The 56,440-nt window shown below is 67.3% G+C and carries 54 protein-coding genes, 2 tRNA genes, 1 other RNA gene and 1 pseudogene (1 of these 58 only partly in view); 40 read left to right on the forward strand and 18 right to left on the reverse strand.

What is annotated here, in order from left to right; all coding sequences use genetic code 11:
- The 11 genes and pseudogenes from ASE75_RS01365 to ASE75_RS16125 form a co-directional block, all read left to right on the forward strand.
- Positions 1-63 carry the 3' end of a tautomerase family protein gene (locus ASE75_RS01365; protein ID WP_055927698.1) on the forward strand. It extends 174 nt beyond the left edge of the window, so only the last 63 of its 237 coding nucleotides appear in the window; the start codon falls outside the window, past its left edge; the stop codon is at positions 61-63.
- Positions 64-232: 169 nt separating this feature from the next.
- Positions 233-883 (forward strand): DUF448 domain-containing protein, encoded by a 651-nt coding sequence (locus ASE75_RS01370; protein ID WP_055929187.1) that lies wholly within the window; start codon positions 233-235, stop codon positions 881-883.
- A complete protein-coding gene (gene infB / locus ASE75_RS01375) occupies positions 880-3,786 on the forward strand; it encodes a translation initiation factor IF-2 (protein WP_055927701.1) in 2,907 nt (968 codons plus the stop codon). Before ASE75_RS01370 ends, infB begins: the two co-directional genes overlap by 4 nt.
- A 124-nt stretch (positions 3,787-3,910) precedes the next feature.
- Positions 3,911-4,297 (forward strand): 30S ribosome-binding factor RbfA, encoded by a 387-nt coding sequence (rbfA, locus tag ASE75_RS01380; protein ID WP_055927704.1) that lies wholly within the window; start codon positions 3,911-3,913, stop codon positions 4,295-4,297.
- Positions 4,278-4,787 carry a GNAT family N-acetyltransferase gene (locus tag ASE75_RS01385; RefSeq protein ID WP_200922288.1) on the forward strand — a complete coding sequence of 170 codons (510 nt, stop codon included), beginning with the start codon at positions 4,278-4,280 and terminating at the stop codon, positions 4,785-4,787. Before rbfA ends, ASE75_RS01385 begins: the two co-directional genes overlap by 20 nt.
- Before the next feature lie 30 nt (positions 4,788-4,817).
- Positions 4,818-5,393, forward strand: a complete 576-nt coding sequence (locus tag ASE75_RS01390) for a thymidine kinase (RefSeq protein WP_055927707.1) — start codon at positions 4,818-4,820, stop codon at positions 5,391-5,393.
- Positions 5,394-5,447: 54 nt separating this feature from the next.
- Positions 5,448-6,347, forward strand: coding sequence for a tRNA pseudouridine(55) synthase TruB (truB, locus tag ASE75_RS01395; protein WP_055927710.1), 900 nt, complete (start codon positions 5,448-5,450; stop codon positions 6,345-6,347).
- Positions 6,348-6,355: 8 nt separating this feature from the next.
- On the forward strand, positions 6,356-6,625 hold the full coding sequence (gene rpsO, locus ASE75_RS01400) for a 30S ribosomal protein S15 (protein ID WP_055927713.1): 270 nt from the start codon (positions 6,356-6,358) through the stop codon (positions 6,623-6,625).
- Between the two features lie 197 nt (positions 6,626-6,822).
- Positions 6,823-9,201, forward strand: coding sequence for a polyribonucleotide nucleotidyltransferase (gene pnp / locus ASE75_RS01405; protein ID WP_055927716.1), 2,379 nt, complete (start codon positions 6,823-6,825; stop codon positions 9,199-9,201).
- 132 nt (positions 9,202-9,333) lie between these two features.
- The gene (locus ASE75_RS01410; RefSeq protein ID WP_055927719.1) at positions 9,334-10,050 is read left to right on the forward strand and encodes a GDSL-type esterase/lipase family protein; all 717 of its coding nucleotides are present in this window, start codon (positions 9,334-9,336) and stop codon (positions 10,048-10,050) included.
- Between the two features lie 80 nt (positions 10,051-10,130).
- A pseudogene (locus ASE75_RS16125) lies at positions 10,131-11,024 on the forward strand (acyltransferase family protein); the annotation flags it as partial.
- 203 nt (positions 11,025-11,227) lie between these two features.
- On the opposite strand, the gene ssrA reads toward ASE75_RS16125, so the two are convergent.
- Positions 11,228-11,569: a transfer-messenger RNA gene (gene ssrA, locus ASE75_RS15005) on the reverse strand.
- Positions 11,570-11,608: 39 nt separating this feature from the next.
- On the opposite strand from ssrA, the gene ASE75_RS01420 reads away from it, so the two are divergent.
- On the forward strand, positions 11,609-12,040 hold the full coding sequence (locus tag ASE75_RS01420; RefSeq protein WP_055927725.1) for an RrF2 family transcriptional regulator: 432 nt from the start codon (positions 11,609-11,611) through the stop codon (positions 12,038-12,040).
- A gap of 30 nt (positions 12,041-12,070) precedes the next feature.
- Here ASE75_RS01420 and mscL read toward each other — a convergent pair whose 3' ends face one another.
- A complete protein-coding gene (gene mscL, locus ASE75_RS01425; protein ID WP_055927728.1) occupies positions 12,071-12,553 on the reverse strand; it encodes a large conductance mechanosensitive channel protein MscL in 483 nt (160 codons plus the stop codon).
- Positions 12,554-12,671: 118 nt separating this feature from the next.
- Here mscL and ASE75_RS01430 point away from each other — a divergent pair, with 118 nt between their 5' ends.
- The 4 genes from ASE75_RS01430 to ASE75_RS01445 are packed head-to-tail and all read left to right on the forward strand — an operon-like array spanning position 12,672 to position 15,251.
- The gene (locus ASE75_RS01430) at positions 12,672-13,271 is read left to right on the forward strand and encodes a LemA family protein (RefSeq protein WP_055927731.1); all 600 of its coding nucleotides are present in this window, start codon (positions 12,672-12,674) and stop codon (positions 13,269-13,271) included.
- Positions 13,272-13,285: 14 nt separating this feature from the next.
- The gene (locus ASE75_RS01435; protein ID WP_055927734.1) at positions 13,286-14,074 is read left to right on the forward strand and encodes a TPM domain-containing protein; all 789 of its coding nucleotides are present in this window, start codon (positions 13,286-13,288) and stop codon (positions 14,072-14,074) included.
- A complete protein-coding gene (locus ASE75_RS01440) occupies positions 14,068-14,751 on the forward strand; it encodes a TPM domain-containing protein (RefSeq protein WP_082463727.1) in 684 nt (227 codons plus the stop codon). The genes ASE75_RS01435 and ASE75_RS01440 overlap by 7 nt, the downstream gene beginning before the upstream one ends.
- Positions 14,748-15,251 carry an NUDIX hydrolase gene (locus ASE75_RS01445; protein WP_055927740.1) on the forward strand — a complete coding sequence of 168 codons (504 nt, stop codon included), beginning with the start codon at positions 14,748-14,750 and terminating at the stop codon, positions 15,249-15,251. The genes ASE75_RS01440 and ASE75_RS01445 overlap by 4 nt, the downstream gene beginning before the upstream one ends.
- Positions 15,252-15,380: 129 nt before the next feature.
- Here ASE75_RS01445 and ASE75_RS01450 read toward each other — a convergent pair whose 3' ends face one another.
- Both ASE75_RS01450 and gyrB read right to left on the reverse strand, forming a co-directional pair.
- On the reverse strand, positions 15,381-16,175 hold the full coding sequence (locus tag ASE75_RS01450; RefSeq protein WP_055929193.1) for a DUF72 domain-containing protein: 795 nt from the start codon (positions 16,173-16,175) through the stop codon (positions 15,381-15,383).
- A gap of 2 nt (positions 16,176-16,177) precedes the next feature.
- Complete coding sequence (gene gyrB / locus ASE75_RS01455; protein ID WP_055927743.1) at positions 16,178-18,676, reverse strand: DNA topoisomerase (ATP-hydrolyzing) subunit B; 2,499 nt, start codon at positions 18,674-18,676, stop codon at positions 16,178-16,180.
- Between the two features lie 83 nt (positions 18,677-18,759).
- Between gyrB and ASE75_RS01460 the strand changes: the two genes are divergently transcribed.
- Positions 18,760-19,269 carry an ankyrin repeat domain-containing protein gene (locus tag ASE75_RS01460; RefSeq protein ID WP_055927746.1) on the forward strand — a complete coding sequence of 170 codons (510 nt, stop codon included), beginning with the start codon at positions 18,760-18,762 and terminating at the stop codon, positions 19,267-19,269.
- Between the two features lie 28 nt (positions 19,270-19,297).
- Here ASE75_RS01460 and ASE75_RS01465 read toward each other — a convergent pair whose 3' ends face one another.
- The 3 genes from ASE75_RS01465 to ASE75_RS01475 form a co-directional block, all read right to left on the reverse strand.
- Positions 19,298-20,068, reverse strand: coding sequence for an OmpA family protein (locus ASE75_RS01465; RefSeq protein WP_055927749.1), 771 nt, complete (start codon positions 20,066-20,068; stop codon positions 19,298-19,300).
- A gap of 88 nt (positions 20,069-20,156) precedes the next feature.
- On the reverse strand, positions 20,157-21,218 hold the full coding sequence (recF, locus tag ASE75_RS01470) for a DNA replication/repair protein RecF (RefSeq protein WP_055927752.1): 1,062 nt from the start codon (positions 21,216-21,218) through the stop codon (positions 20,157-20,159).
- Positions 21,219-21,276: 58 nt separating this feature from the next.
- Positions 21,277-22,047 (reverse strand): Coq4 family protein, encoded by a 771-nt coding sequence (locus ASE75_RS01475; protein ID WP_055927755.1) that lies wholly within the window; start codon positions 22,045-22,047, stop codon positions 21,277-21,279.
- Positions 22,048-22,255: 208 nt separating this feature from the next.
- Here ASE75_RS01475 and ASE75_RS01480 point away from each other — a divergent pair, with 208 nt between their 5' ends.
- Positions 22,256-22,468 (forward strand): hypothetical protein, encoded by a 213-nt coding sequence (locus tag ASE75_RS01480; protein ID WP_055927758.1) that lies wholly within the window; start codon positions 22,256-22,258, stop codon positions 22,466-22,468.
- 248 nt (positions 22,469-22,716) lie between these two features.
- Here the strand turns inward: ASE75_RS01480 and ASE75_RS01485 are convergent, their stop codons facing one another.
- Positions 22,717-23,013, reverse strand: a complete 297-nt coding sequence (locus ASE75_RS01485) for a hypothetical protein (protein WP_055927761.1) — start codon at positions 23,011-23,013, stop codon at positions 22,717-22,719.
- A gap of 49 nt (positions 23,014-23,062) precedes the next feature.
- Complete coding sequence (locus ASE75_RS01490; protein ID WP_055927764.1) at positions 23,063-24,088, reverse strand: oxidoreductase; 1,026 nt, start codon at positions 24,086-24,088, stop codon at positions 23,063-23,065.
- A 247-nt stretch (positions 24,089-24,335) separates the two neighbouring features.
- Between ASE75_RS01490 and ASE75_RS01495 the strand changes: the two genes are divergently transcribed.
- The 7 genes from ASE75_RS01495 to cobA all read left to right on the forward strand — a co-directional run bounded on the left by ASE75_RS01495 (position 24,336) and on the right by cobA (position 34,172).
- On the forward strand, positions 24,336-24,914 hold the full coding sequence (locus ASE75_RS01495) for an ANTAR domain-containing response regulator (protein WP_055927767.1): 579 nt from the start codon (positions 24,336-24,338) through the stop codon (positions 24,912-24,914).
- Positions 24,914-26,128 carry a CmpA/NrtA family ABC transporter substrate-binding protein gene (locus ASE75_RS01500; RefSeq protein ID WP_055927770.1) on the forward strand — a complete coding sequence of 405 codons (1,215 nt, stop codon included), beginning with the start codon at positions 24,914-24,916 and terminating at the stop codon, positions 26,126-26,128. Before ASE75_RS01495 ends, ASE75_RS01500 begins: the two co-directional genes overlap by 1 nt.
- Before the next feature lie 232 nt (positions 26,129-26,360).
- Positions 26,361-27,743: an MFS transporter gene (locus ASE75_RS01505; RefSeq protein WP_055927773.1), complete on the forward strand. Its 1,383-nt coding sequence runs from the start codon at positions 26,361-26,363 to the stop codon at positions 27,741-27,743.
- A 41-nt stretch (positions 27,744-27,784) separates the two neighbouring features.
- Complete coding sequence (gene nirB / locus ASE75_RS01510; protein WP_055927776.1) at positions 27,785-30,301, forward strand: nitrite reductase large subunit NirB; 2,517 nt, start codon at positions 27,785-27,787, stop codon at positions 30,299-30,301.
- Positions 30,298-30,651 (forward strand): nitrite reductase small subunit NirD, encoded by a 354-nt coding sequence (nirD, locus tag ASE75_RS01515; RefSeq protein WP_055927779.1) that lies wholly within the window; start codon positions 30,298-30,300, stop codon positions 30,649-30,651. The genes nirB and nirD overlap by 4 nt, the downstream gene beginning before the upstream one ends.
- 136 nt (positions 30,652-30,787) lie before the next feature.
- Complete coding sequence (locus ASE75_RS01520) at positions 30,788-33,385, forward strand: nitrate reductase (RefSeq protein WP_055927782.1); 2,598 nt, start codon at positions 30,788-30,790, stop codon at positions 33,383-33,385.
- Positions 33,375-34,172 (forward strand): uroporphyrinogen-III C-methyltransferase, encoded by a 798-nt coding sequence (cobA, locus tag ASE75_RS01525; RefSeq protein WP_055927785.1) that lies wholly within the window; start codon positions 33,375-33,377, stop codon positions 34,170-34,172. The genes ASE75_RS01520 and cobA overlap by 11 nt, the downstream gene beginning before the upstream one ends.
- Positions 34,173-34,351: 179 nt before the next feature.
- Here the strand turns inward: cobA and ASE75_RS01530 are convergent.
- Together ASE75_RS01530 and cpdR are read right to left on the reverse strand one after the other, a co-directional pair.
- A tRNA-Val gene (locus ASE75_RS01530) sits at positions 34,352-34,426 on the reverse strand.
- Positions 34,427-34,504: 78 nt separating this feature from the next.
- On the reverse strand, positions 34,505-34,882 hold the full coding sequence (gene cpdR / locus ASE75_RS01535; RefSeq protein WP_055929196.1) for a cell cycle two-component system response regulator CpdR: 378 nt from the start codon (positions 34,880-34,882) through the stop codon (positions 34,505-34,507).
- Positions 34,883-34,986: 104 nt separating this feature from the next.
- Here cpdR and ASE75_RS01540 point away from each other — a divergent pair, with 104 nt between their 5' ends.
- Entirely contained in the window at positions 34,987-35,835 is an 849-nt protein-coding gene (locus tag ASE75_RS01540) for an N-formylglutamate amidohydrolase (RefSeq protein ID WP_055927788.1), read from the forward strand.
- 178 nt (positions 35,836-36,013) lie between these two features.
- Here the strand turns inward: ASE75_RS01540 and ASE75_RS01545 are convergent, their stop codons facing one another.
- From ASE75_RS01545 to ASE75_RS01555, 3 genes are all read right to left on the reverse strand, one after another.
- Positions 36,014-36,565, reverse strand: a complete 552-nt coding sequence (locus ASE75_RS01545; protein ID WP_235512467.1) for a cytochrome b — start codon at positions 36,563-36,565, stop codon at positions 36,014-36,016.
- Positions 36,566-36,592: 27 nt separating this feature from the next.
- The gene (locus tag ASE75_RS01550) at positions 36,593-37,366 is read right to left on the reverse strand and encodes a SapC family protein (protein WP_055927791.1); all 774 of its coding nucleotides are present in this window, start codon (positions 37,364-37,366) and stop codon (positions 36,593-36,595) included.
- A 66-nt stretch (positions 37,367-37,432) separates the two neighbouring features.
- Positions 37,433-38,881: an FAD-binding oxidoreductase gene (locus tag ASE75_RS01555; protein WP_055927794.1), complete on the reverse strand. Its 1,449-nt coding sequence runs from the start codon at positions 38,879-38,881 to the stop codon at positions 37,433-37,435.
- Positions 38,882-38,970: 89 nt separating this feature from the next.
- On the opposite strand from ASE75_RS01555, the gene ASE75_RS01560 reads away from it, so the two are divergent.
- From ASE75_RS01560 to ASE75_RS15805, 3 genes are all read left to right on the forward strand, one after another.
- On the forward strand, positions 38,971-39,453 hold the full coding sequence (locus ASE75_RS01560; RefSeq protein ID WP_055927796.1) for a hypothetical protein: 483 nt from the start codon (positions 38,971-38,973) through the stop codon (positions 39,451-39,453).
- Between the two features lie 118 nt (positions 39,454-39,571).
- Positions 39,572-41,221, forward strand: coding sequence for a DEAD/DEAH box helicase (locus tag ASE75_RS01565; protein WP_055927799.1), 1,650 nt, complete (start codon positions 39,572-39,574; stop codon positions 41,219-41,221).
- 26 nt (positions 41,222-41,247) lie between these two features.
- Positions 41,248-41,436, forward strand: a complete 189-nt coding sequence (locus tag ASE75_RS15805; protein WP_055929203.1) for a DUF1289 domain-containing protein — start codon at positions 41,248-41,250, stop codon at positions 41,434-41,436.
- A 22-nt stretch (positions 41,437-41,458) separates the two neighbouring features.
- On the opposite strand, the gene ASE75_RS01575 is transcribed toward ASE75_RS15805, so the two are convergent.
- The 3 genes from ASE75_RS01575 to ASE75_RS01585 form a co-directional block, all read right to left on the reverse strand.
- Positions 41,459-42,193 (reverse strand): energy transducer TonB, encoded by a 735-nt coding sequence (locus tag ASE75_RS01575; protein ID WP_162233695.1) that lies wholly within the window; start codon positions 42,191-42,193, stop codon positions 41,459-41,461.
- A 146-nt stretch (positions 42,194-42,339) separates the two neighbouring features.
- Positions 42,340-42,951 (reverse strand): glutathione S-transferase family protein, encoded by a 612-nt coding sequence (locus ASE75_RS01580; protein ID WP_055927805.1) that lies wholly within the window; start codon positions 42,949-42,951, stop codon positions 42,340-42,342.
- A 46-nt stretch (positions 42,952-42,997) separates the two neighbouring features.
- Complete coding sequence (locus ASE75_RS01585) at positions 42,998-43,879, reverse strand: dienelactone hydrolase family protein (RefSeq protein ID WP_055927808.1); 882 nt, start codon at positions 43,877-43,879, stop codon at positions 42,998-43,000.
- A 102-nt stretch (positions 43,880-43,981) separates the two neighbouring features.
- On the opposite strand from ASE75_RS01585, the gene ASE75_RS01590 reads away from it, so the two are divergent.
- The 4 genes from ASE75_RS01590 to ASE75_RS01605 all read left to right on the forward strand — a co-directional run bounded on the left by ASE75_RS01590 (position 43,982) and on the right by ASE75_RS01605 (position 48,677).
- Positions 43,982-44,398, forward strand: a complete 417-nt coding sequence (locus tag ASE75_RS01590) for a secondary thiamine-phosphate synthase enzyme YjbQ (protein ID WP_055927812.1) — start codon at positions 43,982-43,984, stop codon at positions 44,396-44,398.
- Positions 44,398-45,186, forward strand: a complete 789-nt coding sequence (locus ASE75_RS01595; protein ID WP_055927815.1) for a tryptophan 2,3-dioxygenase — start codon at positions 44,398-44,400, stop codon at positions 45,184-45,186. The genes ASE75_RS01590 and ASE75_RS01595 overlap by 1 nt, the downstream gene beginning before the upstream one ends.
- A gap of 92 nt (positions 45,187-45,278) precedes the next feature.
- Positions 45,279-47,393 carry a TonB-dependent receptor gene (locus ASE75_RS01600; protein WP_055927818.1) on the forward strand — a complete coding sequence of 705 codons (2,115 nt, stop codon included), beginning with the start codon at positions 45,279-45,281 and terminating at the stop codon, positions 47,391-47,393.
- A 99-nt stretch (positions 47,394-47,492) separates the two neighbouring features.
- Positions 47,493-48,677 (forward strand): acyl-CoA dehydrogenase, encoded by a 1,185-nt coding sequence (locus ASE75_RS01605; RefSeq protein WP_055927821.1) that lies wholly within the window; start codon positions 47,493-47,495, stop codon positions 48,675-48,677.
- Between the two features lie 130 nt (positions 48,678-48,807).
- Here the strand turns inward: ASE75_RS01605 and ASE75_RS01610 are convergent, their stop codons facing one another.
- Positions 48,808-50,100, reverse strand: coding sequence for a sugar MFS transporter (locus ASE75_RS01610; RefSeq protein WP_055927823.1), 1,293 nt, complete (start codon positions 50,098-50,100; stop codon positions 48,808-48,810).
- Between the two features lie 155 nt (positions 50,101-50,255).
- Here ASE75_RS01610 and ASE75_RS01615 point away from each other — a divergent pair, with 155 nt between their 5' ends.
- The 7 genes from ASE75_RS01615 (at position 50,256) to ASE75_RS15300 (ending at position 56,061) form a co-directional block, all read left to right on the forward strand.
- A complete protein-coding gene (locus ASE75_RS01615) occupies positions 50,256-51,017 on the forward strand; it encodes a class II aldolase/adducin family protein (protein ID WP_055927827.1) in 762 nt (253 codons plus the stop codon).
- Positions 51,018-51,463: 446 nt separating this feature from the next.
- On the forward strand, positions 51,464-52,009 hold the full coding sequence (locus ASE75_RS01620) for a (2Fe-2S)-binding protein (protein WP_055927830.1): 546 nt from the start codon (positions 51,464-51,466) through the stop codon (positions 52,007-52,009).
- Positions 52,010-52,136: 127 nt separating this feature from the next.
- Positions 52,137-53,105: an RcnB family protein gene (locus tag ASE75_RS01625; RefSeq protein WP_055927833.1), complete on the forward strand. Its 969-nt coding sequence runs from the start codon at positions 52,137-52,139 to the stop codon at positions 53,103-53,105.
- A gap of 78 nt (positions 53,106-53,183) precedes the next feature.
- On the forward strand, positions 53,184-53,864 hold the full coding sequence (locus ASE75_RS01630) for a prolyl hydroxylase family protein (RefSeq protein ID WP_055927836.1): 681 nt from the start codon (positions 53,184-53,186) through the stop codon (positions 53,862-53,864).
- Positions 53,865-53,874: 10 nt separating this feature from the next.
- A complete protein-coding gene (gene recJ, locus ASE75_RS01635) occupies positions 53,875-55,644 on the forward strand; it encodes a single-stranded-DNA-specific exonuclease RecJ (protein WP_055927839.1) in 1,770 nt (589 codons plus the stop codon).
- A 63-nt stretch (positions 55,645-55,707) separates the two neighbouring features.
- Positions 55,708-55,782, forward strand: a tRNA-Glu gene (locus ASE75_RS01640).
- Between the two features lie 93 nt (positions 55,783-55,875).
- The gene (locus ASE75_RS15300; protein ID WP_156340043.1) at positions 55,876-56,061 is read left to right on the forward strand and encodes a hypothetical protein; all 186 of its coding nucleotides are present in this window, start codon (positions 55,876-55,878) and stop codon (positions 56,059-56,061) included.
- Positions 56,062-56,440 lie beyond the last annotated feature (379 nt).

A 56,440-nucleotide genomic window follows, 5' to 3' on the forward strand; every position in this document is an offset into this window, starting at 1 on the left:
GCGGATCGTGATGCCGCCGACGCCAATCCACGGGAGGACGCGCATGCGGAACTCCCACGATGATTCGCGCGGACTGACCCTCCCTTCGCAGCGTGCGAAGGGCCGGCGTGGCGCCTTCCCCGCTGCCGCCGCCGGCGCGGATACCGACACGGACGCCGTTGCCGATGCTGTCGGTGATGACGGTCCCGTGCGCCGCTGTATCCTGTCCGGCGTGCGGGACGACCGCGACACGATGGTCCGGCTGGCGCTGGCCCCCGACGGGCAGATCCTGCCCGACGTGCGGGCCAAGGCCCCGGGGCGCGGCGCGTGGATCGGCGTGACCCGGGCAGAACTTGAGGTTGCGCAGAAGAAGGGCAAGCTGAAGGGCGGCCTTGCGCGCGCGTTCAGGACGGCCGAGTTCGTCATCCCGGCGGATCTTCCCGCGAGGATTGAGGCGGCGCTGACCCGCAACGCGCTCGACCGACTCGGCCTCGAATCGCGCAGCGGCAAGCTGCTGACCGGGTCCGATAAGATCGAGGGCGAGGCGCGCGCAGGCCGGCTGATCGCGCTGTATCACGCCGCCGATGCCAAGGACGATGGCCGGCGAAAGCTGGCCCAGGCGTGGCGTGTCGGCACCGATCGCGAAGGCTCCGATCTCAAGGGGTTGGCGTTGCCGGTCGGACGCCCCATATTGTCATTGGCGCTGGGCCGTGAAAATGTGGTACACATTGGCCTTACCGACCGCGCTGCAGCAAAGCGGGTGAGCGAAGCGCTCGACCGCTGGTTGCATTTTATCGGACCCGAATCTTCTCCCGTGCCTTGCGAAACGGCCTCGCAGGGCGCATCGGCGTCCGGACTTTCCGGCACCCTACCGGCCGTGAACCGCTACGAGGAATTTGAGTGAGCGAGACCGACAACGACAAGCCGAAACTTGGCATGCGCGCGCCCCTGGGGCTGAAGCGCACGGTCGAGACCGGCAAGGTGAAGCAGAGCTTCAGCCACGGCCGATCCAATACGGTGGTGGTCGAAGTAAAGCGTCGCCGCGTGCTCGGCGGACGTCCTGGCGAGGCCGAAGCGCCCGTGCAGGAAACGGCTGCGTCCGAGCCGGTCGCGCCCGCGCCGCAGGCCGCCGCGCCCGCCCCGCAACGCACGACCAATGACAGTCCGCTGTCGCGTCAGGAAATGCAGGCCAAGCTGCTGCGCGAAGCGGAAGAATCGCGGATGACGTCGCTGGAAGGCGCGCGTCGTCGCGAGGACACCGAACGCACCAAGGCGGCCGAGGACGAACGTCGTCGCGCCGAGGAGCGTGCCAGGGTCGACGCCGAGGCGAAGGCCGCGCCGGCTCCCGAGCCGGCGCCGGCACCGGCGCCAACGCCGGTCGAGGCTGCACCCGCAGCCCCCGCCCCGGTCGCGGCCGAGCCGGCCCCGGTGGCCGCGCCGATCGAAGTGAAGCTGGGTGGCGTCGCGCCACGCCGCTTCTCGCCGGTCGCACCGCCACCGCCGCCGCCCGTTGTCGAAGCCCCCGTCGCGGACACGCCGGCTGCTGCCGAACCAAAGGTCGAGGCTCCGGCTCCGGCTGCCAAGGCCGCACCGGCTCCGACCCCCGCGCCCGCACCGGTTGCACCGCGCCCTACGCCCGCTCCGGCTGCGCCACCGCGTCCGGTCATGGTTGCGCTCGATCCGTCGATGCCCGCGCCCCGCCGGTTCTCGCCGGTGGCACGGCCCGAGCGTCCTCCGCCGCCGCCAAAGGTTGCACCGGCTCCGGCCGCTGCCCCGGCAACAACGGCCGCCACGCCTGCCGCTGGCTCGGCGGCCGCCGCGCGTGGTCCGGCCGGCGCGGCGACGATCGCACCGCGTCGCGATGGTCCGCCCGCACGTCCGCAGCAGCGTGACCGCAAGGGTGACGATCGTCGCCAGTCGGGCAAGCTGACCGTCAACCGTGCGCTTGGCGATGGTGACGGCGCACGCGCCCGCAGCCTTGCCGCACTGAAGCGTGCGCGCGAGAAGGAGCGCCGTGGCATGGGCGGCCCGCGCGAGCCGCAGGCCAAGCAGGTCCGCGACGTCGTGGTTCCCGATGCGATCACCGTGCAAGAACTCGCCAACCGCATGGCGGAAAAGGGCGCGGACCTGGTCAAGACGCTGTTCAAGATGGGCATGCCCGTCACGATGACGCAGACGATCGACCAGGACACGGCCGAACTGCTGGTGACCGAATTCGGCCACAACATCGTGCGCGTCAGCGATTCGGACATCGATATCGCCAACGACATGATCGAGGATGCCGACGACACGCTGGTTCAGCGTCCGCCGGTGGTCACGATCATGGGCCATGTCGACCACGGCAAGACGAGCCTGCTCGATGCCCTGCGCGGCACCGACGTGGCGCGTGGCGAGGCCGGCGGCATCACCCAGCACATCGGTGCGTATCAGGTGACGCTGAAGGACAAGTCGAAGATCACCTTCCTCGACACGCCGGGCCATGAAGCCTTTACCGAGATGCGCGCGCGCGGTGCCAACGTCACCGACATCGTCATCCTGGTGGTGGCGGCCGACGACGGCCTGATGCCGCAGACGATCGAGGCGATCGCGCATACCAAGGCGTCGGGCGTGCCGATGATCGTGGCGATCAACAAGATCGACAAGGAAGGCGCGAACCCGCAAAAGGTCCGCGAACGCCTGCTCGAACACGAAGTCATCGTCGAATATATGGGCGGTGACGTGCAGGACGTCGAAGTCTCGGCCCTGAAGAAGACCGGGCTGGACGACCTGATCGAGAAGATCCAGCTGCAGGCCGAACTGCTCGACCTGAAGGCGAATCCGGACCGGACCGCCGAGGGCACCGTGATCGAGGCCAAGCTCGACAAGGGCCGTGGCCCGGTCGCGACGGTCCTGATCGACCGGGGCACGCTGAAGATCGGCGACATCTTCGTCGTCGGTGCCGAAAGCGGCAAGGTGCGCGCGCTGGTCGACGACAAGGGTCGCCAGATCAAGGAAGCCGGTCCGGCGATGCCGGTCGAAGTCCTTGGCCTGTCGGGCGTACCGTCGGCGGGTGATCCGTTGCAGGTCGTCGAGAACGAGGCGCGCGCCCGTGAAGTCGCGGAATATCGCCGCGGCGTGAAGACCGACAAGCGGACCACCTCGGTTCCGGCCAGCCTAGAGAGCATGTTCTCCGCGCTCAAGGACAAGCAGGCGATCGAATATCCGCTGGTCGTCAAGGCGGATACGCAGGGCACGGTCGAGGCCATCGTCGGGGCGATCAACAAGATCAGCACCGACCTGATCCGCGCCCGCGTACTGCATTCGGGTGTCGGCGGCATCACCGAATCCGACGTGACGCTTGCCGGAGCCTCCGGCGCGCCGATCATCGGCTTCAACGTCCGCCCGAACGCCAAGGCGCGCGAAATCGCCGAGCGTCAGAAGGTCGCGTTCAAATATTATGACGTGATCTACGACCTGATCGACGAGATCCGCGCCGGGATGGCGGGTGAGCTTGGGCCGGAAGCGTTCGAGACGGTCGTTGGCCGTGCGGAAATCCGCGAGGTCTTCTCGGCAGGCAAGCATGGCAAGGCGGCGGGTCTGCTCGTCACCGACGGCAACATCCGCAAGGCGCTGAAAGCCCGTATCACGCGCAACGACGTCATCATCTATCAGGGCGAAATCGCATCACTGCGTCGCTTCAAGGATGATGTCGCCGAAGTCCGCGCCGGTCTGGAGTGCGGCGTGACGTTCACGTCGAACTTCGTGGACATCAAGGCGGGCGACTATCTCGAAACGTTCGAAGTCGAGATGCGCGAGCGCACGCTGTAATCACGACCCCTCCCCCGGCGGGGGAGGATGGGTGCCGCCGGTGGCGGTGCAAGGGGTAGGGTTCCGTGGCGTTCGGTCGCGGCCCCTCCCCCTCTCTCCCGGCAAGAGGCGGCGGAAAGACGACATGAAACACGCCGAAACTCCTGAAAACAAGATCGTCCGGGCGCTCCGCGTGGGCGAACAGGTTCGTCACGCGCTATCGGCGATCCTCGCGCGCGGCGATGTGCACGATCCTGTCTTGGCAACGCACATGGTCACCGTGACCGAAGTGCGGATGTCGCCCGACCTGCGTCATGCGACCGTCTTCGTGAAGCCGTTGCTCGGCACCGATGAAGAGAAGGTGCTGAAGGCGCTGCGCACCAACACCGCCTATCTTCAGCGCGAGGTCGCCCAGACGGTGCAGAACCGCTATGCCGCCAAGCTGAAGTTCCTTGCCGACGAAAGTTTCGACGAGGGCAGTCATATCGACCAGTTGCTCAGTTCGCCCAAGGTTGCGCGCGATCTTAGCTGATCCGGCCTATGATTTCCGTCCGGCGCTGACGTCGGACCTGCCGATGCTGCGGCGCTGGCTGGAAACGCCGGAGGTCGCGCGCTGGTGGGGCGATCCGGCGCATCAGGAAGATCTGTTGCGCGAGGATATGGCCGGCACCGCGATGACGATGCTGATCGTCAGCCATGACGACCGCCCCTTCGCCTTTGCCCAGCATTGCGACGTGCATGACTGGCCCGAGCCGCTGTATCACCACCTGCCGCCCGAAACGCGCGCGATCGACGCGATGATTGGTGAACCCGACATGCTGGGTCAGGGGCATGGCGCGAAGTTCCTGCGCGCGCTGGCCGACAACATGACGCGTGATGGCGCGAAGCTGATCGTCATCGACCCTGCGGTCGGCAATCACCGCGCGCGGCGGGCTTATGGCCGCGCGGGGTTCGAGGGCAATGCCCGGTTTCGTACGCGTGAAGGCACTGCCGTCATCATGCGGTTTTCCGGGCGACGTTGATTTGGGCCTCCGCGCGTGGAATCACCGCGCATGGCCAAACTGTATTTCTACTACGCGACGATGAACGCGGGCAAATCGACCAACCTGTTGCAGGCCGACTTCAACTATCGCGAGCGCGGTATGCGGACGATGCTGTTCACCGCCGCGATCGACGACCGGTTCGCGGCGGGGACGATCACGTCGCGCATCGGCCTGAGCGCGCCGGCAACGGCGTTCGATGTCGACACGGACATCCTCGGTTGCGTCGCGCAGGCGCACGCGGTCAATCCGCTGGCCTGTATTTTGGTCGACGAGGCACAATTCCTGAACGAAGCACAGGTCACGCAACTGGCGGCGATATGCGACCGGCTAGACGTTCCGGTACTCGCCTATGGCCTGCGCACCGATTTTCAGGGGCGGCTGTTCGGCGGCGCGGCGCGGCTCCTCGCGCTGGCGGATGAGATGATCGAGATGAAATCGGTCTGTCACTGTGGGCGCAAGGCGACGATGAACCTGCGCGTCGATGCCGGCGGCGCACCGGTGGCGGAAGGCGCGCAGACGGAGATTGGCGGCAACGATCGCTATGTCGCGCTGTGTCGCCGGCATTTTGCGGATGCGCTGGGGTAGAACAAGGCCCTCGCCCCCTTCGCAAACGCCGCCCTGACCGCTAGGCCGGTCGACATGCATGGATGGATCATTCTCGACAAGCCGCTGGGGCTGGGATCGACGCAAGGGGTGTCGGCGGTCAAGCGCGCGCTGCGATCGGGCGAATACGGCAAGTGGAAGGTCGGCCACGGCGGTACGCTGGACCCGCTGGCAACCGGCGTGCTGCCGATCGCGGTGGGCGAAGCGACCAAGCTGGCGGGCCGCATGCTCGACAGCGACAAGGTGTACGACTTCACGATCCGGTTCGGCGAGCAGACCGACACGCTGGACGCCGAGGGACCAGTGATCGCGACCAGCGCCGTGCGCCCGACGCTGGCGGCGGTGGAGGCGGTGCTGCCGCGTTTTACCGGACCGATATCGCAGGTGCCGCCGATCTATTCGGCGCTGAAGGTCGATGGCGCGCGGGCCTATGATCTGGCGCGTGCCGGTGCGGACGTGGTGCTGGCGAGCCGGAATGTGACGATTTACGCACTTCACTCCAAACTCCGTGCCGGGGAGGAATTGGAGGAGGTCACCCTGACCGCCCACGTTTCCAAGGGCACCTATATCCGTAGTCTCGCGCGCGACATCGCGCTCGCATTGGGTACGGTCGGTCACGTCACCATGTTACGGCGGACGAAGGCGGGGCCGTTCACGCTGGAACCGGCGATATCGCTGGACAAACTGGTCGAACTCGGGCAGGCGCGCGCCCTTGAACACATATTCCTGCCCTTGAGGGCGGGGCTGGACGACATCCCGGCTCTACCCCTCACCCCCGATCAGGCAGGGGCGCTCCGCCAGGGGCGCGTGCTGGCCGGGATTGCCATGAACGATGGCCTTCGCTTCGCGATGCTGGACGATGTCCCGGTGGCGCTGGTCGAGGTTCGGGACCGTTCGGTCTCCGTCGTGCGTGGCTTCAACATGACGATGTCGTAGGAACGAATATGACGATTACCGCAGAGCGCAAGACCGAACTCGTCAAGGAACACGCACGCATCGAGGGCGACACCGGTTCGCCCGAGGTGCAGGTTGCGATCCTGACCGAGCGGATCCGCAACCTGACCGAGCATTTCAAGGGCCACAAGAAGGACAACCACTCGCGTCGTGGTCTGCTCATGATGGTCAACAAGCGCCGGTCGCTGCTGGACTATCTCCGTCACAAGGACGGCCAGCGCTATCTCGATCTCATCGCGAAGCTTGGTCTTCGCAAGTAACGACAAACGGCTCCCTTCGGGGGGCCGTTTTGCTGTATACCCCTTTGAATCACCGCCCCCGCGCGGCGATGCAGACGGTCGGACCACAATTCGGTGATCCGACACGGGAGCGACAACTCGCTCCACACTGACGCGCGCCGGCTTAGCGCGCACATAGGCCCCGGTCCGCATCTGGCGACCGGAGTGAAGGAAATGATATGTTCGATACCCAGACCGTAAGCGCCCAGTGGGGCGGCAAGACGCTGACCCTCGAGACGGGCCGCGTCGCCCGCCAGGCCAATGGCGCGGTCCTTGCGACCCTTGGCGAAACCGTCGTGCTGTGCGCCGTCACGGCTGCCCGCACGGTCAAGGAAGGGCAGGATTTCTTCCCGCTCACCGTCCACTACCAGGAAAAGTTCTCGGCCTCGGGCCGCATCCCCGGTGGCTTCTTCAAGCGTGAGCGCGGCGCGACCGAAAAGGAGACGCTGACCAGCCGCCTGATCGACCGCCCGATCCGCCCGCTGTTCCCGGAAGGCTTCTATAACGAAGTCAACGTGATCTGCCAGGTGCTGAGCTATGACGGCGAGAACGAGCCGGACGTGCTGGCGATGGTCGCTGCCTCGGCCGCCCTCACCATCTCGGGCGTGCCGTTCATGGGTCCGATCGGCGCGGCGCGCGTCGGCTATGTCGATGGCGAGTACATCCTGAACCCGACGCTCGACGAAACCAAGTCGGGCGACCTCGACCTGGTCGTCGCCGCCACCGGCAACGCCGTGATGATGGTCGAGTCCGAAGCCAAGGAGCTGTCGGAAGAGATCATGCTGGGCGCGGTGCAGTTCGCACACAAGGCGTGCCGCGAGGCCGCCAACCTCATCATCGACCTGGCCGAGAAGGCCGCCAAGGAGCCTTGGGAAATGGCCGAGCAGGCCGACCTGTCGGCCGCCAAGGACAAGCTGAAGAAGCTGATCGGCAAGGACATCGCCGCCGCCTACAAGGTGACGGACAAGTCCAAGCGGTCGGACCTGCTGAACGCGGCCCGCACCAAGGGCAAGACCGCGTTCGCCGATGCGTCCCCGCAGGACCAGATGGCTGCGTCCAAGCTGATGAAGAAGCTGGAAGCCGAAATCGTCCGCGGCGCCATCCTGAAGGACGGCACCCGCATCGACGGCCGCACCACCACCCAGATCCGTCCGATCGAGGCGATGGTCCACTTCCTGCCGCGCACGCACGGCTCGGCGCTGTTCACGCGCGGTGAGACGCAGTCGATCTGCACGACCACGCTGGGCACGCGCGACGCGGAGCAGATGATCGACGGGCTGAACGGCCTGTCCTACGAAAACTTCATGCTGCACTATAACTTCCCGCCCTATTCGGTCGGTGAAGTCGGTCGCTTCGGCGCGCCGGGTCGTCGTGAAGTCGGCCACGGCAAGCTGGCATGGCGCGCGCTGCATCCGGTGCTGCCGTCGAAGGACGAGTTCCCGTACACGATCCGCGTTCTGTCGGACATCACCGAGAGCAACGGCTCGTCGTCGATGGCGACGGTCTGCGGCGGTTCGCTGTCGATGATGGATGCCGGCGTTCCGCTGAAGCGCCCCGTCTCGGGCATCGCGATGGGCCTGATCCTGGAGGGCAAGAACTTCGCGGTCCTGTCCGACATCCTGGGCGACGAGGATCACCTGGGCGACATGGACTTCAAGGTCGCCGGCACGTCCGAGGGCATCACCACGATGCAGATGGACATCAAGATCGCCGGCATCACCGAGGAGATCATGGGCAAGGCGCTGGCACAGGCCAAGGAAGGCCGCGCGCACATCCTGGGCGAAATGGCCAAGGCGCTGGGCGAGACCCGCAACGAGCTGTCGGCCCACGCACCGCGTATCGAGACGATGCAGATCGACAAGTCGAAGATCCGTGAAGTCATCGGCACTGGCGGCAAGGTGATCCGCGAGATCGTCGCGCAGACCGGCGCGAAGGTCGACATCGACGACGAGGGCCTCATCAAGATCAGCTCGTCGGACGGCGCGCAGATCGAAGCCGCGATGAAGTGGATCAAGGGCCTCGTCGAGGAAGCGGAAGTCGGCAAGGTCTATGACGGCAAGGTCGTCAATCTGGTCGATTTCGGCGCGTTCGTGAACTTCATGGGCGGCAAGGACGGTCTGGTCCACGTGTCAGAAATCCGCAACGAGCGGACCGAGAAGGTGTCGGACGTCCTGAGCGAGGGCCAGGAGGTCAAGGTCAAGGTTCTGGAAATCGACCCGCGCGGCAAGGTTCGCCTGTCGATGCGCGTCGTGAACCAGGAAACCGGCGAAGAGCTGGAAGACACCCGCCCTGCCCGCGAGGCCCGGACGGAGCGTCCGCGTCGCGACGGTGACGGCGGTCGTCCGCCGCGCAGCGAAGGCGGCCGTGACGGCGGTGGTCGTGATGGGGGCCGTGGCGGCGATCGCGACGGCGGTGGCCGTGGCCCGCGCCGTGACGGTGACGGCGGTCGTGGCCCGCGTCGCGACGGCGGCACTCGCCCGCCCCGCGCCGAAGGTGGCAAGGACGAAGGCGGTGCGCCCGAGTTCGCGCCGGCCTTCCTGACCGGCGATCGCGACTGATCGTTTCGGCCTTTGGCTAAACGACGAGGGGGGCCGGGAAACCGGCCCCCTTTTTCGTGGCCGCCGGCCGGCGATCGACGATACGCCGCGCCTTAACATTTGGTTCGCAGATCGCCTGCTACGGTGACGTCCATGCCGCAGGCCACCCCCGATCCGCACCGTGCGGCCCCGATGAAAACGGCCGGCAAGCTCGGTGTCGCGGTGCTGGTCTTCCTGACCATCATGTCGGGTGCGGTCCTGTTCCAGCGGTGGCAGGCCAGGGCCGTGATGGTCCTGCCGGGGGTGGAAACGTCCACCCGTTGCTCGATCTGGTTCATCGGCAGTTCGACGATCCATAAATGGCGCACGTTGCGGGCCGACATGCGGCCATGGGACGCGCACAACCGCGGCATTGACGGTGCAAGGATCCCCGACCTGACCAACGCGCTGGGCCACGAACCGCCCGCCCACAGGCCCGCCGCGATCGTTCTGTACGCCGGTGAAAACGACATCGCGCGCGGCAGCAGCAGCGAGAAGACGATCGCCGCTCTGAAAGATTTCCTGGCGGTGCGGACACCGGCGCTGCGGAGCGTGCCGATCCTGCTCATCGGCATGAAGCCAAGCCCGGGTCGCTGGGCCAATCGCCCCGAACAACTGGCCTTCAACCGCATGGCCCGCGATATCGTGGCCAGCACCCCCGGCATGGCATTCGTTGATCCCGCCCCGATGCTGCTCGTTTCGCAGCGGCCCGGACCGTTCTACGTCGCGGACGGGATCCATCTGAACGCCGCCGGCTATGCCCGGCTGGCGGCCGTCATCAGGCCGGCCTTGCAGCCCTTGCATGTTCCCCCGTGCCCGACGATGGACTGACGGTGACAGCCGGCACCTTCGTGGAGCGCAGCCCCGCCCGGATCGAGGGGTTGTCGACATGGCGGGCGATGCTCATGCTGATGGGCATCGTGTTCCACGCGACCTGCTGGCACGAAGGCCATCCCCTGTTCCAGGGCATCGTGCTTGCATCCTCCACCTTTCGGATGGGCTGCTTCTTCCTGATTTCGGGATTGCTCGGCGGCTATGCGCTTCGGCGGCGCGCGCCGCATGCGTGGTTGCGGCAGCGGATCGTTCGGATCGGCATACCGGCCCTGTTCGCCTATGCGACGATCACACCGATCATCGGCCTGTTGCTCGATGCCGCCCCGCCGACCGCCTTCATTCCCCGACCAATCCCGTTCGACTGGTATCATCTCTGGTTCCTGTTCGCGCTGGTCGCCTATGCGCCGCTGACGCTTCTTCTTCACCGGCTGGACCGGACGACCGGCATGGTCGCGGGAGTAGAACGGCTGTGTCGCATCCTGCCGGGTGCGCAAACATGGGTGTTGCTGGCGGTCGCCCTCGCCTCGCTCGTGCCGATGGTTCTGGTATCGTGGATGCTGGACCAGTGGACGTCGACGACCTATCGCGCGCCGCTGCTGCAACTGCGGCTGATCGCCGGCTACGCACCGGTCTATGGTTTCGGCTTCCTGCTCGCGCGATCCGCCCTGCTGCGCGACACGATGATCGGCCGGGTCACTGCACCGGTTGCGATCCTGATGCTGATCGCCGCCGCCTATATCTGGCAATTCGCCATCCTGCCGATGCCCGTGCGTGCGTGGACCAATGCCACGCTGGTGATCGGGGCCGCTTTTGGTCCGCCGGCCGCGGCATCGCTCATCCTGCGGTCGGCGCTGGCCATCCGGTCGGTTCCGCCGTTTGTGCAGAAGCTGGCCGATGCATCGTTCACGATGTACCTGCTGCACTACCCGATCATCGTGGCGATCAAGATCGCGCTGGTTTCGGCGACCCGCGATCCGGGGATCGCCTTCATGTGCGCGATTCCGGTCGCGGCGATCCTGTCCTATGCCGCGCATCGTCGCATTGTCCTGCGGTCGCCGCGTCTCGGCTTCCTGCTGAACGGCCGCGTGCTGGAACGGCGGCCCGCGCGCGACGACCTGTCCGGTGAACATGATGGCAGTGGGGGGCTTCTGTTGCCCGGTGCCCCCCGTACCGCTGGAACCGCTTCTGTTGCCCGGTTCGGCCCGACCGCGCTTTCGTCCGAAATAAACTAGACCGTTAGGTCCGGCTTATGCGGCGATTGCGAGTGCTTCGTTATCGTTAGCACTTGTGGTTTTGAGCCTTTAACGGGTTACTCAGCCCGGGCGAAAACAGCGCGTTTGAATACACGTCGATCCTGGTTCGACCCCGTCAGAACCCGCCTGAAAGACGCGTTTTGGTGGAGTCGCCGGGTACTGCCCCCGGGTCCGCTGCATCTATTGAACGCCGCACTTTATCGCCATAGCCGGGCGAACCCGGCGTAGCCGATATAGGGCGGGCACCGGGGAATGAAAAGCCCGCCTTTCACTCGCCACAAAGGTGGCCCATAGGTTAATGCATGTTGACCCAGCGTTCCCGTTACGGCCTTCGCGCCATGCTGTTCCTCGCCGAGGCACCCGCCGGCAGTCCGCCGATCCCGATGAACCGGATCGCGGCGGCCGCCAACGTGCCGCGCAAGTTTCTGGAACTGATCCTCGCCGACCTGCGCGAAGCCGGCCTGTTGCACAGCCATCGCGGCAAGATGGGAGGATATTGCCTCGCCCGGCCCACCCACCTCATTTCGCTGGGTGACATCATCCGGGTGATCGAAGGGCCGCTGGCGCTGGTCCCGTGCGTCAGTCGTACCGCCTATCGGGCGTGCGCCGACTGCAAGAGCGAGGCCGATTGCGCGATCCGCCACGCGATGATGCGGGTGCGCGACGAAACCGCGCGCATCCTTGACGGTACCAGCCTTGCGGACGCGACCGCGCGGGATCTGGCGGCGGCCTGACGCTCGCCGCCGTTGCCGCCCGCGTCCGCGTCAGACGCGGGGCCGCGCCTTCAACTCGTCGCGGATCTCGCGCAGGATCGCGATCTCGGCCGATTCCGGGGCGGGCGGTGCCAGTGGCGTCGCAGCTTCCTCCTCACGCTTCAGCCGCTGCGCCTCGCGCTCGATCAGCGCGCCGGCCTTGGTCACGCCGCGCACCAGCATGAAGATGATGAAGGCGACGATCAGGAAATTGACCGCCTGCGTCAGGAACGCGCCGTAACCGATCAGCGGCACCCCCGCCTTCTTCAGCGCCGCATAATCGGTCAGCGAACCCGCATAATTTGCTGGCACCGCGCCCATCCGCCAGAAATAACTGGAGAAATCCAGTCCACCAAAGATCTTGCCGATGATCGGCATCAGGATATCGTCGGTCAGCGACGTAACGATCTTGCCGAACGCCGCGCCGATGATGACGGCCACGGCCAGATCGAGCACGTTGCCGCGCATCACGAACGCGCGAAAATCCTTCATCATGGCGGCAAATCCCCTGTTGCACCCCGGTCGTGTCGACGATGCTAGCGATGGATTTCCGCTTCGCCAAGACCGGCGACTGTCCTATATGGGTAGGACAGACTTTCGAGAGGGCTTGTCCATGCTTCGTGCCGCCACCGTACTCCGCCCGATCGCCGCGATCGCCTTTGCCGCGACGCTGGCCGGCTGCGGCATCAACAGCGTCCCGACCGCCGAGGAAACCGTTAAGGCGCGCTGGGCCGATGTGCAGAATGAATATCAGCGGCGTTCGGACCTGATCCCAAACCTCGTTTCGACCGTCAAGGCGGCGGGCGCGCAGGAAAAGAATATCCTGGTCGAGGTCACGCAGGCGCGCGCGTCGGCCAATGCGGTCCGCGTTTCGCCCGACGAACTGAGCGATCCGGCCAAGGTCCAGCAGTACGAACGCGCGCAGAACACCGTCACCATGTCGCTGCAACGGTTGCAGGAGGCGTATCCCGAGCTGAAATCGCAGGGCAACTACACCACGCTGATGTCGCAGCTGGAAGGGACCGAGAACCGGATCACCATAGCCCGGCGCGACTATAACGGCGCGGTGCAGGACTATAACACGACCATCCGTACCTTCCCGGCGGCGGTCGGTGCGAAGATCTTCTACGGGGCCAAGCCGATGACGCCGTTCCAGGCGACGACGCCGGGTGCCGAAACCGCGCCGACGGTCAATTTCGGCAACGCCAGCTGACCCGGGCGCACCTTATGCGAAGGATGATCCGGACGCTCGTCGCGCTCATGCTGCTGGTGATCGCGCCGGCCGTCATGGCGCAGACCTTCCCGCCGCTGACCGGGCGGGTCGTCGATGCGGCCAAATTGCTCAGTCCCGAACAGGTGCAACAGCTCGACCAGCTTTCGGCCAGCGTCGAGCAGGCGTCGTCGCGACAACTGGTGGTGGCGACGGTGCCCGATCTTCAGGGCTACACGATCGAGGATTACGGCTACAGGCTGGGTCGCGCGTGGAAGATCGGGCAGAAGGATGCAAACAACGGCGTCATCCTGCTGGTCGCGCCGACCGAGCGCAAGGTGCGGATCGAGGTCGGATACGGGCTGGAACCGATCATGACCGACGCGCTGTCGAGCGTCATCGTCAACCAGACGATCCTGCCGCGCTTCCGCGACAAGGACATGGCCGGCGGCATCGTCGCCGGCGCGCAGGCGATCGCCGAGCAACTGAAGCTGCCGCTTGAGGCCGCCGAGATCCGGGCGAAGCAGCAGACCCAGGTCGCGGCGAAGAAGCGCGAAAGGGGCGGCGACATCATGACGGCGGTGTTCTGGATCGTGGTCATCGCGTTCCTGATCCTGCCGATGATCTTCGCTCGCAAGGGCGGCCGGCGCTATCGTGGCGGCGGCGCGCCGGTCGTGCTGTGGGGACCGGGAATCGGCAGCGGCTGGGGCGGCGGTGGCGGCGGCGGATCGTCCTGGGGCGGCGGTGGCGGCTTCTCGGGCGGCGGCGGGTCGTTCGGCGGCGGCGGCGCATCGGGGGGATGGTAATGACGAACGCACTCGCCCCCGCCGATCACGCGGCCATCGCTGCGGCGGTCGCGCAGGCCGAAACCGGCACCAACGGCGAAATCGTGACGATCGCGACCGAGCGGTCGGACGCCTATCACGATGTCGCGCTACACTATGCGATTGCCGCGGTGCTGGCGACGACCACGCTGGCCGCGCTGTTCCCGGCGTGGATCGACCATCTGGTCGGGCTGGCGCGCGGCGGATGGGCGACCGAGCATGAACCGACGATCGGGTTCCTCGCGCTGCTGATCGTGCAGGCGGCGGTGTTCCTGCTGGTCCGCCTGCTGCTGTCGTGGATGCCGCTCAGGCTGGCGCTGACGCCGCGTGCGACCAAGGCACGGCGGGTGCGGCGGCGGGCGGTGCAGTATTTCAAAGTCGGCGCAGAGCGTCGGACCCAGGCGCGCGTCGGCATCCTCCTCTACGTCTCGCGCGACGAGCATGTCGCGGAGATCGTCGTCGATCAGGCGATCCACGCCGCCGTGCCGAACGCGGCATGGGGAGAGGCGATGGCGGCGCTGGTCGACCATTTACGCGACGGCCGCACCGCCGACGGCATGGTCGCCGCGATCGGCCGGATCGGCGGCGTACTGGCCGGGCAATTCCCCAAGACCGGCGACGACCTCAACGAACTGCCCGACAGGCTGATCGAACTATGACCGAGACGATGTGGGAGGGCCGCTTCCTCGCGATCCGCAAATCCGGCACCTGGGAATACGCAGAACGACCACACGGTATCGACGCGGCAGTCATTCTGGCGATCGACGACGGCCATGTCCTGCTGGTCGAGCAGTATCGCGTGCCGCTGGGCCGCGCCTGCCTCGAACTGCCCGCCGGGCTGATCGGCGACGAGATTGCCGGCGAGGCAATGGCGGTCGCGGCGGCACGCGAATTGGAAGAGGAAACCGGCTACCGCGCAGGCCGCATCGATTCGCTCGGGGTGTTCCATTCGTCGCCGGGCATGACGTCGGAATGTTTCACGCTGGTCCGCGCGTCGGGGCTGGAGCGGGTGAGCGATGGTGGCGGCGACGGGACCGAGAACATCACCGTCCACCGCGTGGCACTGGCCGATGTGCCGGCGTTCGTCGCGGCCAAGCGCGCGGAGGGCGTGGCGATCGACACCAAGATCCTGCTGCTGCTGGCGGGGACGATTCTGTAACGGACCATTGATGCTGCCACTGTCCCCCGGCGAAGGCCGGGGTCCAGTTGGGCGGGCGTCCAGTGGCACATGCCGTCCGTAGCAACCGCGACCGTGGCGACTGGACCCCGGCCTTCGCCGGGGAACGGTTCAGACCCGCTCGTTCAGCGCCATCGCCCCGTGCGGCGCACGGACCTTGGCACCGTTGATGAAGAACACGAACGCGTCGCGGGGGCGCTTCGGGGGATCGACGTCGACCACATAGGGCAGGTTAGCCGCACGTCCGCCGGTCGCCCATGTCCTCGCCGCGACCGCCCAACGGTCGAGCGCCACGTCGTCATAGCCGGTCGGAACCGCCTCCCGCGCGTTTTCCAGCCGGGCGTAGACGAAGTCGCCGGTCACGTCGGCGATTGCCGGATAGTCGGCCGAGTCCGCGTAGACGATTGCCACCCCGGCCGCGCGGGCCATGTCGACGAACGCCGGCACCGCAAAACTTTCATGCCGGACCTGCACCGCATGACGCAGCGCGATGCCACCTTCCGACGCGGGCAGCAGCTTCAGGAACGCGCCGAAATCATCGGCGTCGAACTTTTTTGTCGCCATGAACTGCCACAGGATCGGCCCCAGCTTGTCGCCAAGCTCGGTAATCCCCTGCCCCACGAACCGCGCGATCGACTCGCCCGCCTCGGCCAGCACCTTGCGGTTGGTGCAATAGCGCGATGCCTTCAGCGTGAAGACGAAATTGTCGGGCGCGGCGGCGGCCCAGCCGGCGAAGGTCGCCGGCTTGAACCCGCTGTAATAGGTGCCGTTCACCTCGATCGCGGTCACACGCGACGCGGCATACTCCAGCTCGCGCTTCTGCGGCCATTTCTCGGGATAGAAGGTGCCGCGCCACGGCTCATAGGTCCAGCCGCCGATGCCGACCCGGATTGCACCCTCCGACACGTTCAAACGTCCAGATTGGCGACGTTAAGCGCATTGTCCTGAATGAACTCGCGGCGCGGCTCGACCACTTCGCCCATCAGCTGGGTGAAGATCTCGTTGGCGCTGTCGGCATTCTCGGCGGTCACGCGCAGCATCGAACGGACGGCGGGGTCGAGCGTGGTTTCCCACAGCTGTTCCGCGTTCATCTCGCCCAACCCCTTGTACCGCTGGATCGCCAGCCCCTTGCGCCCCGCCGCCAGGATCGCGTCGAGCAACTGGCTCGGCCGCGTGACCAGCGTTTCGCCGCGCGTCAGCACGGTCGTCGTCGCGCCTTCCGCATCCTCGGTTTCCTCGACCGGTTGCGCGGCCGCCGACCTGGACGACACCAGCTTCGAGTTCAGGCCGAAGCTGGCGGTCTGCTCGCCGGCCAGCGTGTGCAGCTTGCGCGCCTCCGCCGACACCAGGAAATTGGCCTCGATGATGTGGTGGTCGGTGACGCCGCGCCAGAACCGCTGGAAGTGGATGCTGCCCTCCTCGGTCAGCTGCGACGACCAGCGCGCTTCCTCGTCCGCGACGTCGAGCCGGCGGGTCACCTCCTCGACACGCGCGGCGCGGGCCTCGCGGTCCGCCTGCGGATCGAGCGCGCCGCCGAGTGCCAGCGATTCGATGATCGTCGCGTCGTAGCGGCGCGGAACATAGCGCATCAGCGAGCGCATCCGCCGAGCATGGTCGACCAGATCGCGCAGATCCTTGCCCGATCGCGCGCCGCCCGACGATTCCAGCATCGTCGCCGACACGCCCGCATCGACCAGATACTCGTCGAGCGCGGCATCGTCCTTCAGATACACTTCCGACCGGCCGCGCGTCGCCTTGTACAGCGGCGGCTGGGCGATGTAGAGGTACCCGCCCTCGATGATCTTGGGCATGTGACGATAGAACAGCGTCAGCAGCAGCGTGCGGATATGCGCGCCGTCGACGTCTGCGTCGGTCATGATGACGATCTTGTGATAGCGCAGCTTGTCCGCGTTGAAATCGTCGCGGATGCCGGTGCCCATCGCGGTGATGAGCGTGCCGATCTCCTTGGACGACAGCATCCGGTCCTCACGCGCGCGCTCGGTATTCAGGATCTTGCCGCGCAGGGGAAGGATCGCCTGGAAATGGCGGTTGCGGCCCTGCTTGGCGGAACCGCCGGCGGAGTCACCCTCGACCAGAAACAGTTCGGACTTGGCGGGGTCGCGCTCCTGGCAATCGGCCAGCTTGCCGGGCAGGCTGGCGATATCCATCACGCCTTTACGGCGCGTCAGTTCGCGCGCGCGCTTGGCCGCCTCGCGTGCGGCGGCGGCGTCGATCACCTTCTGGATGATCGCCTTGCCGTGGCCGGGATTCTCCTCCAGCCAGTCGACCAGCTTGTCGGCCATCAGGCTTTCGAGCGGCTGGCGCACCTCGGACGAGACCAGCTTGTCCTTGGTCTGCGACGAGAATTTCGGGTCGGGCAGCTTGACCGATACGATCGCGGTCAGCCCCTCACGCATGTCGTCGCCGGTCAGCGACACCTTCTCCTTCTTCAACATGCCCGACTTCTCGGCATAGTTGTTCAGGGTGCGGGTCAGCGCCGCGCGGAACGCCGCCATGTGGGTGCCGCCGTCGCGCTGGGGGATGTTGTTGGTGAAGGCGAGGACGTTTTCGTAATAGCTGTCGTTCCATTGCAACGCGACATCCATCGTTACGTCGTCGCGCGTGCCCGAAATCGCGACCGGCTCCGGCATCAGCGGCGTGCGGGCGCGATCGAGATATTTCACGAACGCGGCGATGCCACCTTCGTAATACAGCTCGACCGTCTTCGATTCCTCATGCCGGGCGTCGGTCAGGAACAGGCGGACGCCCGAGTTCAGGAACGCCAGCTCGCGGTAGCGATGTTCCAGCTTGTCGAAATCGAACTCGGTGATCTTGAACGTGGCCGGCGACGGGAAAAAGGTAACGCGCGTGCCCTTCTGCCCCGGTGCCGACGGCCCCACCACCTTCAGCGGCGCGACCGCGTCGCCGAACGCGAAGCGCATGTAGTTTTCCTCGCCGTCGCGCCAGATCGTCAGGTCGAGCCATTCGCTGAGCGCGTTGACCACCGACACGCCGACGCCGTGCAGGCCGCCCGACACCTTGTAGGCATTGTCATCCGACGTATTCTCGAACTTGCCGCCCGCGTGCAGCTGGGTCATGATGACCTCGGCCGCGGACACGCCCTCCTCCTCGTGGATGCCGGTCGGGATGCCGCGCCCATTGTCGGTGACGCTGACCGATCCGTCGGCGTTCAGGACGATGTCGATCCGGTCGCAGTGCCCGGCCAGCGCCTCGTCGATCGCATTGTCGCTGACCTCGAACACCATGTGATGCAGGCCCGAGCCGTCGTCGGTGTCGCCGATATACATGCCGGGACGCTTGCGGACCGCGTCCAGGCCCTTCAGGACCTTGATCGAGGATGCGCCATATTCGTTGATATTGGGGTTGCTGCTGCTGTCGGGTTCCATGGCAAAGTCTATACGGTTCCGGTGCCCGAAACGGAAGCGAAATGGCGTTTGAGCACCAGCCACAGGCACGCTAGGCCTCAGCCATGACCGATACCCCAGACCTGCCGCCCCTGCCCTCGCCCGAACGGCTTCAGGCCCTGCTGTTCGATGCCGCGCGTGGGGGGCGTGACGACGTGATTCCGGCGTTGTTGCAAGCGGGCGTGGATATCGAGGCGCGGGATTCGCGCGGGTTTACCGCGCTGGTACTGGCCAGCTACAACGACCGACTGTCGACCACCGCGCTGCTGCTGGATGCGGGTGCCGCGCCGAACGGGACCGGAGAAGACCGGGTCAACACCGCGCTGATGGGCGTGGCGTTCAAGGGCTATGCCGACATCGCCCGCCTGCTGCTCGATCGCGGCGCGGATGTGAACCGGACGAATAGCGTGGGCCAGACCGCGCTGATGATGGCCGCGTTGTTCGGTCACAGGACGATCGTCGACCTGCTGATCGACCGTGGTGCCGATATCGACGCGACCGATGCCAGCGGCAACACCGCACGGACGGTCGCGCTGGCGCAGGGCAATGCGGCGATGGCCGAACGACTGGAGTGACGCCCCGTCGCTCGGCCCCGGTTACGCCTCAGTTGCGAAACCCGTCCGCCCGCTGGCCAAGCAGCGTCACCTCGACCCGGCGATTCAGGCGCATGCCCGCCGCCGTGGCGTTGGTCGCGACCGGATCGGCCTCGCCGTGGCCGACGACCGAGAAGCGGGCGCGGACCACGCCCATGTCGTCGAACGCCTGGCGCACGCTGGCCGCGCGCCGCTCGGACAGATCCTGGTTATGGGCGGCGGTGCCGCGCGAGTCGGTATAGCCGTCGATCGCCACGCGCACGCCGCCATTGGCGCGCAGATAGCCGGCCAGCGGGCGCAGCTTCTCGATCGCGCCGGGACGCAGCACCGCGCTGTCGGTGCGGAACAGCACGTCCTCCTGCAACGTCATCGTCGCACCGCGCGGGGTCTGGCGGAAGCCGTAGCCGCGCATCGCGCCGCGATCCCAGCCACCGCGCACCTCCTCGACCACCACGACACGATCGCGGCTGCCCCAGTCGAAGCGGTCGCGACGCGGGCCGGCGGCCTGGGCGAACGCCGCGTTGGCGGCATCCGCCTCGCGCCGGTTGATCCGGCCATCGCGGTTGAAGTCGAAATTGCGCAGCACGAACGCGCGACCACGGATCGTGCCGCGCAGTTCGGGGAACAGGGCCGGCACGCCCACGCCGATCAGCCGATAGGCCGCCCGATCCCCCGGCCGGCCGCCGGTCCAGTCGAGCGCGCGCTGCGCGGACGCGGGCGCGATCCCGACCAGCAGCGACGCGGCGGTTGCGGCAATGGTCACGACACGAAACTTACGCATGGAATTACTCCTGACATGGCCCCCGCCAATATGTTGGCTATGCAGCGATCCGATTGAACGGTGCGTGACCCGCGTCGACAGCGCAGGTTCAGCCGCCGACGACGATCCGCGTGGCATCGCGGCCGATCTGGTCGAACAGCGTGGCCTCGGTCCCGGTCATCCACACCTGGCCATGCCCCGCCAGCCGGTCGAACAGCGCGGCACGGCGGCCGGGATCGAGATGCGCCGCCACCTCGTCCAGCAGCAGGATCGGCGCCCGCCCCGTCCGCGCGGCGACCAGTTCGGCATGGGCCAGCACGATGCCGAGCAGCAGTGCCTTCTGTTCGCCGGTCGAGGCCAGTGCCGCCGGCTGCCCCTTGGCCCGGTGGACGACGGACAGATCGGCGCGGTGCGGCCCGGCAAGCGTGCGTCCCGCCGCCGCGTCGCGCGACCGCCCCTGCCGCAAGATATCGACCAATGTCGCCGCGTCGCCGCTCCCCCCCTCCAGCGTCAGGTCGGCACGCGGAAACACCCCGTCATCCTCGCCCGCCAGCCGGTCGACCAGCAACGCCACCGCGTCGCGTCGCGCCGCGTCGAGCGCCGCGCCATGCTCGGCCATCCGCGCCTCCAGCGCGGTCAGCCACGCATCGTCGGGCGGACCGTCATCGGCCAGCAGGCGGTTGCGCGCGCGCATCGCCGCCTCGTATCGCGTCGCGTGCAGGCCGTGGCCGGGCGACAGCGCCAGCGTGAGGCGGTCGAGGAACCGCCGCCGCCCGCCTGCCGGCTCGACGAACAGCCGGTCCATCGCCGGGGTCAGCCAGACGATGCTCAGCCATTCGGCCAGCACGTTGCCGGTCGCCGCCGCGCCGTTCACCCGCACCACCCGGCGCTCTGGCGCGGTCGCGACTGCGCCGGTGGCGATGTCGACCGCCGCATCGCCACCGTCCTCCAGCGTGGCCGCGACGCCGAACCCGCCCGCTCCGCCCTGCCGCGCCATGTCCGACAGGGCGACCCGGCGAAACCCGCGGCCCGGGGCGAGCAGCGACACGGCCTCCAATATGTTGGTCTTGCCCGCGCCGTTCGCGCCGGTCAGCACCACGAAGCCCGCCCCCGGCGACAGGGTCAGGTCGGCGTGATTGCGAAAATCGGTCAGGACCAGGCGGGTGAGCATCGCCAGCGCCTTAGCGAAGCCCGGCCCCGCATGGCGAGCGACGATTGTCGATCCGTGCTCAGGCCAGCGCCGCCGCCCGCAATTTCTGCGCGCTGGCATAGGACGCCAGCTCGGCCCCCAGCACCGCCTGCGCGTGGCGATACGCCACCGGCTCCCGGATCCCCAGACGCTGGCGGGCGAGGTCGAGTGGCTCGTGCAACAGCGCCTCGTAATCCTCGCCCATCAGCCAGGCGGCGCGGCGGCCGTTGCGATAGCCCTCGACGACAGCCTTGGCGAACAGGGTGCTGCGGACCTCGCGGATGCTTTTCAGCGCCGCACCCGCCCCGATGAACGCCCAGCCAAGCCCGCCGGTCTGCGCGAAACTGAACGCGACCAGCGCCGCCTCGCCCATCGTCTCGTCCGCCTTGTACCCGGTCAGGACGTGCCAGATATCATGCACGTCGCGCGTCCGGCGACCGAACCACGCGTAAGGATGGCGGATGACCGCGCCGTGGCCGTCAATGTCGGAAATATCCGCCAGCCCCGCCGCGGTATAGCCGGTATCGGCCAGAAACTGGCGATACGCGGCCCCCAGCGTTCCCGGCGCAAAGGAGGCGAGGAAGGCGGGGTCGGAGAACCGCTCGGCCAGTTCGACCCGGTCATAGGCAAGACGCGGCCCGTGCGGCGTCTTCATCAGCCGGGCGAAATGGCCTGGCCCCTGATTGCCGTTCAACGACCGCATGATGACGAAAACCTGTGTCGTATCGTCGCCATTGGCGAGGAGTTTGCGAAGCGCACGAAATGCCGCGATCCAGTCGCGTTTCATGCTCGGCATCTGTGGTTCGGCCATGCGCGTGATTCCTTACTGACAATAATGTCAATAAAGGATGGCGGCTGTCGGATCAACGTCAAATGTCGGATGTGCGACGGTGATCCACCGCGCACCCGCGCCCATTCGCCGTAGCATCGTCATCCTAACGCGTCCTTTTTGCGCGAAAGGCCGTAGCTCGGGCGTTGGCGATCCACGCCAGCCGGATCAGAAAACCACACCACACCTCATGCCAGATCCTATCGACTATGAGATGCTTGCCGAGGCCGAACTGGCCAACGCAGCCACTGCCTCGACCCCGGTGCTTCGGCGCGCGCATCTCGATCAGGCCTCGATCTTCGCGACGATGGCCGAACGACACCGCCACGCCACGCCGGCAACGGACGCACCGGCACCGGAGAAGCGGCCGTGGAACCCCGCGCTGTCCGACCGGCGATCCTGACCGACGGTGTGGACGACGCCTCCGACGCATGCAAAAAGTGCATGCCAGATGTATATTTTTTGCAATTGCGAACGATCATTCCGCAGTGCACAGCGCTCAGGCCTTTCAGGCATCCTCTCCTAAAAACTTCCACGGCCGGTCTTTTGACCGGCCTTTTTTTTGGCTGTCGTGCAAGCCGGGTCCAGCCCGGATCCGGCGTGTCGCGGGAGGGGATCGACGCGGCGCACGCCCGCGCCGATCCCGCCCGATTACCCCTGGGGCATGCGTTCGGTCAGGACGATCTCGCCCTCGACCTCGATATCCTCGTCATCGTCCAGCGCCGATGTATCGGGCATGTCGAACTCGGCCGCCCAGTCATAGATCTTTTCCTGACCACCCTCGACCCACACGCGCACTGCGCCGCTGGTGATTTCACCGCCCATTGCGCCGACAAAGTCGGTGACGAGCGCATCGGCGGCGCTTTCATGATCGGTAACGCCGGGAATGTTCGCCGGCTCGATCGCCTCGTCCATCTCGATCAACTGCGCCCAGAAACGCTTCGCCATGCTGTCGTCCTCATCAGATCCTGCGGCCGGTCGACCGCGTCGCCAACCACTATAGCGTCACCGTCCGATGCTGCGAAGCGCTGCGAAGGCCGGCGTCGAGCACCTCCATCACCGTCAGCGCCTCGGCCGGCGGCACGGGGTTTGGCCCATCACCCCGAATTGCAGCCGCCAGCGCGTGCCAGAACAGGCGGTAATCGCCGCGACTGTTCGGTACCGTGACCGGCACTGCGCCGGGATCGCCGGGCGTCAGCAGGCCCGGCTGCGGATCCCGCCCCCAGTCCGCCCCGACGGGTGGCAAACCGGCGACGGTCCCGGCCTCCTGCATATCGGTGCCGTGCTTGATCCAGCTGGCGCGCGTGCCGTGGACCGCAAAGCGCAAGGTGTGATCGGCGACCAGCTTGCTGGATTGCAGGATCACCCGCCGGTTCGGGTAGCGCAACGTCGCGTGAAAATAATCCGGCGCCGGCGCGCCGTCGCGCAGGGTCGCGATATCGGCGGTGATCGCGTCGGGCCGGCCGAACAGGACCAGCGCCTGATCGACCAGGTGCGGCCCCAGATCGAGCCACGATCCACCCGCCCGCGCATCCTTCCACGTCGTGGCCAGGGCCGGTCGCCAGCGGTCGAACCGGCTTTCGAGATGGACGATTTCGCCCAGCCGACCTTCCGCGATCAGCCGGCGCAGTGTCAGGAAATCGGCATCCCAGCGCCGGTTGTGAAAGACCGTCAGCATCCGCCCCGACGCCTCGGCCGCCGCCGCCAGCTCTCGCGCATCGGCCAGCGACGTCGCGAACGGCTTGTCGACCAGGACATGCCGGCCCGCCGCCAGCGCGGCGATCGCATGCTCGGCATGCAGCGCGTCCGGGCTGGATACGATGACCAGATCAATGCCGGGTTCTGCCAGCAACGCGGTGACATCCGGCACGACGCGCATGCCCGGCCGGTCCGCCCGTACCTTGACCGCGTCGCGCGACACGACCGCGCGCAGGGCCATGCCCGGCGTCGCCTCGACATATGGCGCATGAAACGCGCGCCCGCCAAGCCCATAGCCGATCAGGCCAACACCGATCGTCCGCATCCCCGCCACACTCCTTCGGCAACCCCGATGCGATAGGCCAACGCGCCAGCGCCGGCAAACCACGATCGGCCCCGTCCTGCCCCACCGGGGCGACACACCGCGCCGCGCTCCCATGCCGACGGCCGCGACCCGGGCCTTGGACATTCGTTCACATCGCCGGTTCCGGCATGGGTCATCGACCCTGACGTCGCAAAGAATCCGGCGGCACTACCTCGCCAACGGATACGGCGCGTCATATGGCCTGACCATGCGCATCGCCATCATCGACACGAGCACCACGCGTGCCGCGATCATTTCGGACGGTCTGCGCGAGGCCGGACTCGACGATATCGTCGTGATCGACGGCATGGTCGGGATGGTCGCCGCGCTGGAAAAGGCCGCGCCCGAAGTGGTGTTGATCAACCTCGAAAATCCCAGCCGTGACGTGCTGGAGGAATTCTTCGCGGTGTCCCGCGCGCTCGCGCGCCCGATCGCGATGTTCGTCGACCAGAGCGATGCCGAATCCACCGCCGCCGCCGTCGATGCGGGCGTCTCCGCCTATATCGTCGACGGCCTGGCCAAACAGCGGATCAAGCCCGTCATCGACCTTGCCGTCCGCCGGTTCCAGGCGTTCGCCCGGTTGCAGGCCGAGTTGCAAGAAGCCCGAAGCGCGCTGGCCGATCGCACGACGATCGACCGCGCCAAGGCGATCCTGATGAAACGGCGCGGCATCGACGAACCGACCGCCTATGGCCTGCTCCGCGCGCAGGCGATGCGATCCAACCGCCGGATTGCCGAGATCGCCGACGCGATCATCACCAGTGACGCACTGATGGGAGACTTGTGATGGCGCTCGACCGGGTCCGCATCGGCTTCCTGCCGCTGGTCGATGCCGCGCTGCCGATCCTCGCGCGCGAGCAGGGGTTTGCCGAGGCCGAGGGGCTGGAAATCGAACTGGTCCGTGACATGACCTGGGCGACGGTGCGCGACCGGTTGCTCTATGGCCATACCGACGCCGCGCACATGGTCGCGCCGCTGGCGATCGCGACCGCGCTGGGGCGCGGGCGGCCCGCGGTTCCCATGGCGGTGCCGTTCGTGCTGGGGCTGAACGGCAACGCGATCACCCTGTCGCTGCCGCTCGCCGCCCAGGTACTGGACGGCGACGCACTGGGTGATCCGGTGATGCTGGGTACACGGCTGAAGGCAGTTGCGACCGAGCGTGCGGCGGCCGGGCGACGGCTGCGGTTCGGCGTGGTGCACCGCTATTCCAGCCACAACTACATGCTGCGCTACTGGCTGGCGGCGGTGGGGATCCGCCCCGATACCGATGTCGAGATCGTCACGACCAGCCCGCCCTTCGCCGCCGATGCACTGGCGGCGGGCGAGGTCGACGGCATCTGCGTCGGCGAGCCGTGGAACGGCGTCGCGGTCGATCGCGGCGTCGGTCGGATCGCGCTGGTGACCGCGCAGGTCTGGCGGCGCGGCGTCGAGAAGGTGCTGGCGATGCGCCAGGCGACGCTGGACGAGCGCGGCGACGTCGTCCAGCGGTTGATCCGCGCGCTGCACGCGGCAGCGGCACACTTCGTCGACCCCACCACGCGCGAGGCCAGCGCCGCCATTCTCGCGCGGGCCGGCTATCTCGACGCGCCGTGCGATACGGTCATGCGCGCGATCAGCGATCAGGTCCGGCTGGTGAAGGACGCGACGCCGATCCACGTTCCCGACTTCATGTTCCAGTACCGCGAGGCGGCGAACTTCCCGTGGCGCAGCCAGGCGGCATGGCTGTATTCGCAGATGGTGCGATGGGACGGCGCCGACTTCTCGACCCAGCAGGCAGACATCGCGCAAGGCGTGTTCCGCCCGGACGTGTATCGCGCCGCGCTGGCGGGGTCGGACGCGCCGTTGCCAAGCGCGAGTTCCAAGCTGGAAGGCGCGATCGGCGCGGTCAGCATCGGTGCGGGGTCGACGCAGGGGCGCCTGATCCTTGGCCGGGATGCGTTCTTCGATCGGCGCGCGTTCGATCCGGACGATATCGAGGGGTATCTGGCGCAGCTGCCGTAAATCTGCTGCACATGCGAAATGCCGCTTGCGCGCCCGACGCGCTTCGGTCATCTTCGCATCGTCCGGCAAGGGAGTCGGACACGAAATCATAGCGCGATCGGTTCCAACGAAGGGGCCTGACCGCGCAGGGCGATCCACCGATCGCCCCCAGGCAACGAAGCCGCTCCGATGCGTCCGCAAGGTCGCCGTCGGGGCGGCTTTTTCTTTGTCCGCCGCAGATGGAGGGCCGACCATGTTGTTCGCATCACCGGGTATCGACACCGCCGCACCCAAGGCCACCCGGATCGACCTGTTCAGCGCCGCCACGCCGCCGATGCGCGCCTTCCACGTTACCTGGGCGGCGTTCTTCGTGTGCTTCTTCGCGTGGTTCGCCGCCGCCCCGCTGATGCCGCTCATCAAGGCCGAGTTCGGCCTGAGCAAGGACCAGATCGCCAACATCAACATCGCCGCGGTTGCGGTGACGATCCTCGTCCGGCTGGTCGTCGGGCCGCTCTGCGACCGGTTCGGTCCGCGCCGCACCTATACATGGCTGCTCCTGCTCGGTGCGATCCCGGTGTTCGGGCTGGCGTTCGCGCAGACGTACGAGACGTTCCTGTTCTTCCGCCTCGCGATTGGGGCGATCGGCGCGTCGTTCGTCATCACGCAATATCACACCAGCGTGATGTTCGCCCCCAACGTCGTCGGCACCGCCAACGCGACCGTCGGCGGCTGGGGCAATGCGGGCGGCGGCGCGGCGCAAAGCCTGATGCCGCTGGTCGTCGCTGCACTGGTCGGGCTTGGCGTCGAGCATGCCTGGGGCTGGCGCGCGGCGATGTTCGTGCCGGGTGTCGCGATGCTTGCGATGGCGTTCGTCTATGCGCGCTACACGCAGGATACGCCGCAGGGCGACATCGTCGACCTCCGCGCAGCCGGCATGGAACTGGACGGCGGCAAGGCGACCGGCATGGCGATCTTCCGCCGCGCCGCCGCCAATTACCGGACCTGGATGCTCGCCGCGACCTACGGCGCGTGCTTCGGCGTCGAGATCTTCATCCACAATATCGCGGCGAGCTATTACGTCGACCGGTTCGGGCTGTCGCTGACCAATGCCGGGCTGGCCGCCGGGATCTTCGGTGGCCTCGCGCTGTTCGCCCGCGCGCTCGGCGGGATCGCGAGCGACCGGATCGCGCTCGTGAGAGGCCTCGACGGGCGCGCGCTGCTGCTGTTCGCGCTGATGCTCGGCGAGGGTATCGGACTGGTCCTGTTCGGCAACGCCGGCAGCGTGACGCTGGCCATTCTCGCGATGACGATGTTCGGGCTGTTCACCCACATGGCGTGCGGCGCGACCTATGCGCTGGTGCCGTTCATCGACCGCAAGGCGCTGGGCGGGGTCGCCGGGCTGATCGGCGCTGGCGGCAACATCGGCGCGGTCGCGGCGGGGTTCCTCAACAAGGCGTCGGCCACTCCGCAGCACTGCCTCGTGGTGCTTGGCTACATCGTCACCGGCACCGCGGTCTGCGCGCTGGCGGTGCGCTTTTCCGCCACGCACAAATCGGACGAGCGCGCGCTGCTCGACGCGGCGCTCGACGCACGGCGGCGCAGCGAGCGACCATCGAACCGCGCCATCCCCGCCTGATGCCCCCCCCTTCCCCGGCTCCAACCCGACTGGACGATCTGATGGAATACCAAACCTCCTCTCCCGACACACCCTTTTCCAAAAGGCGCGAACACCTCGTCGTGATCGGCAACGGTATGGCCGGCTGTCGCGCGGTCGAGGAACTGATCGCGCGCGACCCGACCCGTTACCGCGTCACGATCTTCGGTGCCGAACCGCATGTGAACTACAACCGCATCATGCTGTCGCCGGTGCTGGCGGGCGAGAAGACGTTCGAGCAGATCGTCATCAACGATCATGCCTGGTACGCCAGCAACACGATCGCACTCGTGACCAGCGATCCGGTGCAGGCGATCGACCGCGTGGCGAAGACCGTCACCGCGCGGTCCGGGCTGAGCGTGTCGTATGACCGGCTGCTGATCGCGACCGGGTCCGATCCGTTCATCATCCCCGTCCCCGGCAAGGACCTCCCCGGCGTGATCTCGTTCCGCGACATGGCCGATGTCGACCACATGCTGGAGGCGGCCGGAAAGGGTGGCGCTGCGGTCGTCATCGGTGGCGGGCTGCTCGGACTTGAGGCCGCGCACGGGCTCACGTTGCGGGGCATGAAGGTCACGGTGATCCACCTGATGCCGACGCTAATGGAGCGGCAGCTCGACGAGGCGGCGGGCTGGTTGCTCAAGTCGGCGCTGGAGGCGCGCGGTCAGGTCATCCTGACCGAGGCGAACACGGCCGAGATCGTCGGCGATACCCGCGTCGAGGGCGTGCTGCTGAAAGACGGTACGCTGATCCCAGCCAGCCTAGTCGTCATGGCGGTCGGCATCCGTCCCTCCGTCGCCCTCGCGCGCGAAGCCGGGCTGGAGATCGGGCGCGGGATCAAGGTCGACGACCATATGGTCACCAGCGACCCGTCGATCCTCGCGGTCGGCGAATGCGTCGAGCATGACGGCAACGTCTACGGCCTCGTCGCGCCCCTGTGGGACATGTGCCGCGCGCTCGCCGACGGGCTCACCGACAGTCACAGCGGCTATCGCGGATCGGTGACCTCGACCAAGCTGAAGGTCGCCGGGCTCGACGTGTTTTCGGCGGGCGACTTCTCGGGCGGTGCCGGCGCGGAGGATATCGTCCTGCGCGATGCGTCGCGCGGCATCTACAAGCGCGTGGTGGTCAAGGATGACCGGATCGTCGGCGCGGTGCTGTACGGCGACACCAGCGACGGCGGCTGGTATTTCGACCTGCTCAAGCGCGGCGAGGACATCGCCCCCATCCGCGACATGCTGATCTTCGGCCAATCCTTCGCTTCGGGAGGGGCGCAAGCGGACCCTAAGGCGGCCGTTGCGGCGCTCTCCGACGATGCGGAGATTTGCGGCTGCAACGGCGTCACGAAGGGCAAGGTCGTGGCGTGCATCGGCGCGGGCAACGCGACGCTCGACGCGGTCCGCGCGACCTGCAAGGCGTCCGCATCGTGCGGGTCGTGCACGGGTCTTGTCGAGACGTTGCTCGCGGTCACGCTCGGCGACGAGTATTCGGGCGAACGTGCGGTGAAGACGGTGTGCAAATGCACCAGCTTCGGCCACGACGACGTCCGCCGCGAGATCGTCGCGCAGGGCATGCGATCGATTCCCGAAGTGATGCAGAAGATGAGCTGGTCGACGCCCGATGGGTGTTCGTCGTGCCGCCCTGCGCTCAACTACTATCTGCTCTGCGCGCTGCCCGGCGAGTACAAGGACGACCAGCAGAGCCGGTTCGTCAACGAACGGCTGCACGCCAACATCCAGAAGGACGGCACCTATTCGGTCGTGCCGCGGATGTGGGGCGGCGTGACCAACCCTCGCGAACTGCGCGCGATCGCCGATGTCGTCGAGAAATACGACGCGCCGATGGTCAAGGTGACGGGCGGCCAGCGGCTCGACATCTTCGGGATCAGGAAGGAGGATCTGCCCGCGGTTTGGGCCGATCTCAACGCCGCGGGGATGGTCAGCGGCCATGCGTATGGCAAGAGCTTGCGCACCGTGAAGACGTGCGTCGGGTCCGACTGGTGCCGGTTCGGGACGCAGGATTCGACCGGTCTCGGCGTCAAGGTCGAGCGGATGACCTGGGGCTCGTGGATGCCGCACAAGTTCAAGATCGCGGTCAGCGGCTGCCCGCGCAACTGCGCCGAGGCGACGATCAAGGATTTCGGCGTGGTCTGCGTCGACAGCGGCTACGAGCTGTCGGTCGGCGGCAATGGCGGGATCAAGGTCCGCGCGACCGACTTCCTGTGCAAGGTCGCGACCGAGGACGAGGCGATGCAGTATTGCGCCGCGTTCATCCAGTTGTACCGCGAGGAAGCGCGCTATCTGGAGCGCACCGCGCCGTGGATCGAACGCGTCGGGGTGGAGTATATCCGCGAGCGCATAGCCGAGGATGCGGAGGGGCGCGATGCGCTGGCGGCGCGGTTCCTGTTCTCGCAAACGTTCATGCAGGACGATCCCTGGGCGGCACGCGCCGCGGGCGAGCACCGCGAACAGCACGCCCCGATGGCGCGCTTCACCCCCATCGACGGAACGTCCGTCGCTCTCGCGAAGGAAATGGCATGACCCCTGATTTTCTGGCAGGCGAATGGCTCGATATCGGCTGGGTCGACGAGATTCCGGTGCGCGGCAGCCGCACGGTGCAGGTCACCGGCGGCGACGACATCGCGGTGTTCCGCACCGGCGAGGGCAAGGTGTTCGCGCTCGCCGATCGCTGCCCGCACAAGGGCGGGCGGCTGTCGCAGGGGATCGTTCATGGCGGCGCGGTGGCATGCCCACTGCACAATTGGCGGATCGCACTGGATACGGGCGAGGCGCTGGGCGAGGACAAGGGCTGTACGCCGGTGATCCCGGTCAAGGTGTCGGGCGGCAGGGTGCTGATCTGCCGCACTGCAACGATGAAGGCGGCGGCGTGAAGGACGCGCTTCACACGACTCAAGCCCCTCCCCTTCAGGGGAGGGGTTGGGGGTGGGGCGTCTCCGCCTCGCAGAGACAATCGAACGTCTGCGCGGCACGCCCCCACCCCAACCCCTCCCCTGAAGGGGAGGGGCTTTGAGCGCGCCCGTCCGCACGACCTGCGCCTATTGCGGAGTCGGCTGCGGCATCCTCGCGACGCCGACCGGTGAGCGCAGCGTTACGATCAAGGGCGACCCCGACCACCCCGCGAACACCGGCAAGCTCTGTTCGAAGGGCACGCATCTCGGCGAGACGATCGGGCTCGAAGGCCGCCTGCTCCACCCGATGATCGGCCAGCGCCGCGCCACCTGGGACAAGGCGCTCGACCTCGTCGCCAGACGCTTCCGCGACACCATCGCGCAGCACGGTCCGAACGGCGTCGCCTTCTATGTCTCCGGCCAGTTGCTGACCGAGGATTATTACGTCGCCAACAAGCTGATGAAGGGATTCATCGGATCGGCCAATATCGACACCAATTCGCGGCTGTGCATGGCCAGCGCGGTCGCCGGGCACACGCGCGCATTCGGCGAGGATATCGTGCCCGCCGGCTATGAGGATCTCGACGCCGCCGATCTGATCGTGCTGGTCGGGTCGAACACCGCCTGGTGCCACCCGATCGTCTATCAGCGCATCCGTGCCCGCTGCGATGCCGGCGCGAAGCTGGTCGTGATCGACCCGCGTCGCACCGAAACCGCGGACGAGGCCGACTTCCACCTGCCAATCCGCTCCGGCACCGACATCGCGCTGATGAACGGGCTGCTCGCCTGGTGCCGCGACGCGGGTGTGGTCGATCACGACTATCTCGCGCGCCACGTCGCGACGCCCGACGGTTTCTGGGACCATCTCGATGAAGGCAGCGACCTGTGGTCGGTGGCGCGCCTCTGCGACGTCCCCCTGCCCGACCTCCGGCGCTTCTACGAACTTTTCGCCGCTACGCCAAAGACGGTGACGATGTTCAGCCAGGGCGTGAACCAGTCGTTGTCGGGCACCGATCAGGTCAACGCGATCACCAACCTCCACCTCGCCACCGGCCGCATCGGCAAGCCCGGCGCGGCCCCCTTCTCGATCACCGGCCAGCCCAATGCGATGGGGGGTCGCGAAGTCGGCGGCCTTGCCTCTGCCCTCGCCGCGCACATGGATTTCGCGCCCGGCAATGTCGCGCGCGTCGGCCGCTTCTGGGCCGCGCCGAACATGGCGACCAAGCCGGGGCTGAAGGCGGTCGACCTGTTCCGCGAACTCGGCCACGGCCGCATCAAGGCGATCTGGATCATGGCGACCAACCCCGCCGTGTCGATGCCCGACGCGGCGCGCGTCCGCGCGGCGCTGGCCGATTGCCCGTTCGTCGTCGTCTCCGACGTGATCGAAACCACCGACACGTCGGTCCACGCGCATGTCCGCCTGCCCGCCGCGGCCTGGGGCGAGAAGGACGGCACCGTCACCAATTCCGACCGCACGATCAGCCGCCAGCGCGCGTTCATGGCCGCGCCGGGCGAAGCGAAACCCGATTGGTGGATCGTGTCGCAGGTCGCGCGACGGATGGGGTGGAAAACCGCGTTCGCCTATGACCGCCCGGCCGAAATCTGGCGCGAGCATTGCCGCCTGTCGGCTTATGAGAACAACGGCACGCGGCTGTTCGCGCTGCCCGGCCATGCCGCCCGGGGCAATGCCGACTATGACGCGATGGCACCGTTCCGCTGGGGCGGCACGCCATTCGCGGACGGCCGTTTCCCGACACCCGACGGCCGCGCGCGGCTGGTGCCGGTCGTGCAGAAGCCGGTGGCGGCACCGCTGACCCAATGGCCGATGACGCTCAACACCGGGCGCTACCGCGACCAGTGGCACACCATGACCCGCACCGGCCTGTCGCCGAAACTTGCGCGCCACCGCGAGGAACCTCTGGTCGAGATCCACCCCGATGATGCCGCGCGGCTGGGGATCGTCGAGGGCGGCCTGGCGCGCGTGACGACGCCGCAGGGCGACAGCCTGTTCCGCGCGCACGTCGTCGCGACCCAGCGGACCGGCGAATTGTTCGTGCCCATCCACTGGACCGACCGGACCGCGACCGGCGGCCGCACCGGGCTGCTCCCCCGCCCGCTCGCCGATCCGGTGTCGGGCCAGCCGGGCTTCAAGTCGACCCCCGTGCGGATTGAACCGGTCGTCAGCGAATGGCGCGGCTTCGTCGTCATGCGCGGCGAACTGGACCGCCGCCCGGACTGCCTGTGGGCAACGCGCGTCGCGGTCCCATGCGGCACCGCATGGGATATGGCGGGCAACGGCGACGCCGCCGCGCTGGACGCGCTGCTGCCGAAGGGCCAGCGGATCGAGGCGATCGACGCCGCGCGCGGCAGTCGCCGGATCGCGATCCTCCAGGACGGACGGCTGTCCGCCGCGCTGTTCGTCACGCGCGACGGCACGCTCCCGCCCCGCGACTGGCTGGTCACGCAACTGGCACAGGCGGTTGCCGCCCCGACGGTGCTCGCGGGGCGAGGACCGGGCGTGCAGGTCGATCGCGGACCGATCGTCTGCACCTGTTTCGACGTCGGGCTGACGACCATCCTCGCCGCGATCGCCGACCAGCAGCTGGCCGACGTGCCAGCGATCGGCGCGGCGCTGGGGGCCGGCACGAATTGCGGTTCCTGCCGCCCCGCCCTCGCCAAACTCCTCGCTACCGAAGGATTGACCGATGTCGCATGACTTTCAACCCGGCACGGTATGGCTGGTCGGTGCCGGCCCCGGCGATCCCGATCTGCTGACGCGGAAAGCCGAAAGACTGCTCGCCGCGGCCGACATCGTGTTCTTCGACGCGCTGGTCGGTCCAGCGATCCTCGCGCTCGTTTCCCCTGCCACGAAACTGGTCGGCGTTGGCAAGCGATCCGGCCGGCATTCAAAGGACCAGGGGTCGATCAATGCGCTGCTGGCCGCCGCCGCGAAGGCCGGCAAGCGGGTCGTGCGCCTGAAGGGCGGCGACCCCTCGATCTTCGGCCGCTCTACCGAGGAGATCGACCACCTCGCCGCCAACGGCATCCCGGTCCGGATCTGTCCCGGCATCACCGCCGCCAGCGCCGCTGCGGCCTCCGCCGGTGCCTCGCTGACGCTGCGCGGGCTGGCCCGCAAACTCACCTTCGTCACCGCGCACGCCCGCGCCGGCGAGGCGCTCGACCTCGACTGGACCGCGCTGGCCGCATCCGACGCGACGCTTGCCATCTACATGGGCCGCGCCGCCGCCGCCGAGATCGCGCGCAACCTGATCGCCGCCGGCCGCGCGCCCGACACCGCCGTGATGGTGGCGGTCAACGTCTCCCTCCCCGACGAGCGAATCATCCGTGGCCGATTGTCCGCGCTCGCGTTCCTGGTCGAAACGATCAGCGACAGCGATCCATCGTTGCTGCTGATCGGCGAAGCCGTTGCCGCCGCTGGTAATGAACGCACGGTCTATTCCGGCGAGGGGGCGATGCGGGTCGCGCTCGCGGATCGGATCTGACGCAGGTCCGGCCTGCACCAGCACCGATCAATGGCCTCCAGCGATCGGAAGCGCGGGATGGGCAATCGACCAACAATGGTCCGGCTATTCGCACCCGCGCGAACGGCGTCCCGTGAGACGCCGGCAGTGCCCGAATACAAAAAAGCCTCAGCAACGCGACGCGTTACCAAGGCTTTTTATGGTGGGCGTGGCAAGGATTGAACTTGCGACCCCTGCGATGTCAACACAGTGCTCTACCACTGAGCTACACGCCCTCAAAGGTCAGACCCTGCGGCCTGAGGTTGGGGGCTTTAGACGTCGGATTTTTTCCGCGCAAGCCCCCAAATCACAAATCAGCTCAGGCCGGTCGCCGTCCCCACCTCGAACATGCGATCGACCTCCAGCACCAGGTCGCGCAGGTGGAAGGGCTTGGACAGCACGCGGGCCTGCGGCATCGCCTTGCCCGCCTTCAGCGTGACCGCGGCAAAGCCGGTGATGAACATCACGCGCAGGTCGGCGCACATCTCGCCGGCCTTCTGCGCCAGTTCGATGCCGTCCATTTCGGGCATGACGATATCGGTCAGCAACAGGTCGAACCGCTCCGTTTCCAGCAGCGGAATGGCGGCGGTGCCCCGGTCGACCGCACTGACACTGTAGCCGGAGCGTTCGAGCGCGCGCGTCAGATATTCGCGCATCACCTGGTCGTCCTCGGCAAGAAGGATCTTTATCATCATCGGTCCTGTAGTTCGCGAAGCCATGCGTACCCCGGCAGCGGTTAAGATTTCCAGTCCGCACGTTGCCCGACGACGCCGCCACGCCTACGCTTCGTCGCATAATGGCACGCAATTTCGATCAGTTGGGCGATGCGGTTCCGGCCAGTCCGGTCGTCCTGTCGGTGCCGCACGCGGGGCGCGACTATCCCCCGGCGCTCACCGACCTGCTGCGGGTGCCGGTGGCGGCGTTGCTGCCGCTGGAGGATCGCCATGTCGATGCGGTCGCGCGTGCGGCGCGTACCACGCAGACCCTGCTGGTGCAGCGCACGCCGCGCGCCTGGATCGACCTGAACCGGGGCGAGGATGATCGCGACCCGATGATCGACGATGGGGCCGCGCCGGTCGCCTTGCCCCTGCGGTCCGTCAAGGTGCGCAGCGGCCTTGGGCTGGTGCCGCGCCGCGTCGCGGGGGCAGGAGAGGTGTGGCGCAGGCGGCTGTCCGCGCCCGAGGTGATGACGCGGATCGTCGACGACCACCGCCCCTATCATCAGGCCGTGTCGGCGGCGCTGGCCGCGGCGTGGCGACGGTTCGGGATCGCCGTGCTGCTCGACATCCATTCGATGCCGCCGCTGGGCGCACCGGACGATGCCCCGCGCGTGGTGCTGGGCGACCGCTTCGGCCGGTCGGCGGCGAACCGGCTGGTGCGCGCCGCCGCCGGCGTGATTCGCGAAACCGGCCTGAAGCCGGCGTTCAACGCGCCCTATGCCGGTGGCCATATGCTCGATCGCCATGCCCGACCGCGTCTGGGGGTTCACGGGATCCAGCTGGAGCTGGATCGCGGACTCTATCTCGATGCGGCGCTGGACGGGATCGGCCCCGGGCTGGCGGCGACTGCTACGCTGGTCGGGCGGATCATCGTCGCGCTGGAGGATGCGGCGCTGGGCCTCGCCCTGCCCCACGCCGCGGAATAGCCCGCCGCATCCACGCATAAAAAACCACCCCGTACCGAAGTACGGAGTGGCCAAGGTTCAGGGAGGAGATACGCCCGGAGGCGTATCATACGGGTCGCGAAAGGGGGGGACACGACGCCGTACGCATCAAATATAGGCCGGCTATTTTTGGCTTCAACCAGAATGCGACGAAAAAATATCAGGGCTGACGACGCGCCGGCATCATCCGCGACAACACCCCATCGCGCAGGATGAAATGGTGGCGCAAAGCCGCTGCGACATGCAGACCGACAAGGGCCAGCATCAGCCAGCCGAGCACCTCATGCGCCTCGTGCCCGACCCCGGACAGGTTCGGCGCGATCGGCAGATACGGCACATCGAACAGCCCGAACCAGTCCAGCCCACGCCGCTGCGCCCCCGACACCATCATCCACCCGGTGACCGGCATCACGATCAGCAATGCATACAGCACCCAGTGCGTGAGATGGGCGATCCCGCGTTCGATGGCGGACAGCGCGGCGGGCAGCGGCGGCGGGCGATGCGCCAGCCGCCACACGACCCGCCCGGCGGTCAGCACCAGCACCGTCAGACCGATCGACTTGTGCAGGCCCATGGCCCCGGCCAGCCCGGACAGCAGCGATTCGTGCAGCAGGCCGATCGCCAGATTGGCGATCACGAGCACCGCGATGGTCCAGTGAAATGCAATCGCGACGTGTGAATAGCGTGCGTTCCGGTCCATCGGGATGCTCATGGTCGTTGCCTCGTCGATGCCGGTGAATCAGACGTTGAGCTGCGGAACCTGCTGCGGCGTCTTGCCCTGCTGTGCCTGGCGACCGAAGATGTCGCGCATCAGCGACAGCGAGAACAGATGCGCGTGGATGAGCGGCAGCATCCCCGACTTCATCATCTTGCGCAGCTGGTCGCCGCGCAGGTCGTTCAGCTTTTCCTCGTTGATCATCTGGAAACCGCGATAGATGAACGGCTGGTCCGCGCCCTCGGGCTGGATCGACACTTCGCCGTCCATCAGCAGCTCCATCTGGCGCAGTTCGGCCATGAACCCCTGCGTCCGCGCGCCGGCCTGCTCGAACGTCTCGTTGAACGCCAGCACCGCCTTGGTCAGCTCGGTCGGCTGGCCATTCTCGAACAGGCGCTCGCCATCCTCGAACGGGCCGATCGAATCCGCGGTCGGGTCGAAACAGAGTGACAGTTCCTGCGCGTCGGGGCGCAGGCGGGCGAGCATGTAGGGATAGCGGCGGATATAGGCCGGGACGTAGACCGCCGGTTCCAGCAGCTTGCCGTCGTCGCCGATGAAGACGTTCACGCCCTCGTTCAGGCCCATCAGCGCCAGCGGCACGCTGTCCTCACCGATCGAGAACACGATCGGCATGTGACGCTGCACCAGCGGAAACTCGTCGACGGTGACGGGGATCGCATGCTGGCCGACCAGGAACGGCGCGCTGTCCTGCGTGCGGATCCGGTAGTCGGCGTGCTGCTCGCTCGAAAGCGGTTCCAGGCCATTGTAGAAAAGCGGAAGCTGCGGCGCGCTGGCCATCGGAAAATCTCCAGTCGATACGGAACAAAAGCGCCGGCGCGAAATGCCGGATACTGGCGCGAGGCTTTATGGTGCGGGAGGGGACGGCGCAAGCGCGACGAGTTTGCCGGGGTTCAGGATCCCCAGCGGGTCGAGCGCCGCCTTGATCCCGCGCAATGCCGCCATCCGCGCCGGCGACGACAGGCGGGCCAGTTCGTCGCGCTTCATCTGGCCGATGCCGTGTTCGGCCGAAATCGACCCGCCGACGCCGACGACCAAGTCGTGGACGAAGCGGGTGACGACCGGCGCATGCTCGGCATACCAGACCGCCGGGTCCATGCCGGCGGGCGCCCGGACATGGAAATGGACGTTGCCGTCGCCCAGATGGCCAAAGCCACTGGCGTGCGTGCCGGGGAAGCGCGCGTCGCAGGTGCGGGCGGCGTCGATCATGAAATCGGGCATGGCATCGATCGGCACCGAAATGTCGTGCTGTGTCGCCGGTCCCTTCGCGCGCTCGGACGCCGAAATGGAGTCGCGGATCCGCCAGAAGGCGTCGGCCTGCCCCTCGCTGGCGGCGATGACGACGTCACGGACCAGACTGTGGTCCAGCGCGTCGGCCAGCAGATCCTCCAGCACCGCGGCCGGCGGCCGCTGCGCCGGATCGGTCGCGGTCGCCTCGATCAGGACATGCCAGGGGTGCGCGCCCTCCAGCGGCGCGCGGGCATCGGCCACATGCGCCAGCACGGCCTTCAGCGATTCGTCGGGCAGCAGTTCGAAACTCTCGATCGTCGGCGTCGCGGCTTCCATCCGGCGCAACAGGCGCAAGGCGACCTGCGGGCTGTCGACGCCGACCCACGCCACCGCCCGCGCAACGATCGCCGGCACCAGCCGCAACGCCGCCGCGGTGACGATGCCCAGCGTCCCCTCCGCGCCGACCAGCATCTGCGTCAGGTCGTAACCGCGATTATCCTTGCGCAGCACCGACAGGCCATCATGGACCGATCCATCAGCCAGCACCGCCTCGACCCCCGCCACCAGCCCGCGCATCGTCCCGAAGCGCAGCACCTGCGTGCCCCCCGCATTGGTCGACACCAGCCCGCCGATCGTGGCCGTGCCGCGCGCGCCCAGCGTGAGCGGAAACCGTCGGCCGACCGCGAGTGCGGCATCGTTCAGCGTCTGCAGGATCACCCCGCCCTCGGCCACCGCGATATTGGCGTCGGCATCGACGCTGCGGATCCGGTTCAGCCGGCGCAGCGACAGGATGAAGGCGGATCCGTCACCTGGCGGCGTCGCCCCGCCGACCATCGAGGTATTACCCCCTTGCGGCACCAGCGCGACGCCGTGCTCGGCCGCCGCCGCCACGATCAGCGCGACGTCCGCCGTGGTCGCGGGCGACAGGATGGCGGGCGTCGCGCCGTGAAACCGGTCGCGCCAGTCGACCAGCCACGGCGCGATCAGGTCGGGGTCCGTCACGATCGCCCTGGCATCCAGGCGGGGGGTGATCGCATCGAGCAGGCGGGATTGGGCGGTCAGCATGGTGGCAGGCCTATCACGCCCAAACCTGTCACGCGACACCGGACAATTCATCATCCGTTCAACGTCGCGCGGTAACGACGGAACCTCCAATGCTGCATTCCACCCTCCCCCTCGCGCTGCTGGCGCTGTCGACGCCGCTTGCCGCCGCCCTCGACCCCGCCATCGCGCAGGATCTGGATGGCGTCGAGGTCGCGCAGGTGACGATCCGTGAACGCATGATTATCCGGGTGCCGCGCATGCCGGTGCGCACGCGGACGCCGATCGGCGCGCGTGTATCGCTGCCGCCGGTCGAGCAACGCTGGAAGGAAAAGCGCGGCCCCAAATGCATTCCGGCGCAGGCGATGGCCGGGGCGCTGGTGCGCGGCCCCGATACGATCGACCTCATCATGGCCGGCGGAAAGCGCCTGCGCGCGCGGCTGGACGACGACTGCAAGCCGCTCGACTTCTATTCGGGGTTCTATCTGCGCCCGTCGGCGGACGGGCAGGTCTGCATCGGCCGGGACTCGGTGCAGGCCCGATCGGGCGCGATGTGCATGATTACCCGGTTCCGGCGACTGGAGCCGAAGAACTGAAGAGTCGCGGCCAACCGCCCCGATTCTTGACAATAGTGGTGAAATCGGCGAGCGCCATCGGACCTGTACCGTCCGCGTCCTGAAGCATCCATGCGCGGCCCATTTTGCGGACACCTGCATGAGCTTTGCCGATCTCGGCCTTTCCGATGAACTGCTGAAGGCGGTCAACGACGCCGGCTATACCGAGCCGACACCGATTCAGGCGGGCGCGATCCCGCCGGTGCTGATGATGCGCGACATCATCGGCATCGCCCAGACCGGCACCGGCAAGACCGCGTCGTTCGTCCTGCCGATGATCGACATCCTCGCCCATGGCCGCAGCCGCGCGCGGATGCCGCGCAGCCTGATCCTGGAACCGACGCGCGAACTCGCCGCGCAGGTCGCCGAGAACTTCGACAAATACGGCGCGAACTCGAACCTTTCGATGGCGCTGCTGATCGGCGGCGTGTCGATGGGCGATCAGCTGGCCGCGCTGGAAAAGGGCGTCGACGTGCTGATCGCGACGCCGGGCCGCCTGATGGACCTGTTCGGTCGCGGCAAGATCATGCTCAACGGCTGTTCGCTGCTGGTGATCGACGAGGCCGACCGGATGCTCGACATGGGGTTCATCCCCGACATCGAGGAAATCTGCACCAAGCTGCCCAAGCAGCGCCAGACCCTGCTGTTCTCGGCGACCATGCCGCCGCCGATCAAGAAGCTGGCGGACAAGTTCCTCGACAACCCGAAGATGATCGAGGTGTCGCGCCCGGCGTCGACCAACCTGAACATCACCCAGTACATCGTTTCGGTCGCGTCGCAGTCGGCCAAGCGTGACCGGCTGAAAAGCCTGCTGGAGCAGGTCGAAGTGACCAACGCCATCATCTTCTGCAACCGCAAGACGACGGTGCGCGAGTTGAACAAGACGTTGCGCCAGGCCGGTTACAAGTCGGGTGAGATCCACGGCGACATCGACCAGAACCAGCGCCTCGCCGAACTGGAACTGTTCAAGAGCGGTGCGGTCAACGTACTGGTCGCCAGCGACGTCGCCGCGCGCGGGCTGGATATCAAGGGCGTCAGCACGGTCATCAACTATGACGCGCCGTGGCACCCGGACGATTACGTCCACCGCATCGGCCGCACCGGCCGCGCGGGGGCCACCGGCACCGCCTATACCTTCGTCACGCCGGACGACGCCGAGAATCTGACCAACATCGAAAAGCTGACCGGACAGAAGATCGAACGGCTTGACGCAGCGAAGGCCGTGTCCACGCCAGCCGCCGAGGAAGATACGGCACCCGCCGGTGACCGCCGTCGCGCACGCAGCGCCCGGCCGGACGCGACCGATACCCGCGCCGCCGAAACCGAAGGCCGCGGCCGACGCCCGCGACGCGACCGCGACGAGCCTCGCGCGACGCGGGTCGAGACACCGGCCATCGCCGCCACCGACATCGACGTCGCCGAACAGCCCGCGCCTACCCCTGTCGACCGGCGTCCCGCACGCGACGACGACGGCCGGCGGTCGCGCGGCGGCGGTCGCCGACCCGATCGCGACGCACCGATCGCGGCCGAACCGGCGGTCATCGAAGCCGATGTCGCCGAGCGTCCGCAGCCGTCGCGCCTGCCAGCGCAGCGCAGCGCGCCGACCTGGCCCGACGCACCGCGTTCGGGTCGCGACGACGACACCCGGCGTTCACGCGGCGGCGGTCGTCGGCAGGATCGCGACGACGGTCCCGACGATGGCTGGAACGGGCCGATCCCCGAGTTCCTGAAGGCCGTCATCGGCGTCTGAACCCGGTGAGCGGTATCGTCACCATCGTGCCGCCGGAGCCAGCCGACACGGCCTCCCCGTGCACCCTGGTGTGCACGATGGATGGCAGAACCGGCTGGTGCTACGGCTGTGGCCGGACCATCGACGAGATCGCCGGCTGGAGCAGCCTGTCGTTCGACGCCCGCCGCGCGGTGCGGGCGCAACTACCGGCGCGGATGGCGATGTTCGGGCAGTAGGAATTCAGGGGGACGGCTGACTTTACTGCGGCAATGTCCAGTTGACCTTCTTTTCGTCCCACGCGATCACCGGCGCGCCATCCTTATCCTTTGCTGGCGTATAACGCGCGCGCCGCAGGAAGGCGCGACAGGTTGCGGAATCGAGCGATTCACTGCCTGACGTCTGGATTACACGGCAATCGGTGATGGCTCCGGTCACACCGATGGTCAAAAGCATGGCGGTGGTACCTTCCTTGCCGGCACGAACGGCATCCGTCGGATAATCATCGGTCGAAATCCAGCTTGCCGGCGCAATTGCCTCCGCCGGCGTCGCGGTTTTCGCCACGGTCGCCAGGTCGACCCCCCATTTGGTCATTTGCGCCTCGCGGCAGCTTTTTAGAGCTTTGACCGTCTTCGGCGTTGCATTCAGCGCCAGCGGCGGCAGGACGGCATCTTCAAGAGATATGCTGATGTTCGTGGCCATTAGCATGCCTACGAACGCCTTATCCTCAACGTCGATCCGCACCGCACGTCCTTGCTCGTCAGCTAGCGTCTTGCTTGCATATGCCCCTTCGAACCGCTCCCCCGAAGGCAAGGTGATCGCCGCCGTCCCGAACGGCATTTTGATCGCCATCCCTTGCGGCAGAAGCAGAATTACCACACCGTAACCGTTCATCAGCGATGGTTGCAGGCCCATGGAGAGGGTCTTTCCTCCACCGGCATAGGCGTGGGACAGAACGCACCGTGATGCGCCGTAATCCAGTGCCCATTTGCCCACTGGATCCAGCGGCGCTGGCGGCCCTGCTACCGTCGACACTGCGGCCAAAATAGTCGCCCAGGCTGTTATGCTATGCCTCCCCCAATCGCCTGTAAAAAATCACGCCGTTGTCGGTCGCACTGAACTGCCGGGGAGCAAACGGCGTATCAGCCCGCCAGCAACCCGTTGTCGATCGCCGCCGCGCGCGCATAGGCCGGACGCGACGTCAGCCGGTCCAGATAGGCCATGAACGCATCCCGCTTCGGCAGCGTCCCGAACTGCGTGCCCCACATCACCTGGCTGCCGGCATAGACGTCAGCAGCGGTGAATCGATCGCCGGCAATATAGGAGCGCGCGGACACCGCCTGTTCCAGCACGTCGACCATCGTGTCATAGATGCCATAACCGGCCATCCGGCTCTGATCGGCGGTCGGGGTGAAGCCCATCGACCGGTTGGTGACCGCCTGCTCGACCGGCCCGGCGGCGAAGAACAGCCAGCGGTAATAGTCGGCGCGCTCATCGGCGCGCGGGGCCAGGCCGGCGTCGGGAAACGCGTCGGCCAGATAGGCGCAGATCGCCGCGCATTCCGTCACGACCCGGCCGCGGTGAACGATTGCCGGCACCTTGCCCATCGGGTTGACCGCGACGAAGGCGGGTTCCTTCATCACGGCATAATTGACGACAACGGTGTCATAGGCCGCGCCGACCTCCTCCAGCATCCAGCGGGCGATGCGCCCGCGCGACATCGGGTTGGTGTAGAAAACCAGATCGGCTGCCATCGTCCGTTACTCCCAAAAAGACCGCCGCTATCGACCGCGACCCGGCTCAGCCGTCAAGCATCGTGTGCAGGAACGCGGTGGTCCGTCCCCAGGCCAGATCGGCCGCCGCCTTGTCGTACCGCTCGACCGAGGTGTCGTTGTTGAATGCGTGGTCGACCCCGTCATAGGTGAACGCCGTGACGGTCTTGCCCGCCGCCGCCAGCGCCGCGGCCCAGGGCAGGCCGGTCGCGTTCACCCGCGCGTCCTTGCCGGCATAGTGCAGCATCAAGGCCGCCTGCACCTTTGCCGCCTCCGCCGGCGCGGGGGCCGGTCCGTAATAGGGTACGCCGGCGGTCAGCACATCGCCCGCCGCCACCGCCAGCCGGTTCACCAGACCGCCGCCCCAGCAGAAGCCGACCGCGCCCGCCTTCCCCGTCGTCGATCGCAGGCCCCTCAGCCGGTCCAGCGTCGCCACGCCCTGCGCCACGACCGCATCATAATCCGCCTTGCCGATCAGCGTGCGGGCGGCATCCTCGTCGGCCGGCGTTCCGCCCTGCGCGGACAGGAAGTCGGGCGCGACGACGAAGAACCCCGCCAGCGCCATCCGCCGGGCGACATCCTCGATATGCGGAGTCAGCCCGCGATTTTCGTGAATCACCATCACCGCGCCAAGCTTGCCTGGCCGATCGGTCGGCCGTGCGAAATAGCCGGTCATCGTCCCGCGTCCCGCGCCCAGACCGTAGCTCCCTTTACGCGTGCGCAGGCGCGGATCGTCGGGCACGACAACGGCTGCGGCGGCCGGCGATGCGGCGATGCCGAGGATCAGGGCCTCCGCCGCCGCGACCGATCCGGCCAGTGCCGTCATCTGCCGCAACAGCGTGCGGCGGTCGTGGTGCTCGTGGGTGAAGGCGTCATACAACTGGACGGCCCGGTCGCGCAGATCCGACATTACACTCTCCCGATCGGCCCCTCACGGACCTGCCCGATGCTAGACCAGCGCGGGCGGTCCGTCACCCTTGCCCGCGCCGGTCGCGGGTGCGAAACAGGGCAAATGCACCAATCCACCACGCGCATCGCCGTCCAGACCCCCGGTCCGGGCATGCTGGAGGTCACCGACCCGGTGGTCCGCTGGGTCGCGGCCCAGCGGATAAATACCGGCCTGCTGACGATCCTGTGCCAGCATACCTCCGCATCGCTGCTGATCCACGAGAACGCGGCCCCCGCCGCGCGCCGCGATACCGAGGCGTATTTCGCCCGGATCGCCCCCGAGAGCGACGCGTACGAGCATGACGACGAGGGACCGGACGACATGCCCGCGCACCTGCGCGCGGCACTGACCCAGCCCAGCCTGTCGATCCCGCTGATCGACGGCGCACTGGCGCTTGGTACCTGGCAGGGCCTGTACCTGTTCGAGCATCGCCGGCGGCCGCATCGACGCACGCTCGCGCTCCACCTGATCGGCGCGTGATGGGTGGCCCGACCTATCGCAGCTATCTGCGCCTGCCCGAACTGCTCGACGTACAATCGCCGGTATCGGGCACGCATGACGAACTGCTGTTCATCACCATCCACCAGGCATCGGAACTGTGGCTGAAGCTGTGCCTGCACGAACTGTGCGAGGCGCGGCGGCGGATCGCGGCCGACGACCTGTCCCCTGCCCTGAAGATGATGGCGCGGGTCAGCCGGATCCAGGCGCAGATGATCCAGTCGTGGGAGGTGCTGGCGACCATGACGCCGGCCGAATACGGGACGATGCGCGGGTCGCTCGGCGGATCGTCGGGGTTTCAGTCGGACCAGTACCGGATGCTGGAGTTCGTGCTCGGCAACCGGTCGCCGGCGATGGCCGCAATGTTCGACGACGAGCCAGCGGTCGCCGACGCGCTGCGCGCCGAACTGGCCCGTCCCAGCCTGTATGACGAGGCGTTGCGGCTGCTGGCCCGGCGCGGCCTGCCGGTCCCGCCCGCACGGCTCGACCGCGACCTGTCGATAGCGGTCCCCGCCGACCGCGCGGTGGAGGCGTGCTGGGCGACCGTTTACGGCGATCCGGATGCCTATTGGGATCTGTACGCGCTGGCCGAAAAGCTGGTCGATCTGGAATATCACGTCCAGCTCTGGCGGTTCGGCCACCTGAAGACGGTGGAACGGGTGATCGGGTTCAAGACCGGGACCGGCGGCACCGCCGGCGCGGCCTATCTGGCCCGCGTCCTCGAACAGCGGTTCTTCCCCGAATTGCTGAACGTCCGCACCAGCCTGTGACCGGGGTGACGACCAGATGACAGAAACATCATTTGATATAACGTAACATTCGGATTACGGCACCGCACCATAAGGTTCACGCGGAGTCGTTCATGTCCAAAATCGCTTTCCTGTCCGGTGTCGCCGCCATCGTCCTCGTCCAGCCCGCCGCCGCGCAGACGACGCGCAGCGCGCAACCGGCCGAGATCATCGTGACCGCGCCGATCCAGCAGAGCGAGACGGACGTTTTGCAGGGTACGTCGGTGCTGACCGGTGAGGAACTGGCGCGCGACCTGCGCCCGACTATCGGCGAGACGCTGGCCCGTCAGCCGGGCGTGTCCGCCACCTCGTTCGGCCCCAACGCCTCCCGCCCGGTCCTGCGCGGGTTCCAGGGCGAGCGTATCCGCGTGCTGTCCGACGGCATCGGCTCGATCGACGTGTCGAACACCTCGGTCGATCACGCGGTGGCGATCAACCCGCTGCTGGCCGAGCGGGTCGAGGTGCTGCGCGGACCATCGGCGCTACTGTTCGGATCGTCGGCGGTCGGCGGTGTCGTCAACGTGGTCGACACGCGCATCCCGCGCACGGTGCCGGAAAACGGATACCGGCTGAGCGGCATCGCCGGCTATGGGTCGGCGGCCAACGAACGGTCGATCGCCAGCGCCGGCGACGTAGCCGTGACCGACAAGATCGTTCTCCACGCCGACGGCTCCTATGCCAAGACCGACGACCTGCGGATCGGCGGGTTCGCGCTGAGCCGTGCGCAGCGGGCGCAGGCGCTGGCGACCGCCGCCACCGGCGCGGTGGGTGAGGACGGCATCGACTTCGCCGCCAATGCCGCGATCCGCGACCGCCTGCCCAACACCGCCAGCGAGACGTGGACCGCGGGCGTCGGCGCGTCGATCATCACCGACACCGGCAATCTCGGCATCGCCTACAGCCATTATGACAGCCTGTACGGCGTGCCGATCCGCTATGCGACGCAAGAGGGGCAGGAACAGGAAGCCCCGCGACTGGACATCGTCCAGAACCGCATCGACCTGCGCGGCGAGGTCGAAACCGGCGGCGGCTTCCTCGACAGGATCCGCGTGCGCGCCGGTGCCGCCGAATATCGCCATTTCGAGCTGGAGCCGGACAATGCGATCGGCACCGCCTTCTACAACAAGGGTCTGGAGGGCCGGCTGGAGCTGGTGCAGGCCAAGCGCGGCGTGTGGCAGGGGGCATCGGGCGTCCAGTATTTTTCGCGCGACTTCAATGTCGTCGGCGACGAAGCCTTCCTGCCGCGCAATTCGACCGAGCAGGTCGGGCTGTTCACGTTGCAGCAGGTCAATCTCGGCGCGATCCGTGCCGAGGCCGGGGTGCGCTACGAACGCTCGTCGCTGTCGGCCAAGACGCCCACCGACGACGCCCGCTTCTTCCGCGGCGACCGGCAGTTCGATGCGTTCTCCGGGTCCGCCGGCGCATCCTATGGCCTGAGCGATCAGTGGCGGGTCGGCGTCAACGTGTCGCACACCGAACGCGCGCCATCGGCGGAGGAACTGTTCGCCAACGGGCCGCATGCCGGCACCCAGGCCTATGAACTGGGCAATCCCGACTTCAAGCTGGAGAAGTCGTGGGGGGTCGAGGGCACCGTCCACGGGCACGGCGACGGCTACAGCTTCGACGCGTCGGCCTATTACAACTGGTTCTCCAACTACATCTTCGAGAATCAGGTCGCACCCGCCGCGTGCGTTGCCGCCGCATCGCCATCGGGGCGCGACGTCGACCTGCCCTGCTTCCAGTATGCGCAGGCCGATGCCCGCTATTACGGGCTTGAGGCGCAGGCCTCGGTCCGGCTGGCACGGATCGGCGGCTACACGCTCAATGCCGACCTGCTGGGCGACTGGGTCCATGCCACCGTCGTCGATCAGGGTCCGGTGCCGCGCATCCCGCCAGTACGCCTGCTCGGCGGGCTGGAGGCGCAGTCGGACCGCATCACCGCCCGCGCCGAGGTCGAGCACAGCTTCGACCAGAACCGCGTCAGCACCTTCGAGACGGCGACCAACGGCTTCACGCTGGTCAATGCCTCGGTCGCACTGAAGCCGTTCGGCGTCGCCAATCCGACCAGCCTGATCCTGAGCGCGAACAACATCTTCGACGTGGAGGCGCGCCGCCACGCCAGCGTGCTGAAGGATTTCGCCCCGCTGGCCGGACGCGACCTGCGCGCGACGCTCAGCTTCAAGCTGTAATATCCATGGCGGGGGCGGTTCGGCCGCCCCCGCCATACCCAAAACTCTGGACCTTTGCGATCCAGCCCGGCAGAGCGTGTTTTCCAAAGGAGACACGATATGGCAGGCATGGGCCGGTTCGACTGGGAAGACCCCTTCCTTCTCGACGATCAGCTGACCGAGGACGAGCGGATGGTGCGCGATACCGCGCGCGGCTACGCCCGCGACAAGCTGCTCCCGCGCATCGTCGATGCGTTCGCGAACGAACATACCGATCCAACGATCTTTCGCGAAATGGGTGAACTCGGCCTGCTCGGGCCGACCGTACCGGAGGAATATGGCGGCGTCGGCGCGTCCTATGTCGCCTATGGTCTGGTCGCGCGCGAGGTCGAGGCGATCGACAGCGGCTATCGCTCGATGATGAGCGTGCAGTCGAGCCTGGTTATGTACCCCATCCTGACCTTCGGGTCGGAGGCGCAGAAGCGCAAATACCTGCCCAAGCTGGCGACCGGCGAATGGATCGGCTGTTTCGGCCTGACCGAACCCGACGCCGGATCCGACCCCGGCAGCATGACGACGCGCGCCCGGAAGGTCGATGGCGGCTATGTGATCTCGGGTGCCAAGACCTGGATCAGCAATTCGCCGATCGCCGACGTCTTCGTCGTCTGGGCCAAGTCCGATGCGCATGACGACCAGATCCGCGGGTTCGTGCTGGAACGGGGCATGAAGGGGCTGGTGACGCCCAAGATCGAGGGCAAGCTGAGCCTGCGCGCGTCGATCACCGGCATGATCATGATGGACGATGTCGAGGTCGGCGACGACGCGCTGCTGCCCGACGTGCAGGGATTGAAGGGGCCGTTCGGGTGTCTGAACCGCGCGCGCTACGGCATCAGCTGGGGCGCGCTGGGCGCGGCGGAGTTCTGCTTCCACGCGGCGCGGCAATATGGGCTGGACCGCAAGCAGTTCGGCACGCCGCTGGCCGGGCGTCAGCTCTACCAGAAGAAACTGGCCGACATGGAGACCGAGATCGCGCTCGGGCTACAGGCATCCCTGCGCGTCGGTCGGCTGATGGACGAGGGACGGTTCGCGCCCGAGATGGTCAGCCTGGTGAAGCGCAACAATGTCGGCAAGGCGCTGGATATCGCGCGGATGGCGCGCGACATGCACGGCGGCAACGGTATCTCCGGCGAATATCACGTGATGCGCCACGCGATGAACCTGGAAACGGTCAACACCTATGAGGGCGCGCATGACGTTCATGCGCTGATCCTGGGCCGGGCGATCACGGGGATTGCCGCGTTCTGAAGCCAGGCCCGTCATTGCGAGCGTAGCCAAGCAATCCAGAGCGTCTTGCCTATGGCCCTGGATTGCTTCGCTACGCGCGCAATGACGGGCTGGGAAAAAGCCCCCGGCTGTCACCGGGGACCAAACCACGTCAGGCCGTAACCGACCGGCGGGCGTACAAGCCGTACGCGGCGATGATCGCGTAGCAGATTGCCGGCAGGATCAGCGAGAAGTGCAGGCTGCCCGAGCTGTCGGCCAGCACGCCGGTCAGGTACGGGATCACCGCGCCGCCGACGATCGCGGTGGCGATGACGCCCGACCCCTCGGCCGCGCGCTTGCCCAGACCTTCTGACGCCAGCGCGAAGATGGTCGGGAACATCACCGAGTTCATCAGGCCGATCGCCAGCAGCGACCAGGCCGACACGCCGCCTGTGGTGTTGGCGGAAATCAGGATCAGCGTGATCGTGCCCGCCGCGACGGCCGCCAGCAGCTTGCCCGGCGATACCTTCTGCAACACATAGGCGCCGATGAACCGGCCGACCAGCGCGCCGCCCCAGTAGAACGGCACATGCTTGCCCGCCGCGACGTCGGTCAGCGCCAGGACGCTCGGCTGCATCAGGTAATTGACGATCAGCGAGCCGATCGCGACTTCCGCGCCGACGTACAGGAAGATGCACAACGCGCCCATGGCGAAGCGCGGACGCTTCAGCAGGGTGAAGGCGTGGAACATGCTGCCGGCCGTCTCCTGCTCCTCGTTCAGGCGGTTGCGCCGCGTCCAGACGACGCCCGCGACGATCAGCAGCGCGGCGGCCAGGCCCATATAGGTGTGGACGACGGTGCGCGAGGATTCGGCGCGGTACGCATCGAGCGCCGCGCCGGTCAGCGTCGAGGAATCGACGGTCGCCAGACCGCCGAGGATCAGTGCCGACCCGACATAGGGAAAGATGGTCGTGCCAAGCGAGTTGAACGCCTGTGCGAAGGTCAGCCGGCTCGACGCGGTGCGCGGGTGGCCAAGCGCCGAGATCAGCGGGTTGGCGACCACCTGCACGATGGTGATGCCCGCCCCCAGCACGAACAGCGCGAACAGGAACAGGCCGAACGTCGCGGTCGACGAGGCGGGAATGAACAGCAGGCAGCCCGCCGTCATCGTGACCAGACCGATCGACGCGGTGCGCATGTAACCGGCCTTGCGGACGATGGCCGCGGCCGGAATCGAGAACAGGGCATAGGCAAGGAAGAACGCCGACTGGACCAGCATCGACGTCGCGTGATCGAGCGTGAACAGCTCCTTCAGCTTCGGGATGATAATGTCGTTCAGCGACGTGATGCCGCCGAAGATGAAGAACAGCGCGAACACGAAGACGCGCAGGTCGGGCGCATCATACCCGTGCGCGGCATCGCCGCTGGCGGCGTCGGCGGACGCCTTTGACATATCGACGTGCATTGCGTGTCCTCTCCTCCCCGGCCTACCCCGCCGGACCGCGCTCATACAGACGTTCCCGCTCCAAATGGCAATCCGTCTTCAAGCAGGTTTGCGGTGTTCCTGTGCTTGCGATAGCACCGGGTAGCAGAACGAAACCAATAATCGGGAGAGAGTCGATGGCGACCGCAATCCTTCGCGAGGCCGAGCCTACCCAGGCTGAAGTCGAGGCGCGCCAGCAACTTGCCGCCTGCTACCGCGTGTTCGACATGCTCGGCTGGTCCGAGATGATCTACAACCACATCACGCTAAAGGTGCCGGGCGAGGAGGGCGCGTTCCTCATCAACCCGTTCGGCCTGCATTTCAGCGAAGTGACCGCGTCGAGCCTGGTCAAGATCGACATCGACGGCAACAAGCTGGACGACAGCCCCTATCCGGTCAATCTGGCCGGCTTCACCCAGCATGCGCTGTTCCACCGCAAATTGCCTGACGCGCATTGCATCATGCACACGCACACGACGGCGGGCATGGCGGTCAGCTCGGTGGAGGGTGGCCTGCGTCCCACCAATTTCTACGCCTGCAACTTCGCGGGCCAGATCGCCTATCATGATTTCGAGGGCGTGACGGTGCGGTCGGAGGAAGGCGAACGGCTGATCGCGCATCTCGGCGAAAAGCGGGTCATGCTGCTGAAGAACCACGGCATATTGGTGATGGGCCGCACCCTGCCCGAGGCGTTCCTGAAACACTGGTCGCTGCAACGCGCCTGCGAGATCCAGGTCGCCACCGCGTCGATGGGCACCCCGATCGAGGTGCCACCCGACGTCGTCGCGGTCCACCAGCGCGATCTCGGCAAGGTGGCAATTCCGGGCGGCGTGGGACAGGCGGACTTCGCGGCGATGGTCCGGTTGGTCGACCGCCAGGATCGCAGCTGGCGGGATTGAGCCGGCGGCGACCGGTCTGCCCCTACCACCCCGGCGGAGGCCGGGGCCCAATTGGGGTAAGGCTGGTAATAACGCACTACCGCGTACCGACTTGGGCCCCGGCCTTCGACGGGCTGGTAAGGGGGAATCTGAGGCCGTCCCATCCCGTTTTCCCGCAAAGGCGGGGTTCCAGAACCACACAAGACAACGGCTGTTTGCAGTCGCGACCCTGGCCCCCCGCCTTCGCAGCGGAACGGCCCCGAAGTTGACGACCTGCATCAGAGACGGTGTCGGTTTGAAAACTTCGGGGGCGATGGCGCAGGCAAAAGCGGGGCGATAGATCGGGTACGGCGAAGATAGGGGCGGCGTCATCCACCAGTCTGTGTCATTCGATTTCCAACATTGCCACCCCGTTGTAGCGGCGGGCCACGCACACCACCGAACACGATGCCGGAACCGCAGTCCCGATGACCAGCTTCACCGTCAACAACCAGCCCGTCCGATACCGCCTGTCGCCCGACACGCCGCTGTTATGGGCGCTGCGCGATGCGTCGAACCTGACCGGCACCAAATATGGCTGCGGCACCGGCCATTGCGGGGCCTGTACGGTCGAGATCGACGGCCGGGCGGCGCGGTCGTGCCAGGTGCCGATCGGCAGCATCGAGGGCAGCGACGTCACGACGATCGAGGGGCTGTCGCGCGACCGCACCCATCCGGTGCAACTGGCCTTCATCGCTGACAATGTCGGGCAATGCGGGTTCTGCATCCCCGGGCTGGTGATGGCCGCATCGGTCCTGCTGAAACGCAATCCCGACCCGGACGAGGCGACGATCCGCGCCAGCCTGTCCAACCTGTGCCGGTGCGGCATCCATCCCCGGATCGTCGAGGCGGTGCGCCACGCGGCACGGGTGGCGCGTGGCGAGGAGACCATCGCCGCCGGCCCGCGTCCCGGCATTGACCCGGCGGATTCCGCGCGGATCGTCCCCGCCCTGACTCCGCCGCCGCGCCCCTGATCCGCAACGGATCGCCTCAATGCTTTCGGATTGCTGACATACGGGTTCAGTTTCGGCTCAGCGCCGGCCGCGCATACCGGCATCATCGAAGGGGTCGGCAGTGCGCCGGCACATTGGGACGCTTGCCATGACGAAGACACTGATGGGACTGCTGCTCGCCGCGACCGCACTGGTGCCCGGCATGGCCAGCGCGCAGGACGCCGGCGTCCAGGATGGGCGCCAGCGCCCCGACATGCGGCAGGTCCGCGAACGCGCCCTGCGCGTGGATGGTGACGGCGATCGCCAGCCGCGTCGTTTCGAGCAACGCAGGGCCGAACAGCCTCGCGCCGACGTGCAGGTGAATACGCCGGTGACCGGTGATCGCGGGGACTGGCGCGGCGGGGATCGTCGCGGCGTCCGTCAGGATCGACAGGACCGACAGGAGGGGCGCCCGACCTGGGCCGAGAACCGCGCGCAGCAGCCACAGGGCGAGACCACCCGTCAACCCTTCGCCGATCGCCGTGATGACCGGCGCGACGACCGGGCCGATCGGCGTGACGACCGCCGAACCGACCGGGCCGATCGGCGCGGTGATCGCCGGGACGACATCCGGTCGAACGGCGGTCGCCCGGACATCCGCACATGGCAGAGTGGTCAGAACGGGCAGAATGTCCGGCGCTGGCAGGGCGACGGTGGCGATCAGCGCCGGATCTACGACCGTGCCCGTGCCCAGCAGCAGTGGAGCCGCAATGGTGCCGACTGGCGCGACAACGACCGCAACCGGAACGGCTTCGATGATCGGCGCAGCTGGAACCGCAGCTGGCGCAACGACGATCGCTACGACTGGAACGGGTACCGCGCGCAGAACCGGGGGCAGTACCGTCTGCCGCGCTATTACGCGCCGCAGGGGTGGGGCAATGGCTATCGCCGCTTCTCGGTCGGGCTGCGGCTGGAATCGATCCTGTTCAACCAGAATTACTGGATCCAGGATCCGTGGACGTACCGGCTGCCCGAAGCGTACGGCCCGTATCGGTGGGTGCGGTATTATGACGATGCGCTGCTCGTCGATCTGGACAGCGGCCGGGTGATCGACACCGTCTACGGCATCTTCTGGTAGGTGCCTCTTGGAGAGGCCGGAGGCATCACGCCGCCGGCCCCTCTTGTGTTTCACACATCAAACCGCGAAATCACGCCCATGTCGCTGTTCGCCCGCAAGAAGAAGACCGCCGTCTCGCCCGTCCGCGCCGAGTTCGGCCGCACCGTCGCCGCCGCGCTGGATGCCGCCCCCGGTGTCGAGCGGGTCGCGGTCGACGCGGCGCAGGTCTATCACATGGTCGATTTTCTCACCCCCGACCAGTGCGACGCGATCATCCGGCTGATCGACATCGGCCGCCGCCCCTCCACCCTGCTGTCGGACAACCCGGAAAAGAACTTCCGCACGTCGGAAAGCTGCGACATGGACCGGTGGTCACCCGACGTGCAGCCGATCGACGAGGCGATCGCGCATCTGCTGGGCATCGAACCCCGTTTCGGCGAGACGATGCAGGGCCAGCGTTATGCGCCCGGCCAGCAATTCCGCGCGCATCATGACTATTTCCACGAAGGCGAAAGCTATTGGGAAAAGATGCAGGCGCAAGGTGGCCAGCGGACGTGGACCGCGATGATCTATCTGAACGACGTCGAGGAGGGCGGCGCGACGTGGTTTCCGCTGTCGGGCATCAAGGTCGCGCCGCGGCGCGGCCTGTTGCTAGCCTGGAACAACATGAACCCGGACGGCAGCCCGAACGAGCGTACCGTGCATGAGGGCATGCCGGTGGTCGAGGGTACGAAGTACGTCGTGACGAAATGGTTTCGCGAGCGCCCGTGGATCAGGTAACCCGCGCGGCGTGACCTCCATTCTCGGTATCGACCGCTCCATTCTCGGCCAACCGTGGCGCTGGCGCTCACTTGCCGCCGATGCGCGCGACCCCGGCTTTACGCCCGACGATCTCGTGACGCAGCTGCTGCTGGCCAGGGGCTGCGCGCGCGAAGACCTCGCCGCGTACCGGGTGCCGAGCATTCGCGGATTCATGCCCGACCCGTCGATCTTCCGCGACATGGACCGCGCCGCCGAACGGCTGGCCGATGCGGTGGCGGCGGGCGAACAGGTGGCGATCTTCGGCGACTACGACGTCGATGGCGCGACCTCGGCCGCGTTGCTGCTGCTGGTGCTGCGCGCCTTGGGGATCGAGGCACGCCCCTATATTCCCGACCGGATGCTGGAGGGGTACGGCCCGACCGGTACGGCGATGGTCGCACTGGCCGGTGCCGGCGCCACGCTGATCGTCACCGTCGATTGCGGCGCGCAGGCGTTTGCCGCGCTGGACGAGGCGCGCGCGGTCGGGGTCGACGTGATCGTGGTCGATCACCACAAATGCGCCGCCGCCCTGCCCCACGCGCTGGCGCTGGTGAACCCGAACCGGCTGGATGAGGGCGAGGGCGCGGCGCACGGGCATCTGGCGGCGGTCGGCGTCGCGTTCCTGCTGGCCGCCGCGCTGGTGCGGACGTTGCGCGCACGGGGCTTCTTTGCGGGGCGTGCGGAGCCGAAGCTGATCGACCTGCTCGATCTGGTCGCACTGGGCACGGTCGCCGACGTGGCCCAGTTGCGCGGGCTGAACCGTGCGTTCGTCGCACAGGGGCTGAAGGTGATGGCCGCGCGGCGCAACATTGGCATCAACGCGCTGATCGAGGCGTCGCGGCTGACGCGCAGTCCGGTCGCGAGCGATCTTGGCTTTGCACTCGGGCCGCGCATCAACGCCGGCGGGCGGGTCGGCCAGTCGGACCTGGGCGTGCGCCTGCTGACCACGCAGGATCCGGTCGAGGCGAAGGCCATCGCCACCGAACTCGACCGGCTGAACGCCGAGCGCCGGGTGATCGAGGGCGGCGTGCAGGAGGAAGCCGACGGCCTGGCCCGCGCGGCGGTCGATGCGGGGCGGCGGGTCGTCGTCGTGGCCGGGCGGGGCTGGCATGCGGGCGTCATCGGCATCGTCGCCGGGCGGCTGAAGGAGAAGTTCGGGCGGCCCGCCGTCGTCATCGCCATCGACGAGCACGGCGTCGGCAAGGGGTCGGCGCGGTCGGTGTCGGGCGTCGATCTGGGCGCGGCGATCCTGGCGGCCAGGGAGCACGACCTGATCGTCGCCGGCGGCGGCCACGCGATGGCCGCCGGACTGACCATCGCCGAGGATGCGATCCCCGCGCTGGCCGATTTTCTGGAGGACCGGCTGGCCGAGGGCGTCGACCGGTCGAGCGGTGACCGCGCGCTGCTGGTCGATGCGATCCTCGCGCCCGGCGGCGTCACCCCGACGCTGGTCGAGGCGATGGAGGCCGGCGGCCCCTACGGCATGGGCTGGCCCGCGCCGCGCATCGCCGCCGGGCCGGTCCGCGTCGTGCGCTGCGACGTCGTCGGCACCGATCATGTCCGCGCGATCGTGGCCGGCGACGATGGACGGTCCCTGAAGACCGTGGCGTTCCGCCAGGCGGAGACGGCGCTGGGCCAGGCCCTGCTGGGTGCGGCTCCGCATCGCCGGCTGTGGCTGGCGGGCCGGGTGAAGATCGACGACTGGGGATCGAAGCCGGCCGCGGAGCTGCATGTCGAGGACGCCGCCTGGGCCGACTGACGTTTTGGCAAAACAGGCCTTGACGCCTACCCGATCCCGGCGTAATCGCGCCCCTCACCGCACGGCCCCTTCGTCTAGCGGTTAGGACGCGGCCCTTTCACGGCTGAAGCACGGGTTCGATTCCCGTAGGGGTCACCATCCTTTGCCACATCGGCAAAGTCTTGCGGTCGCTGGCGAATTACGGACGCTTTCGCCATTTCTGGGTCAACGGAATGCGGCAAGGCGATCTGCATGGCCGCCCCCTTCAAAGATTGTCGCACTGGCATTTGCCACTTTCGACGGATGATCCCTGCGGCGCTGTGCCCGTTCCTCGACAGTATTGCGAGCGAGTATACGCGGACGCTCGATACCAGCGATCCCGACCAGGCTCGTCAGTACCATCGTCTGCTCGTGACCATCGCCGGTCGGCACGCGTGATGATCGACGCCGATCCTGAGGGTAGCAGCGATCATCCGTTTCAGGGCATGGCGCGGAAACTGGCTACGATCGGACTGGAAGTGCCTGTGGCTTGACGGATCATGATCCGCGTCGCGCGCGACGACCCCAGCCCGCTCCCACGGCTTGAGAGGCAGCGGCGTTGCATCTCGTTGAGAGGCAGCGGCGTGGCGTCTCGAACGTGGGCGACCTTGGTCCGGTCGCCTGCGGCAACCACATCGCCTTCCCGATAGGATCAGCTTTGGACGACGCGATCGCCCGAACGTGCCGCAATGGGTGGTGCGCGGCATACGCGCCGGGAACAGATCCGGTACGAGCCGATCAGCGGCCAGTTCCCGATGCCGACGTGAGACCGATATGG

Source organism: Sphingomonas sp. Leaf17, assembly GCF_001421505.1.
In the GTDB taxonomy this organism is placed as follows: domain Bacteria; phylum Pseudomonadota; class Alphaproteobacteria; order Sphingomonadales; family Sphingomonadaceae; genus Sphingomonas.

Coding starts and splice junctions, on each gene's coding strand:
- ASE75_RS01370 (WP_055929187.1), top strand. CDS start 233: ATGGTCCGGCTGGCGCTGGCCCCCGACGGGCAGATCCTGCCCGACGTG.
- rbfA (WP_055927704.1), top strand. CDS start 3,911: ATGAAACACGCCGAAACTCCTGAAAACAAGATCGTCCGGGCGCTCCGC.
- ASE75_RS01390 (WP_055927707.1), top strand. CDS start 4,818: ATGGCCAAACTGTATTTCTACTACGCGACGATGAACGCGGGCAAATCG.
- truB (WP_055927710.1), top strand. CDS start 5,448: ATGCATGGATGGATCATTCTCGACAAGCCGCTGGGGCTGGGATCGACG.
- rpsO (WP_055927713.1), top strand. CDS start 6,356: ATGACGATTACCGCAGAGCGCAAGACCGAACTCGTCAAGGAACACGCA.
- pnp (WP_055927716.1), top strand. CDS start 6,823: ATGTTCGATACCCAGACCGTAAGCGCCCAGTGGGGCGGCAAGACGCTG.
- ASE75_RS01410 (WP_055927719.1), top strand. CDS start 9,334: ATGCCGCAGGCCACCCCCGATCCGCACCGTGCGGCCCCGATGAAAACG.
- ASE75_RS01420 (WP_055927725.1), top strand. CDS start 11,609: ATGTTGACCCAGCGTTCCCGTTACGGCCTTCGCGCCATGCTGTTCCTC.
- mscL (WP_055927728.1), bottom strand. CDS start 12,553: ATGATGAAGGATTTTCGCGCGTTCGTGATGCGCGGCAACGTGCTCGAT.
- ASE75_RS01430 (WP_055927731.1), top strand. CDS start 12,672: ATGCTTCGTGCCGCCACCGTACTCCGCCCGATCGCCGCGATCGCCTTT.
- ASE75_RS01435 (WP_055927734.1), top strand. CDS start 13,286: ATGCGAAGGATGATCCGGACGCTCGTCGCGCTCATGCTGCTGGTGATC.
- ASE75_RS01440 (WP_082463727.1), top strand. CDS start 14,068: ATGGTAATGACGAACGCACTCGCCCCCGCCGATCACGCGGCCATCGCT.
- ASE75_RS01445 (WP_055927740.1), top strand. CDS start 14,748: ATGACCGAGACGATGTGGGAGGGCCGCTTCCTCGCGATCCGCAAATCC.
- gyrB (WP_055927743.1), bottom strand. CDS start 18,676: ATGGAACCCGACAGCAGCAGCAACCCCAATATCAACGAATATGGCGCA.
- ASE75_RS01460 (WP_055927746.1), top strand. CDS start 18,760: ATGACCGATACCCCAGACCTGCCGCCCCTGCCCTCGCCCGAACGGCTT.
- ASE75_RS01465 (WP_055927749.1), bottom strand. CDS start 20,068: ATGCGTAAGTTTCGTGTCGTGACCATTGCCGCAACCGCCGCGTCGCTG.
- recF (WP_055927752.1), bottom strand. CDS start 21,218: ATGCTCACCCGCCTGGTCCTGACCGATTTTCGCAATCACGCCGACCTG.
- ASE75_RS01475 (WP_055927755.1), bottom strand. CDS start 22,047: ATGGCCGAACCACAGATGCCGAGCATGAAACGCGACTGGATCGCGGCA.
- ASE75_RS01480 (WP_055927758.1), top strand. CDS start 22,256: ATGCCAGATCCTATCGACTATGAGATGCTTGCCGAGGCCGAACTGGCC.
- ASE75_RS01485 (WP_055927761.1), bottom strand. CDS start 23,013: ATGGCGAAGCGTTTCTGGGCGCAGTTGATCGAGATGGACGAGGCGATC.
- ASE75_RS01490 (WP_055927764.1), bottom strand. CDS start 24,088: ATGCGGACGATCGGTGTTGGCCTGATCGGCTATGGGCTTGGCGGGCGC.
- ASE75_RS01495 (WP_055927767.1), top strand. CDS start 24,336: ATGCGCATCGCCATCATCGACACGAGCACCACGCGTGCCGCGATCATT.
- ASE75_RS01500 (WP_055927770.1), top strand. CDS start 24,914: ATGGCGCTCGACCGGGTCCGCATCGGCTTCCTGCCGCTGGTCGATGCC.
- ASE75_RS01505 (WP_055927773.1), top strand. CDS start 26,361: ATGTTGTTCGCATCACCGGGTATCGACACCGCCGCACCCAAGGCCACC.
- nirB (WP_055927776.1), top strand. CDS start 27,785: ATGGAATACCAAACCTCCTCTCCCGACACACCCTTTTCCAAAAGGCGC.
- nirD (WP_055927779.1), top strand. CDS start 30,298: ATGACCCCTGATTTTCTGGCAGGCGAATGGCTCGATATCGGCTGGGTC.
- cobA (WP_055927785.1), top strand. CDS start 33,375: ATGTCGCATGACTTTCAACCCGGCACGGTATGGCTGGTCGGTGCCGGC.
- cpdR (WP_055929196.1), bottom strand. CDS start 34,882: ATGATAAAGATCCTTCTTGCCGAGGACGACCAGGTGATGCGCGAATAT.
- ASE75_RS01540 (WP_055927788.1), top strand. CDS start 34,987: ATGGCACGCAATTTCGATCAGTTGGGCGATGCGGTTCCGGCCAGTCCG.
- ASE75_RS01545 (WP_235512467.1), bottom strand. CDS start 36,565: ATGAGCATCCCGATGGACCGGAACGCACGCTATTCACACGTCGCGATT.
- ASE75_RS01550 (WP_055927791.1), bottom strand. CDS start 37,366: ATGGCCAGCGCGCCGCAGCTTCCGCTTTTCTACAATGGCCTGGAACCG.
- ASE75_RS01555 (WP_055927794.1), bottom strand. CDS start 38,881: ATGCTGACCGCCCAATCCCGCCTGCTCGATGCGATCACCCCCCGCCTG.
- ASE75_RS01560 (WP_055927796.1), top strand. CDS start 38,971: ATGCTGCATTCCACCCTCCCCCTCGCGCTGCTGGCGCTGTCGACGCCG.
- ASE75_RS01565 (WP_055927799.1), top strand. CDS start 39,572: ATGAGCTTTGCCGATCTCGGCCTTTCCGATGAACTGCTGAAGGCGGTC.
- ASE75_RS01580 (WP_055927805.1), bottom strand. CDS start 42,951: ATGGCAGCCGATCTGGTTTTCTACACCAACCCGATGTCGCGCGGGCGC.
- ASE75_RS01585 (WP_055927808.1), bottom strand. CDS start 43,879: ATGTCGGATCTGCGCGACCGGGCCGTCCAGTTGTATGACGCCTTCACC.
- ASE75_RS01590 (WP_055927812.1), top strand. CDS start 43,982: ATGCACCAATCCACCACGCGCATCGCCGTCCAGACCCCCGGTCCGGGC.
- ASE75_RS01595 (WP_055927815.1), top strand. CDS start 44,398: ATGGGTGGCCCGACCTATCGCAGCTATCTGCGCCTGCCCGAACTGCTC.
- ASE75_RS01600 (WP_055927818.1), top strand. CDS start 45,279: ATGTCCAAAATCGCTTTCCTGTCCGGTGTCGCCGCCATCGTCCTCGTC.
- ASE75_RS01605 (WP_055927821.1), top strand. CDS start 47,493: ATGGCAGGCATGGGCCGGTTCGACTGGGAAGACCCCTTCCTTCTCGAC.
- ASE75_RS01610 (WP_055927823.1), bottom strand. CDS start 50,100: ATGCACGTCGATATGTCAAAGGCGTCCGCCGACGCCGCCAGCGGCGAT.
- ASE75_RS01615 (WP_055927827.1), top strand. CDS start 50,256: ATGGCGACCGCAATCCTTCGCGAGGCCGAGCCTACCCAGGCTGAAGTC.
- ASE75_RS01620 (WP_055927830.1), top strand. CDS start 51,464: ATGACCAGCTTCACCGTCAACAACCAGCCCGTCCGATACCGCCTGTCG.
- ASE75_RS01625 (WP_055927833.1), top strand. CDS start 52,137: ATGACGAAGACACTGATGGGACTGCTGCTCGCCGCGACCGCACTGGTG.
- ASE75_RS01630 (WP_055927836.1), top strand. CDS start 53,184: ATGTCGCTGTTCGCCCGCAAGAAGAAGACCGCCGTCTCGCCCGTCCGC.
- ASE75_RS15300 (WP_156340043.1), top strand. CDS start 55,876: ATGGCCGCCCCCTTCAAAGATTGTCGCACTGGCATTTGCCACTTTCGA.